General features: G+C 74.4%; 56 protein-coding genes (1 of these 56 cut by a window edge). 38 read left to right on the plus strand and 18 right to left on the minus strand.

All coding sequences use genetic code 11. The annotated features are described in order from the left end of the window. Window positions 1–237: 237 nt before the first annotated feature. From AB0H83_RS38045 to AB0H83_RS38060, 4 genes are read left to right on the plus strand one after another with little or no spacing between them, the layout of a single operon-like run. A complete protein-coding gene (locus AB0H83_RS38045) occupies window positions 238–1,188 on the plus strand; it encodes a metal ABC transporter substrate-binding protein (protein WP_360103843.1) in 951 nt (316 codons plus the stop codon). Beyond that, on the plus strand, window positions 1,181–1,936 hold the full coding sequence (locus AB0H83_RS38050; protein WP_360103846.1) for a metal ABC transporter ATP-binding protein: 756 nt from the start codon (window positions 1,181–1,183) through the stop codon (window positions 1,934–1,936). Before AB0H83_RS38045 ends, AB0H83_RS38050 begins: the two co-directional genes overlap by 8 nt. A gap of 9 nt (window positions 1,937–1,945) precedes the next feature. Next, window positions 1,946–2,833, plus strand: coding sequence for a metal ABC transporter permease (locus AB0H83_RS38055; protein WP_360103849.1), 888 nt, complete (start codon window positions 1,946–1,948; stop codon window positions 2,831–2,833). Then, window positions 2,820–3,692: a metal ABC transporter permease gene (locus AB0H83_RS38060; RefSeq protein ID WP_360103852.1), complete on the plus strand. Its 873-nt coding sequence runs from the start codon at window positions 2,820–2,822 to the stop codon at window positions 3,690–3,692. Before AB0H83_RS38055 ends, AB0H83_RS38060 begins: the two co-directional genes overlap by 14 nt. A 4-nt stretch (window positions 3,693–3,696) precedes the next feature. Here AB0H83_RS38060 and AB0H83_RS38065 read toward each other — a convergent pair whose 3' ends face one another. After that, a complete protein-coding gene (locus tag AB0H83_RS38065) occupies window positions 3,697–4,053 on the minus strand; it encodes a metalloregulator ArsR/SmtB family transcription factor (protein WP_360103855.1) in 357 nt (118 codons plus the stop codon). 72 nt (window positions 4,054–4,125) lie between these two features. On the opposite strand from AB0H83_RS38065, the gene AB0H83_RS38070 reads away from it, so the two are divergent. Next, complete coding sequence (locus AB0H83_RS38070) at window positions 4,126–5,205, plus strand: cation diffusion facilitator family transporter (RefSeq protein ID WP_360103858.1); 1,080 nt, start codon at window positions 4,126–4,128, stop codon at window positions 5,203–5,205. 266 nt (window positions 5,206–5,471) lie between these two features. Then, entirely contained in the window at window positions 5,472–7,088 is a 1,617-nt protein-coding gene (locus AB0H83_RS38075; RefSeq protein WP_360103861.1) for an extracellular solute-binding protein, read from the plus strand. Window positions 7,089–7,351: 263 nt separating this feature from the next. On the opposite strand, the gene AB0H83_RS38080 is transcribed toward AB0H83_RS38075, so the two are convergent. After that, window positions 7,352–7,498 carry a hypothetical protein gene (locus AB0H83_RS38080; RefSeq protein WP_360103864.1) on the minus strand — a complete coding sequence of 49 codons (147 nt, stop codon included), beginning with the start codon at window positions 7,496–7,498 and terminating at the stop codon, window positions 7,352–7,354. Between the two features lie 119 nt (window positions 7,499–7,617). On the opposite strand from AB0H83_RS38080, the gene AB0H83_RS38085 reads away from it, so the two are divergent. The 4 genes from AB0H83_RS38085 to AB0H83_RS38100 all read left to right on the plus strand — a co-directional run bounded on the left by AB0H83_RS38085 (window position 7,618) and on the right by AB0H83_RS38100 (window position 13,522). Further along, window positions 7,618–9,888 (plus strand): Hsp70 family protein, encoded by a 2,271-nt coding sequence (locus AB0H83_RS38085; protein WP_360103868.1) that lies wholly within the window; start codon window positions 7,618–7,620, stop codon window positions 9,886–9,888. A 443-nt stretch (window positions 9,889–10,331) separates the two neighbouring features. Beyond that, entirely contained in the window at window positions 10,332–11,600 is a 1,269-nt protein-coding gene (locus AB0H83_RS38090) for an extracellular solute-binding protein (protein WP_360103871.1), read from the plus strand. A 189-nt stretch (window positions 11,601–11,789) separates the two neighbouring features. After that, window positions 11,790–12,626 carry a sugar ABC transporter permease gene (locus AB0H83_RS38095; protein ID WP_360104056.1) on the plus strand — a complete coding sequence of 279 codons (837 nt, stop codon included), beginning with the start codon at window positions 11,790–11,792 and terminating at the stop codon, window positions 12,624–12,626. Beyond that, window positions 12,623–13,522, plus strand: a complete 900-nt coding sequence (locus AB0H83_RS38100) for a carbohydrate ABC transporter permease (RefSeq protein WP_360103874.1) — start codon at window positions 12,623–12,625, stop codon at window positions 13,520–13,522. Before AB0H83_RS38095 ends, AB0H83_RS38100 begins: the two co-directional genes overlap by 4 nt. 366 nt (window positions 13,523–13,888) lie before the next feature. On the opposite strand, the gene AB0H83_RS38105 is transcribed toward AB0H83_RS38100, so the two are convergent. Further along, window positions 13,889–15,367, minus strand: coding sequence for an arabinofuranosidase catalytic domain-containing protein (locus AB0H83_RS38105; protein ID WP_360103877.1), 1,479 nt, complete (start codon window positions 15,365–15,367; stop codon window positions 13,889–13,891). 316 nt (window positions 15,368–15,683) lie between these two features. Here AB0H83_RS38105 and AB0H83_RS38110 point away from each other — a divergent pair, with 316 nt between their 5' ends. Further along, a complete protein-coding gene (locus AB0H83_RS38110; RefSeq protein ID WP_360103880.1) occupies window positions 15,684–16,421 on the plus strand; it encodes a hypothetical protein in 738 nt (245 codons plus the stop codon). A 336-nt stretch (window positions 16,422–16,757) separates the two neighbouring features. Here the strand turns inward: AB0H83_RS38110 and AB0H83_RS38115 are convergent, their stop codons facing one another. Continuing rightward, entirely contained in the window at window positions 16,758–18,869 is a 2,112-nt protein-coding gene (locus tag AB0H83_RS38115) for an MMPL family transporter (RefSeq protein WP_360103882.1), read from the minus strand. Window positions 18,870–19,041: 172 nt separating this feature from the next. On the opposite strand from AB0H83_RS38115, the gene AB0H83_RS38120 reads away from it, so the two are divergent. The 3 genes from AB0H83_RS38120 to AB0H83_RS38130 are packed head-to-tail and all read left to right on the plus strand — an operon-like array spanning window position 19,042 to window position 21,474. Further along, window positions 19,042–20,385, plus strand: coding sequence for a sensor histidine kinase (locus AB0H83_RS38120; RefSeq protein WP_360103885.1), 1,344 nt, complete (start codon window positions 19,042–19,044; stop codon window positions 20,383–20,385). After that, the gene (locus AB0H83_RS38125; protein WP_360103888.1) at window positions 20,337–20,975 is read left to right on the plus strand and encodes a response regulator transcription factor; all 639 of its coding nucleotides are present in this window, start codon (window positions 20,337–20,339) and stop codon (window positions 20,973–20,975) included. Before AB0H83_RS38120 ends, AB0H83_RS38125 begins: the two co-directional genes overlap by 49 nt. A gap of 40 nt (window positions 20,976–21,015) precedes the next feature. Then, the gene (locus AB0H83_RS38130; protein WP_360103891.1) at window positions 21,016–21,474 is read left to right on the plus strand and encodes a GNAT family N-acetyltransferase; all 459 of its coding nucleotides are present in this window, start codon (window positions 21,016–21,018) and stop codon (window positions 21,472–21,474) included. 60 nt (window positions 21,475–21,534) lie between these two features. Here AB0H83_RS38130 and AB0H83_RS38135 read toward each other — a convergent pair whose 3' ends face one another. After that, window positions 21,535–22,383: a LysR family transcriptional regulator gene (locus tag AB0H83_RS38135; RefSeq protein ID WP_360103894.1), complete on the minus strand. Its 849-nt coding sequence runs from the start codon at window positions 22,381–22,383 to the stop codon at window positions 21,535–21,537. An 81-nt stretch (window positions 22,384–22,464) separates the two neighbouring features. Between AB0H83_RS38135 and AB0H83_RS38140 the strand changes: the two genes are divergently transcribed. Next, window positions 22,465–23,199 (plus strand): SDR family oxidoreductase, encoded by a 735-nt coding sequence (locus AB0H83_RS38140; protein WP_360103897.1) that lies wholly within the window; start codon window positions 22,465–22,467, stop codon window positions 23,197–23,199. 16 nt (window positions 23,200–23,215) lie between these two features. Here AB0H83_RS38140 and AB0H83_RS38145 read toward each other — a convergent pair whose 3' ends face one another. Beyond that, window positions 23,216–24,124: an NAD(P)H-binding protein gene (locus AB0H83_RS38145; protein ID WP_360103900.1), complete on the minus strand. Its 909-nt coding sequence runs from the start codon at window positions 24,122–24,124 to the stop codon at window positions 23,216–23,218. A 75-nt stretch (window positions 24,125–24,199) separates the two neighbouring features. Next, window positions 24,200–24,934 (minus strand): AAA family ATPase, encoded by a 735-nt coding sequence (locus tag AB0H83_RS38150; RefSeq protein ID WP_360103903.1) that lies wholly within the window; start codon window positions 24,932–24,934, stop codon window positions 24,200–24,202. A 67-nt stretch (window positions 24,935–25,001) separates the two neighbouring features. Here AB0H83_RS38150 and AB0H83_RS38155 point away from each other — a divergent pair, with 67 nt between their 5' ends. From AB0H83_RS38155 to AB0H83_RS38175, 5 genes are all read left to right on the plus strand, one after another. Continuing rightward, window positions 25,002–26,327, plus strand: a complete 1,326-nt coding sequence (locus tag AB0H83_RS38155; protein WP_360103906.1) for a hypothetical protein — start codon at window positions 25,002–25,004, stop codon at window positions 26,325–26,327. Beyond that, entirely contained in the window at window positions 26,320–27,393 is a 1,074-nt protein-coding gene (locus AB0H83_RS38160; protein ID WP_360103909.1) for a serine hydrolase domain-containing protein, read from the plus strand. Before AB0H83_RS38155 ends, AB0H83_RS38160 begins: the two co-directional genes overlap by 8 nt. Before the next feature lie 567 nt (window positions 27,394–27,960). Further along, window positions 27,961–28,098, plus strand: coding sequence for a hypothetical protein (locus AB0H83_RS38165; RefSeq protein ID WP_360103912.1), 138 nt, complete (start codon window positions 27,961–27,963; stop codon window positions 28,096–28,098). Then, window positions 28,095–28,829 carry an STAS domain-containing protein gene (locus AB0H83_RS38170; RefSeq protein WP_360103914.1) on the plus strand — a complete coding sequence of 245 codons (735 nt, stop codon included), beginning with the start codon at window positions 28,095–28,097 and terminating at the stop codon, window positions 28,827–28,829. Before AB0H83_RS38165 ends, AB0H83_RS38170 begins: the two co-directional genes overlap by 4 nt. Before the next feature lie 41 nt (window positions 28,830–28,870). Further along, window positions 28,871–29,479, plus strand: a complete 609-nt coding sequence (locus tag AB0H83_RS38175; protein WP_360103917.1) for a hypothetical protein — start codon at window positions 28,871–28,873, stop codon at window positions 29,477–29,479. A 60-nt stretch (window positions 29,480–29,539) separates the two neighbouring features. Here AB0H83_RS38175 and AB0H83_RS38180 read toward each other — a convergent pair whose 3' ends face one another. From AB0H83_RS38180 to AB0H83_RS38190, 3 genes are all read right to left on the minus strand, one after another. Further along, window positions 29,540–30,526: a PP2C family protein-serine/threonine phosphatase gene (locus AB0H83_RS38180; protein WP_360103920.1), complete on the minus strand. Its 987-nt coding sequence runs from the start codon at window positions 30,524–30,526 to the stop codon at window positions 29,540–29,542. Window positions 30,527–30,803: 277 nt separating this feature from the next. Further along, a complete protein-coding gene (locus AB0H83_RS38185; RefSeq protein WP_360103923.1) occupies window positions 30,804–31,634 on the minus strand; it encodes an STAS domain-containing protein in 831 nt (276 codons plus the stop codon). A gap of 75 nt (window positions 31,635–31,709) precedes the next feature. Further along, window positions 31,710–32,516, minus strand: a complete 807-nt coding sequence (locus AB0H83_RS38190) for an SDR family NAD(P)-dependent oxidoreductase (RefSeq protein WP_360103926.1) — start codon at window positions 32,514–32,516, stop codon at window positions 31,710–31,712. A 216-nt stretch (window positions 32,517–32,732) separates the two neighbouring features. Here AB0H83_RS38190 and AB0H83_RS38195 point away from each other — a divergent pair, with 216 nt between their 5' ends. After that, complete coding sequence (locus tag AB0H83_RS38195) at window positions 32,733–33,965, plus strand: PP2C family protein-serine/threonine phosphatase (protein WP_360103929.1); 1,233 nt, start codon at window positions 32,733–32,735, stop codon at window positions 33,963–33,965. 6 nt (window positions 33,966–33,971) lie between these two features. Here AB0H83_RS38195 and AB0H83_RS38200 read toward each other — a convergent pair whose 3' ends face one another. After that, the gene (locus AB0H83_RS38200; protein ID WP_360103931.1) at window positions 33,972–35,105 is read right to left on the minus strand and encodes a SigB/SigF/SigG family RNA polymerase sigma factor; all 1,134 of its coding nucleotides are present in this window, start codon (window positions 35,103–35,105) and stop codon (window positions 33,972–33,974) included. 289 nt (window positions 35,106–35,394) lie between these two features. Here AB0H83_RS38200 and AB0H83_RS38205 point away from each other — a divergent pair, with 289 nt between their 5' ends. Beyond that, window positions 35,395–35,640 (plus strand): hypothetical protein, encoded by a 246-nt coding sequence (locus AB0H83_RS38205; protein WP_360103934.1) that lies wholly within the window; start codon window positions 35,395–35,397, stop codon window positions 35,638–35,640. Between the two features lie 6 nt (window positions 35,641–35,646). Here AB0H83_RS38205 and AB0H83_RS38210 read toward each other — a convergent pair whose 3' ends face one another. Continuing rightward, on the minus strand, window positions 35,647–37,053 hold the full coding sequence (locus tag AB0H83_RS38210; RefSeq protein ID WP_360103936.1) for an aldehyde dehydrogenase family protein: 1,407 nt from the start codon (window positions 37,051–37,053) through the stop codon (window positions 35,647–35,649). Between the two features lie 96 nt (window positions 37,054–37,149). Between AB0H83_RS38210 and AB0H83_RS38215 the strand changes: the two genes are divergently transcribed. The 9 genes from AB0H83_RS38215 (at window position 37,150) to AB0H83_RS38255 (ending at window position 47,702) form a co-directional block, all read left to right on the plus strand. Further along, window positions 37,150–38,916: a carbamoyltransferase C-terminal domain-containing protein gene (locus AB0H83_RS38215; RefSeq protein ID WP_360103939.1), complete on the plus strand. Its 1,767-nt coding sequence runs from the start codon at window positions 37,150–37,152 to the stop codon at window positions 38,914–38,916. Then, the gene (locus tag AB0H83_RS38220) at window positions 38,913–39,941 is read left to right on the plus strand and encodes a glycosyltransferase (protein WP_360103942.1); all 1,029 of its coding nucleotides are present in this window, start codon (window positions 38,913–38,915) and stop codon (window positions 39,939–39,941) included. Before AB0H83_RS38215 ends, AB0H83_RS38220 begins: the two co-directional genes overlap by 4 nt. Window positions 39,942–40,067: 126 nt before the next feature. Continuing rightward, a complete protein-coding gene (locus AB0H83_RS38225; protein ID WP_360103945.1) occupies window positions 40,068–41,705 on the plus strand; it encodes an HAD-IIIA family hydrolase in 1,638 nt (545 codons plus the stop codon). Continuing rightward, entirely contained in the window at window positions 41,702–42,676 is a 975-nt protein-coding gene (locus AB0H83_RS38230; RefSeq protein ID WP_360103948.1) for a glycosyltransferase, read from the plus strand. Before AB0H83_RS38225 ends, AB0H83_RS38230 begins: the two co-directional genes overlap by 4 nt. Further along, window positions 42,661–43,881, plus strand: coding sequence for a glycosyltransferase (locus AB0H83_RS38235; protein ID WP_360103951.1), 1,221 nt, complete (start codon window positions 42,661–42,663; stop codon window positions 43,879–43,881). The genes AB0H83_RS38230 and AB0H83_RS38235 overlap by 16 nt, the downstream gene beginning before the upstream one ends. Then, the gene (locus AB0H83_RS38240) at window positions 43,878–44,609 is read left to right on the plus strand and encodes an SIS domain-containing protein (protein ID WP_360103954.1); all 732 of its coding nucleotides are present in this window, start codon (window positions 43,878–43,880) and stop codon (window positions 44,607–44,609) included. Before AB0H83_RS38235 ends, AB0H83_RS38240 begins: the two co-directional genes overlap by 4 nt. A 29-nt stretch (window positions 44,610–44,638) precedes the next feature. Continuing rightward, window positions 44,639–46,066, plus strand: coding sequence for a D-glycero-beta-D-manno-heptose 1-phosphate adenylyltransferase (gene rfaE2 / locus AB0H83_RS38245; RefSeq protein ID WP_360103957.1), 1,428 nt, complete (start codon window positions 44,639–44,641; stop codon window positions 46,064–46,066). Beyond that, the gene (locus AB0H83_RS38250; protein WP_360103960.1) at window positions 46,063–46,752 is read left to right on the plus strand and encodes an SDR family oxidoreductase; all 690 of its coding nucleotides are present in this window, start codon (window positions 46,063–46,065) and stop codon (window positions 46,750–46,752) included. Before rfaE2 ends, AB0H83_RS38250 begins: the two co-directional genes overlap by 4 nt. Continuing rightward, window positions 46,749–47,702 carry a glycosyltransferase family 9 protein gene (locus AB0H83_RS38255; RefSeq protein ID WP_360103963.1) on the plus strand — a complete coding sequence of 318 codons (954 nt, stop codon included), beginning with the start codon at window positions 46,749–46,751 and terminating at the stop codon, window positions 47,700–47,702. Before AB0H83_RS38250 ends, AB0H83_RS38255 begins: the two co-directional genes overlap by 4 nt. Window positions 47,703–47,759: 57 nt before the next feature. On the opposite strand, the gene AB0H83_RS38260 is transcribed toward AB0H83_RS38255, so the two are convergent. Beyond that, window positions 47,760–48,002: a hypothetical protein gene (locus AB0H83_RS38260; RefSeq protein WP_360103966.1), complete on the minus strand. Its 243-nt coding sequence runs from the start codon at window positions 48,000–48,002 to the stop codon at window positions 47,760–47,762. 209 nt (window positions 48,003–48,211) lie between these two features. On the opposite strand from AB0H83_RS38260, the gene AB0H83_RS38265 reads away from it, so the two are divergent. Genes AB0H83_RS38265 through AB0H83_RS38285 form a run of 5 tightly spaced genes read left to right on the plus strand, consistent with a single transcriptional unit; the run spans window position 48,212 to window position 51,257 of the window. Then, entirely contained in the window at window positions 48,212–48,364 is a 153-nt protein-coding gene (locus tag AB0H83_RS38265; RefSeq protein ID WP_360103968.1) for a hypothetical protein, read from the plus strand. Further along, window positions 48,361–48,822 (plus strand): hypothetical protein, encoded by a 462-nt coding sequence (locus AB0H83_RS38270; RefSeq protein WP_360103971.1) that lies wholly within the window; start codon window positions 48,361–48,363, stop codon window positions 48,820–48,822. Before AB0H83_RS38265 ends, AB0H83_RS38270 begins: the two co-directional genes overlap by 4 nt. Continuing rightward, window positions 48,819–49,988: a zinc-dependent alcohol dehydrogenase gene (locus AB0H83_RS38275; RefSeq protein WP_360103974.1), complete on the plus strand. Its 1,170-nt coding sequence runs from the start codon at window positions 48,819–48,821 to the stop codon at window positions 49,986–49,988. Before AB0H83_RS38270 ends, AB0H83_RS38275 begins: the two co-directional genes overlap by 4 nt. Continuing rightward, window positions 49,985–50,482 (plus strand): DUF2243 domain-containing protein, encoded by a 498-nt coding sequence (locus AB0H83_RS38280; protein WP_360103976.1) that lies wholly within the window; start codon window positions 49,985–49,987, stop codon window positions 50,480–50,482. The genes AB0H83_RS38275 and AB0H83_RS38280 overlap by 4 nt, the downstream gene beginning before the upstream one ends. After that, window positions 50,475–51,257 carry a cytochrome c oxidase assembly protein gene (locus AB0H83_RS38285; RefSeq protein ID WP_360103979.1) on the plus strand — a complete coding sequence of 261 codons (783 nt, stop codon included), beginning with the start codon at window positions 50,475–50,477 and terminating at the stop codon, window positions 51,255–51,257. Before AB0H83_RS38280 ends, AB0H83_RS38285 begins: the two co-directional genes overlap by 8 nt. Here the strand turns inward: AB0H83_RS38285 and AB0H83_RS38290 are convergent. Then, window positions 51,205–51,375: a hypothetical protein gene (locus tag AB0H83_RS38290; protein ID WP_360103982.1), complete on the minus strand. Its 171-nt coding sequence runs from the start codon at window positions 51,373–51,375 to the stop codon at window positions 51,205–51,207. The genes AB0H83_RS38285 and AB0H83_RS38290 overlap by 53 nt on opposite strands. Before the next feature lie 81 nt (window positions 51,376–51,456). On the opposite strand from AB0H83_RS38290, the gene AB0H83_RS38295 reads away from it, so the two are divergent. Further along, a complete protein-coding gene (locus AB0H83_RS38295; protein WP_360103985.1) occupies window positions 51,457–52,038 on the plus strand; it encodes a DUF5709 domain-containing protein in 582 nt (193 codons plus the stop codon). A gap of 7 nt (window positions 52,039–52,045) precedes the next feature. Then, on the plus strand, window positions 52,046–52,840 hold the full coding sequence (locus AB0H83_RS38300) for an MBL fold metallo-hydrolase (protein ID WP_360103988.1): 795 nt from the start codon (window positions 52,046–52,048) through the stop codon (window positions 52,838–52,840). A gap of 62 nt (window positions 52,841–52,902) precedes the next feature. On the opposite strand, the gene AB0H83_RS38305 is transcribed toward AB0H83_RS38300, so the two are convergent. The 4 genes in view from AB0H83_RS38305 to AB0H83_RS38320 are tightly spaced (at most 46 nt apart) and all read right to left on the minus strand, a layout consistent with a single transcriptional unit that may run on beyond the window. Then, window positions 52,903–53,343, minus strand: coding sequence for a DUF6098 family protein (locus tag AB0H83_RS38305; protein ID WP_360103991.1), 441 nt, complete (start codon window positions 53,341–53,343; stop codon window positions 52,903–52,905). Window positions 53,344–53,355: 12 nt separating this feature from the next. Continuing rightward, window positions 53,356–53,622, minus strand: coding sequence for a hypothetical protein (locus tag AB0H83_RS38310; protein WP_360103993.1), 267 nt, complete (start codon window positions 53,620–53,622; stop codon window positions 53,356–53,358). Window positions 53,623–53,668: 46 nt separating this feature from the next. After that, the gene (locus AB0H83_RS38315) at window positions 53,669–54,313 is read right to left on the minus strand and encodes a hemerythrin domain-containing protein (RefSeq protein ID WP_360103996.1); all 645 of its coding nucleotides are present in this window, start codon (window positions 54,311–54,313) and stop codon (window positions 53,669–53,671) included. Further along, window positions 54,306–55,099, minus strand: the 3' portion of a protein-coding gene (locus AB0H83_RS38320; RefSeq protein ID WP_360103999.1) for a hypothetical protein. Its footprint extends 424 nt past the window's final position; only the last 794 of its 1,218 coding nucleotides appear in the window; the start codon falls outside the window, past its right edge — the gene reads right to left on this strand; its stop codon occupies window positions 54,306–54,308. Before AB0H83_RS38320 ends, AB0H83_RS38315 begins: the two co-directional genes overlap by 8 nt.

Raw genomic sequence — 55,099 nt, forward strand, 5'->3', positions numbered from 1 at the left:
CGCCCACTACGGCGCGCCGGGCGTCGGGCAGGCATGGACCTGCACGACCTGCGGAACGGCATGGTCCCGGGTCGGCGGCGCGTTCTGGCCGGCCGGCGGACCCGCCCACGTCGCGCCAGCGCATGCGCACATCGCGATGCGACGGCTCGTTATTGAAAATGAAAACGAGTAGCGTCCGGTGTTGTGCCCGTCGGTGTCGGCGGCACCGCACCGACTCGTCTTCAAGGAGCCACCGACATGCAGCTTCGCCGGCGATCACCCGCAGTCGCCACCGTCCTCACCGCGCTCGCCGCCGCGCTGGCCGCGTGCGGCGCCGACCCGGCCTCCACCGCGCAACCCGCGAGCGGCGCCGGCACCCGGCTCGCCGTCGTCGCGACCACCACGCAGGTCGCCGACTTCGCCCGCAACATCGGCGGCGACCGGGTCACCGTCACCCAGATCATCAGACCCAACATCGACCCGCACGACTACGAGCCGACCCCGGCCGACCTCACCGCCATCGGCGCCGCCAAGGTCCTCGTCAAGAACGGCGTCGGCCTGGAGGGCTGGCTCGAGGCGACCATCGCCTCCGCCGGCTTCCGCGGCACTACCGTCGACGCCAGCACCGGCGTCCAGATCCGCAAGGGCGAGGGCGAGGAGGCCGAGCACGGCGACCCGCACATCTGGCACGACCCGCGCAACGCCAAACGCATGGTCCAGACCATCGAGCAGGCGTTCGCCGCGGCCGCGCCCGCCGACGCCGCCGCGTTCGCGAAGAACCTCGCCGGCTACAGCGTGAAGCTCGACGCCCTCGACGCCGACATCGCCGCGAAGCTCGGCCGGCTGCCCGCCGGAGACCGCAAGCTCGTCACCAACCACGACGCGTTCGGCTATTACATCGACCGGTACCAGCTGCAGTTCGTCGGCTCGATCATCCCCAGCTTCGACACCTCCGCCGAACTGTCCGCCAAGGACGTCGACGACATCGTCGCCAAGATCAAGCAGACCGGCGCCAAGGCGGTGTTCTCCGAGAGCTCGCTGCCGCCGAAGACCGCCGAGGCGATCGCGAAGCAGGCCGGGGTGAAGGTCGTCGCCGGCGAGGACGCCCTGTACGGCGACACCCTCGGCCCGGAGGGCTCCGCCGGCGACACGTACCTCAAGATGGAGGAGCACAACACCGACACGATCGTGCGGGCCCTCGGTGGCTGACCCCGCCCTGCACCTCGAGCGGGCCACCGTCGGCTACGACGGCACCCCGGTCCTGCACGACGTCACCGGCCAGGTCCGCGCCGGTGAGACCGTGGCGCTGATCGGCCCCAACGGCGCCGGCAAGTCCACCCTCATCAGGGCCGTCCTCGGTCTGGCACCGGTCACCGCCGGCACGATCACCGTGCTCGGCGGGGCCCCGGCCGGTGCCCGCCGCGAGGTCGCGTACGTCCCACAGGCCGACACGCTCGACCTGCAGTTCCCGATCTCCGTCGCGCAGGTCATGCTCATGGGCCGCTACCGCCGCACCGGCTGGCTGCGCCGCCCCGGCCGCACCGACCGGCGCATCGCCGCCGACGCCCTGGACCTGGTCGGCCTGGCCGAGCGGGCCCGGGCCCGGTTCGGCACGCTGTCCGGCGGCCAGCGCCAGCGCGTCCTGCTGGCCCGCGCCATCGCCCAGCAGCCCCGGCTGCTGCTGCTCGACGAGCCGTTCAACGGCGTCGACGCGGTCAGCCAGGACGCGCTGCTGGCGGCGATCGGTGCCCTCACCCGGCAGGGCGCCGCCGCCGTCATCAGCACCCACGACCTGGCCCTCGCCCACCTCGCCTGCGATGCCGCCTGCCTGATCAACCGGCACGTGTACGGCTTCGGCCCGGTCGGCGAGGTCCTCACCCCGGCCCTGCTGCGCGCCGCGTACGGCAGCCAGGCCCTCGAACTGCGCGGCGACCGGGTCATCGTCGCCCGGCCGTGAGGAGCCCGCGTGCACGCCGTCCTCATTGCGCCGTTCACCGCGCCCTTCATGGGCCGCGCCCTCGGCGAACTGCTGCTGCTGGCCCTGCTCGCCGGGGTGGTGAGCGTCTTCGTGCTCATCCGGCGGCTCGGGTTCGTCGCCGACACCATGACCCACACTGTCTTCCCCGGCGTCGTCATCGGGTTCCTCGGCGGCGGCCCCGGCGGCGTCTTCCCCGGCGCGCTGGCTGCCGCCGCCGTCACCGCGGCGCTGCTGACCCTGCTCACCCGGTCCCGGCGGGTCACCGACGACACCGCCATGGCGGTGCTGCTCGTCGCCATGTTCGCCGTCGGTGTCGTACTCGTGTCGCGGCGCGCGTCCTACCGTGCCGACCTCACGGCGTTGCTGTTCGGCCGGCTCCTCGCCGTCACGCCCGCCCAGCTGGCGCAGACCGCGGCCGTGGCCGCCGTCGTGCTGACCACCCTCGCGGCGCTGGCCAAGGAGCTGCGGCTGCGCGCGTTCGACCCGCAGACCGCAGCCGCCATGGGCTACCGCGTCTGGCTGCTGGACCTGACCCTCACCATGAGCATCGCCCTCGTGGTCGTCGCGGCCGCGCAGTCCGTCGGCACGATCCTCGTCGTGGCGCTGCTGGTCGTACCGGCGGCAACGGGACGGCTCCTCTCGGACCGCCTCGCGGTGATCGCCGCCGTCGGGGTCGTCGCCACGGCCGCGGCCGGCTACCTCGGCCTCGCCGTCAGCTACCACGCCTCCGTCACCCACGGCCTGCGGCTGGCCAGCGGCGGCACCGTCGTGCTCGCCCTCGTCGCGCTGTACCTGCTGGCCCTGCTCGTCCCGCCCGCCCGCCGGCTCGCCACCCGGGCCGCCCACCGCCGGAGGCCGCCCGATGCCGTGGCTTGACGTCGCGTTCCACCGGGCCCTGATCGAGGCGGTCCTGGTCGGTCTCGCCGCCGGGCTGCTCGGCGTGCAGGTCGTGCTGCGGCGGCTGGCGTTCTTCACCATGGCGATGACGCACGCCACGTTCCCCGGCGTCGTCGTCGCCGCGGTCGTCGGCGTCGACCTGTACCTCGGCGGCGCCGCCGCTGGCGTTCTCGCCGCGCTCGCGGTCGTCGCGCTGTCCCGCCGCCGCGGCCACGACCCGAGCACCGCGACCGCCGTGGCGCTCGCCGCCGGGTTCGCCCTCGGCGTCGTGCTGCTGTCCGCGCAGCGTGGCTTCACCAAGGACCTCACCGCGTACCTGGTCGGGTCGATCCTCACCGTCACCACCGAGGACCTCGCGGTCGCCGCGGCCGTCACCGCCGCCGTCGCGCTCAGCCTGGCCCTGGCCGGCAGGGTGCTGGCGTACACGGCATTCGACCGCGACGGCGCCCGGGCCGCCGGGTACCGCACCGGCGCCGTCGACCTCGGCGTGCTGCTGCTCATCTGCGCGGTCGTCGTCACCGCCGTGCCCGCCGCCGGCACCATCCTCACCCTGGCGCTGGTCGTCGCCCCGGCCGGCGCCGCCCGGCTGTGGACCGACCGGATCGGCACCATGACCGCCGCCGCGGCCGGCATCGCGGTGACCAGCACAACCGGCGGCCTGCTGCTGTCGCGCGGCTTGGACGTCGCGGCCGGCGCGGCGATCAGCCTGACCGCCACCGGCTGCTTCGCGGTCTCCATGCTCGTCGGGCGCCGCGACAGCCTGCTCACCCGATGGCGGGCCCGCCGGCCGGCCGGGACGGCTCGCCCGGATGCCGGCCGCTTTCCGGAGGGCGGGTAGCCGGTCAGTCGTGCTCGGGGGCGCCGGTCAGGTGGTGGTCGGCGGCGTGCAGGGCCTCGGTGACGAGGCGGCGCACGTGGCCGCCGCGGACCCGGTACAGCACGCGGCGGCCGTCGCGGCGGGCGCTGACCAGGCCGGCCAGCAGCAGCTTCGCCAGGTGCTGGGACACGGCGGGGCGGGACGCGGCGACGGCGGTGGTGAGCGTGGTGACGTCCTGCTCGCCGTCGCGCAGGTGCCACAGCAGCCGCAGGCGGGTCGGGTCGGCGAGCATCCGCAGGGCGGTCACCGCCACGTCGACCTGTGCGCCGCTGGGTGGTTGTTGCAGGTCAGCGGCAGGTGCAACGTTGTCGCGTGCGTACATGAGCACCTATCCTGCCAGTGCGGACCGCGCACCGCCACCATCGCCGCCCCATCGTCGCCCGGGAGGGCCGCCATGCACGAGCACCCCGCCCGTCAGCACGACCACCACCGCCACGAGCACCATCACCCGCACGACCACGACCACGGGCACGACCACGACCACGGGCACGGGCACGACCACGGACGGGCGCGGCGGCTGCGGCACCTGCTCACGCCACACTCGCACGACGCCACGGGCAAGGTCGACGCCGCGATGGAGGCGTCGAAGGACGGCATCCGCGCCGTATGGGTCTCGCTGCTGCTGCTCGGTGCGACCGCCGCCGTGCAGGCGCTGATCGTGGTGCTGTCCGGCTCGGTCGCGCTGCTCGGCGACACCATGCACAACGTCGCCGACGCCCTCACCGCGGTGCCCCTCGGCGTCGCGTTCGTGGTCGGGCGGCGCGCGGCGACCGGCCGGTACACCTACGGCTTCGGCCGCGCCGAGGACCTCGCCGGGATCGTCATCGTGCTGACCGTCGCCGCCTCGGCCGGGTTCGCCGCGTACGAGGCCGTCAGCCGCCTGCTGCACCCGGCGCCCGTCAGCCACCTGCCGTGGGTCGCGGCCGCCGGCGTCGTCGGGTTCGCCGGCAACGAGGTCGTCGCCCGGTACCGCATCGTCGTCGGCCGGCGGATCGGCTCCGCCGCGCTCGTGGCCGACGGGCTGCACGCCCGCGCCGACGGGTTCACCTCCCTCGCGGTGCTGCTCGGCGCCGCCGGCGTGGCGGCCGGCCTGCCGTGGGCGGACCCGGTCGTCGGGCTGGGCATCACCGTCGCGATCCTGTTCGTGCTCAAGGACGCGGCCCGCGAGGTGTACCGGCGCCTCATGGACGCCGTCGACCCGGACCTCGTGACCGCCGCCGGGCACGCGCTGGCCGGCACCCCGGGGGTCCTCGCGGTCGGGGCGCTGCGGATGCGGTGGATCGGCCACCGCCTGCACGCCGAGACCGACGTGGTGGTGTCGCACACGCTGAGCGTCGTGGACGCCCACGCCATCGCCGTGGAGGCGGAGCACCGCCTGCTGCACGCCGTACCCCGGCTCACGACCGCCACCATCCACACCGACCCCGGCACCGCCGCGGCCGCCGCGCACGCGACGGTGGCGCACCACCGGTAGCGGGCCGGTTCACCTCAACAGGGCCGGCCCGCCGACGCCGGTCGGCCGAGCCGGCGCAGCCACCGGTACACGGTGACGGCCCGGCCGTTCATCGCTGCCTGCCCTGGGGCGCTGCTGCAGCCGGAAGACCAGCGGGGGAGCGACGTCGTCCGCGTGGCCGCCGGCGACGGCGACGACGTACGCCGAGTCGTAGCGGTGTGCAGGAGGCGGCCGACGCGGCACGGGTCGTGCGTGACCTGTGGGACTCGTGAGAGGACGACGCCGTCGTGCGTGACGTCGGGTTCAACATCTCGCGGTACGTGGTGCTGCACGGCCTCGACGACATCGTGGACCTGCTCGTGCCGGCGCTGCAGGAGCGCGGCGTCTACCGCACCGGTACACCGGCTCCACGCTGCGCGAGCACCTCGGCCTGCGGCCCCGCCGGGCGCCCGGGCACTGAGCCGCGCCGTGCCGCCGGACCCGGGTCCTTGTCCCCCGTCCGGCTCGCTTTCACGGCGTCCGGCCCGAGCGCTCAGGCGGCGGCCGGCGACGCCGATGAGCAGGGCGTGCTGAGAATCCTGGCGGCCGCGGCCGTCGCCGTGGTCGCGTTGACCGGGTGTGCCGGCGCTGACGCGCCGCAGAGCGTCGGATACGCGCCGGACCGGCCGCCGGTCACGATCGACTTCTGGTACATGCCGTCCGGCGGGCCGCTGCAGGACCAGGCCATCGCCGATGAGGCCGAGCAGTTCCACGCCGCGCACCCCAACATCACCGTCAACCCGGTGCGGGTGGTGTGGGAGGACGCGCTCACCAGGCTCAGCACCGCCTCGGCCAGCGGCGAAGGACCCGACGTCACCCAGCTCGGCACCACCTGGGTCGGCGGCTTCAGCGAGCTCGGGGCGCTGCGGCCGTACAACGCCGCCGAGATCGCCGCGGTCGGCGGGCAGGCCGCCTTCACCGCCGCCAGCTGGAGCTCCAGCCACCTCATCGGCTCGCCGGACACGACCGCCATGCCGTGGCTGATCGACATCCGGGCACTGTTCTACCGCACCGACGTGCTCGCCGCCGTCGGGATCGACCCGGCCACCGCGTTCGCCACCTGGGAGTCGCTGGAGGCGACCCTGCAACGCATCCGGGACGCCGGCAGCCCGGTCGCGCCCCTGGCCATCGGCAACGAGAACACGTTCGGGATCATCCACAACGTCGCCCCGTTCGTCTGGAGCGCCAGCGGCGACCTGCTCGACGCGGCCGGCACCGCGTCCCGCCTCGCCGAACCGGCCGCCGTCGACGCCGTGCACTACTACCAGCGGCTCGTCGCCCGGTACAACGACCCGACCGTCGCCAAGATGGTCTCCGACCGCGTGCCCGCCGCGTTCGCCGCCGGCCAGGGCGCCGTCACCATCGACAACTCCCAGTCCGTCGGGGACTTCCTCGCCAACCCCGACCGGGCCGGCCTGCGCGCCGGCTGGGCGACCGCGCCACTGCCCGCGGGCAAGGCCGGCCGGTTCGGCTTCCTCGGCGGCTCCAACCTCGCGATCCTCAAGGAGGCCGCGCACCCCGACGCCGCCTTCGAATGGGTCAGGTTCCTCACCGCCAAGCAGAGCCAGCAGCGGTACGCCGTGAGCACCGGCCTCTGGCCCGCCCGTACCGAAGCCGTCGCCGGCACGAAGCTGGAGACCGAACCCGCGTACGGCGCGTTCCGCGAGATGATCGGCCACGGCCGCATGTACCCGTCGGTCGCCGCCTGGATCGTCGTGGAGAGCGTGATCGCCAAGGACTTCGCCGAGCTGTGGCACGCCCCCGGCGAGCTGACCCGCGACCAGGTCCAGGCGATCCTGACCCGCACCAGCGCCGACATCGACGAGACCCTCGCCGACCCCGGCCGCACCGGCATCAACGACTGACCGGCACCGGTAGCAGGGCTCCGGTGTGGCAGGCTCCGGCACCGCCATCTCCAGCAGCGTGTCGTCCCTGAGCCTCAGCGGGACCGCATCCGATCGAGGGCCGCGTCCAGATCGAACACGAACCCGAACTCCTGCCGCACGAGAGGCCGCGTGGCACGCCAGGCATCCCGATGTGGACGACGCCGGCCGCAGATGACCTGATGGCCGGCCAACCCGCGGCACGGCGAAGGCCCGGCCGGATCGGCCGGGCCTTCGCCGTCGGGTCACTTGCCGGAGCCGGACTTCGGTGCCTTCTGCGCCAGCGCGCTGCCCGCGGCCTGCTTGTCCTCGGTGGACGAGTTCGGGTCGCGCAGCACGTCGCTGGCCGCCGAGGCCGCCTTCGCGCTGGTCTGCTTGGTGTTCTCAGCCATCGATCCGCTCCTCACAGTTGCTCGTTCAGTGACGGCCGCGCAGGCCGCCGTACCTCTGCCAAGAGGGTTGCCCCGGAAAGGGCGCGTTCAATCTTGACGGCGACCGATATGTTGCTGCCATGCAGCCGTGGCAGGTCTCCCTCGGGGTCGATCTTGGCACCACCCACACCATCGCCGTCCTGGCCACGCCGGACGGGCGGGACCAGCCGCTGCTGTTCGACTCCAGCCCGTTGCTGCCCTCCGCCGTGTACGGTGGCGCCGGCCACCGCCTGCTCGTCGGCCGCGACGCGCTGCGCGAGGGGCGGCTGGCGCCGCAACGGCTGGAGCAGCACCCGAAGCGCCGCGTCGACGACGGCGCGGTCCTGCTCGGCGACGAGGAGTTCCAGGTCGTCGACATCTTCGCCGCGCTGCTGCGCCGGGTGGGCGAGGAGGCGGTGCGCGCCGCCGGCAGCCCGTCGCGGGTCGTGCTCACCCACCCCGCCACCTGGGCGGCGCCGCGCCGGCAGGTGCTGACCGCGGCCGCGCAGGCCGCCGGGTTCCCGGCCGTCACGCTGGTCCCCGAGCCGGTCGCGGCGGCCGTCTACTTCACCACCGTCCTGCGCCGGCCGGTGCCCGACGGCCACGCGCTGGTCGTGTTCGACCTCGGCGCGGGCACCTTCGACACCAGCGTCGTCGCCCGCAGCCCCGGCGGCGGCTGGCAGGTGCTGGGCGCCGACGGCTCCGACACCCTCGGCGGCGTCGACCTGGACGCGGCGGTCGTCGACTGGATCGGGCGTCCTCTCGCCGGACGCGACCCGGCGCTGTGGAGCCGGCTCATCGACTTCCCGGACGTCGAGGACCGTCGCCGGCGGCAGCAGCTGTACGACGAGGCCCGCGTCGCCAAGGAACAGCTCTCCCGCCAGCCCACGGCGACGGTCCGGGTGCCGCTGTTCGACACCGACGTGCAGCTCACCCGCGAGGAGTTCGAGCAGCTGGCCCGGCCGCTGCTGGAGGAGGCGGTCACGCTGACCGCGGCGACCCTGACCCGGGCCGGGCTGCGACCGGACCGGATCGCCGGGCTGTTCCTCGTCGGCGGGTCGAGCCGGATCCCGCTCGCGGCGACGCTGCTGCACCAGCGGCTCGGGGTGGCGCCGACGCTGATCGAGCAGCCGGAGCTGGTGGTCGCCTACGGCAGCCTCAAGGCGGCGTCCGACCCCGTGCCGCCGTTGATGTCGGCAGCGCCCATGTCGGGCGCCCCGATGTCAGCTGTTCCCATGTCGGGCGTTCCGGTGTCGGCTGCTCCGGTGTCGGGCGCTCCGATGTCGGCCCGTCCGACGTCGGGCGCTCCGGCCTCGGCCGCGCCGCCGCTGTTCACACCGCCCGCGCACCCAGCCCCACACCCAGCCCCACACCCGGTCCCGCGCGCACCGGACCGGCGCCTGCTGAAACCGGTCCTGGCCGGAGCCGTCGCACTCGTCCTGCTCGCGGCCGCCGGGTACGCCATCCGGAACCAGACCACCACCGGCCGCTCCGGCGACCAGGGGAGCGGCCCGTCCGGCACGGGCAACGGCGCCAGCGCCCCCGGCAAGCCGGCCGGCGGCCAGTCGATCACCGTGTCCCGCGTCGTGTGGTACGCGGCGGCCAAGTTCACGTTCGGCACGGTCACGTATCAGCCGCCCGGCGGCGCCGGTGACGGTACCCTCACCGCCGACGTCACCGTGGAGAACCTGTCGTCGTACCCGTTGACCCGCAACGTCTTCGCCACCTACCGCAGCAGCGGCGGCCGCACCACCAAGGGCCGGCTCGCCGACGCCGGGCAGGTCCCGGCGAAGGTGACCAACCCCGGCCGGTTCACCTTCGACATCGACCCGGCGGAGGTCGGCGACCTCAAGGCCGGCACCATCACCATCGGCGAGGACACCGAGGCGCTGGCGGTCGTCCCCTTCGCCGAGCAGACGCAGGCCACCACGTTCGAACCGCGCGAGGTGCTGCCCGCCGCCAGCAGGACCGCCGGTCGGTTGCGGTTCGACGGCCTGGCGTGCACGCTGAGCGCCGCCCTCCTCGACGGCGACGGCGTCAACGACGCCCACCGCCAGGTCAGGGACGGCTACCGGTACGTCGCCTGCCGCTTCGACGTGCGGGCCCTGGGCCCGGTCGGCGACGGCGGCCAGGACGTCGGCCCGCTGAACTTCCGGATCCTGCAGCCCGACGGCAGCCTCCTGGCCCCGCTGAACGTCTCGGCCAGGGCCCTCGGCCCGGACGAGGTCTGGCGCGACCGGTGGACCTGGTTCGAGGTGCCGTTCCCGCTGCCGCCCGGCGCGTACGTGCTGCAGCTGCGCTACCTCGGCCCGTCCAACAAGGACGCCCCGTCGCCCGCCAACACCGTGCCGGTCGAGCTCAGCATGGCCTGAACCGCCGAGCCGCACGCTCACCGGCGTCGCCTTGGTCGTACGAAGCGCTCATCCGCCACCGTCCCCAAGCGCCCGGACGATCGCGCGCCGCGTTGATCAGCGCCGGGAGTGCTGGTCGCGCGCTGTCGCCTTCGGTGACGTCCTCGGCAACCGGATGGCAGCGGCGACACCCGCCATCGCACATAGCAGCTCCTTCACGTCGAGGGGAGCGTAGCGCCGCCCGGGTGGTTGTGGATCTTTGTGTTCGAACCTGGGCCGGGTTTCGTCAAGACGATGCAGAAGTGTCGTTCATGAGCCGTCACATCACAGTTTGATTGCCGTGAGTTGACACAACCCCCTGCCCGGTACCAAGGTCCCGATAGGACATTCAATCAAGGTTGAACATGTTCGATCACACCCCGACATCTCTGAACACCCCGCGTAACTCCCGGTCAGGAGGACACATGCGCGTCACTACGCGTGCGCTCGTCACGGTCGCCGGCCTTGCCCTCGCCCTCGTGGCGAGTGGCTGCGGCGCCGACGACGGCGACGGCGGCAGCAGCGGCAACAAGAAGGTCGAGGTCTTCACGTGGTGGGCCGACGGCGGTGAGAAGGCCGGCCTCGACGGGCTCGTCGCGCAGTTCAAGACGGACTGCTCGCAGTACGAGTTCGTCAACGGCGCCGTCGCCGGTGGGGCCGGGTCCAACGCCAAGCAGGTCCTCGCGTCGCGGCTGCAGCAGAGCGACCCGCCGGACACGTTCCAGGCGCACGCCGGCGCCGAGCTGTCCGACTACATCAAGGCCGGGCAGATCGAGGACCTCAGCGCCCAGTACAAGGAATGGGGCCTGACCACGGCGTTCCCGAAGGGGCTCGTGGACAGCCTCACCGTCGGCGGCAAGATCTACTCGGTGCCGGCGAACATCCACCGGGCCAACGTGCTGTGGGCCAACAAGACCGTGCTGGCCAACGCGGGGATCACCGCGCCGGCGACGACGCTGCCGGAGTTCTTCACGCAGCTGGACACGCTGAAGGCCAAGGGGATCGCCGCCCCGCTGGCGCTGGGCAAGGACTGGACGCAGCAGATGCTGTTCGAGGCGGTGCTCATCTCCAAGCTCGGCCCGGACAAGTTCAACGGGCTGTGGAGCGGCTCCACCGACTGGGCCGGCGCCGACATCACCGACGCGATCAACGACTACAAGAAGCTGCTCACGTACAGCAACAAGGACCGCGACACGTTCGACTGGACCGACGCGGAGAAGCTGCTGATGGAGGGCAAGGCCGCGTTCCAGCTCATGGGCGACTGGGAGGCCGCGGACCTGGACGCCAAGAACTTCAAGGACTACAGCTACTCGGTGTTCCCGGGCAACGGCAACGCCTACCAGTGGCTCGCCGACTCGTTCGTGCTGCCGAAGAACGCCAAGAACGCCGAAGGCACCAAGTGCTGGCTCAGGACCCTCGGCTCGGCCGCCGGGCAGAAGGCGTTCAACGTGAAGAAGGGCTCGATCCCGGCCCGCACCGACGCCGTCGCCGCCGACTACCCGGCCTACCAGCAGGCCGCGATCGCCGACTGGGCCAAGGGCACCCCGGTCCCGTCGTGCCCGCACGGCTCGGCCTGCTCGCAGGGCTGGCAGGGCGCGGTCGGCTCGGCGCAGGGCAAGTTCTCCAGCGACGGTGACGTCGCGAGCCTGCAGAAGGCGCTCGTCGCCGCGGCAAAGCAGTTCGCCGGCAAGTAAGCAGTTCGCCGGCAAGTCAGCGGTTCGCCGGCGAGCAGCAGTTCGCCGGCGAGGAGACCGAAGCTGTCGCCGGGCGGGTCCACGCGACCCGCCCGGCACCGCGGTGATGGGAGAACGTTGAGCACCAAGACCACCGCCCGGTTGCGCCGCTGGGCGCCCGGCCTCGCCCTGCTGACGCCGTCACTCGTCGTGCTCGGCGTTTTCGTGTACGGCCTCATCGGCTGGACCACGAAACTGTCGCTCACCGACGAGCACGACGCGCTGGGCAGCAAGGGATTCGTCGGCCTGCGCAACTTCGTGGACCTGTTCACGCAGGACATCAACGGCCGGTTCGTGCACTCGCTGAAGAACCTGCTCGTCTTCACCGTCGTGTTCATGCTCGGCGCGCTGCTGATGGGCCTGCTGTGGGCGTTCCTGCTGGAGCGCGGCGTGCGCGGAGAAGGCTTCTTCCGCGCCGTGTACCTGTTCCCGATGGCGGTGTCGTTCGTCGCCTCCGGCGTGGTGTGGCGGTGGCTGATGAACTCCGGCACCGGCGAGCAGGCCGGCGGCCTCAACCGCATCTTCCACGACCTGCACCTGGGCTTCCTGGAGAACCCGTGGTGGACCGACCCCGACTGGGGCATGGCCGCGATGGCGCTGCCCGCGATCTGGCAGCTGTCGGGCTACGTGATGGCACTGTTCCTGTCCGGCTTCCGCGGCATCCCCGCCGAGCTGCGCGAGGCCGCCGCCATGGACGGCGCCACCGGCTACCAGCTCTACCGGCACGTCATCTTCCCGCAGCTCACCCCGACGGCGCTGTCCGCCCTGATCATTCTCGGACACATGTCGATGAAGATGTTCGACCTCATCATGTCGGTGTCCGGCGCCCAGTGGATCACCGAAGTGCCCGCCGTGTACGTGTGGCAGACGCTGCTCACCAGCGACTACGCCAAGGCCGCGGCGATCTCCGTGATCCTGCTGCTGCTCGTCGCCGTGGTGATCGTGCCGTACCTCATCTACAACAACCGGGTGGAGCGCCGCTCATGACCGCCAGCACCGTGACCCCCGCACCCCCGGTGACCGTCACGGCGCCGGCGCGCCGGCCGGGCGGTGGGATCAACCGCCGCTCCCCGCTCGCGCGGCTCGTCACGTACGGGCTGCTGCTGCTCTTCCTCGTCATCGTGCTCATGCCGGCGTACGTGCTCGTCGTCACCAGCCTCAAGTCGGGCCGCGAGATCGGCGTCAACGGCCAGTGGAACCTGCCGCAGGAGTGGACGTTCGCCTCGTGGGAGAAGGCGTGGACGTCGCTGCGGCCGTCGTTCATCCGCACGTTCGAGCTCGCGGTCCCGGTCGCGGCCATCTCCTCGATCCTCGGCGCCGCCAACGGTTTCGTGCTGTCCCGGTGGCGCTTCCCCGGCGCCGACGTGGTGTTCACGCTGATCCTGTTCGGCATGTTCATCCCGTACCAGGCCGTCATGATCCCGCTGCGGCAGATCGTGCACGAGATCGGCCTCCCGCCGGGCATCCCGACCCTGGTGTTCGTGCACTGCGTCTACGGCATCCCGATCTGCACCCTGATCTTCCGCAACTACTACGCCACGACCGTGCCCGTCGAGCTCATCGAGGCCAGCCGGGTCGACGGCGCGGGCATGCTGCGCACGTTCGGCTCGGTGATCCTGCCGCTGTCCGCGCCCGGCTTCGTGGTCACGGTCATCTGGCAGTTCACGTCGTCGTGGAACGACTACCTGTTCGCCATCTTCATGTCCAACACCCGCAACGGCCCGATCACGATCGCCCTCAACGCCCTCGCCGGCGCGCAGTCCCCGGACTACGCGGCCTCGATGGCGGGCGCCCTCATCGCGTCGCTGCCGACGCTGGTCGTCTACATCGTGCTGGGCCGCTGGTTCATCGGCGGGCTGATGGCGGGCTCCGTCAAGAGCTGACGTGTCGCGCCGGACGGCCCGGCCGTCCGGTGCGACACCGGCGCGCGGACCGTGCGGCGCGGCGCACGCCGTCGGTAAGCTCGGGCCGGTGACCGAGCCGTACCCCGTGCCCGTCCCGCGCCCGACGCTCACCCACGCCAACTGCGTGGTGTCGGCCCCGATCGGCTACCGGCCGCTGCACCTCGACCTGCACGTGCCCCCGGGCGACGGCCCGTTCCCGGTGCTGCTGTGGCTGCACGGCGGCGGCTGGGTCACCGGCAGCCGCGTGTGGACCGTCGACCAGCGCTTCCACGAGCGGATGGTGGCCCGGGGCTCCGCGGGCAGTGCCGTGGCTCGGCCCGGGGGACCGCGCCACGGCACCGGGTCCTACGGTGCGATCTGCCAGAGCTGGCAGGTGTTGTTCAGCCACATCCAGAGCTGCACCTTGGTGCCGTTCGCGGTGCCGCAGTTCTGGTCGTCCAGCACCATGCCGCTGTTCTCGACGACGAGCTCGTAGCGGCCGTTGCCGGCGGGGATGACGGCCCACTGCTGGCAGGTGTTGCCCAGTGACTGCCACAGGTTCGTGGCTGTGCCGAGCGCCAGGCCGCAGTTGACGGCGTCGAGGACCTTGTTGGCGTTGACGTTCGTGACGGTCCACTTGTTGGGCCCGACGCTGTTGAACCGCCACTGCTGGCACGTGTTGCCCAGCGACTGCCACACATCGATCTGCGTGCCGTTGGCGGTGCCGCAGTTGACCACGTCGAGGACCTTGCCGCTGGCGAGGTTCGTCAGCCGGTACGTGGCACCGTTGACCGGGAACGTGACGCTCTTGCTGTACCCGACGGCCACGATGTTGGCCTGCACCGCGTTCTCCGTGGCGTCGCTGGGGTAGCCGCTGGTCATGACGCCCTCGAAGAACGAGCCGACCGAGCCGTTGCTGTTGTCGCCGCCGATGCCCAGGATGATGGCGCCCTGCTTGGTCATCGGCCGGTACCCGGCCTGGGTGGGCAGCCCGCCGTTGTACCGGGTGGCGAGCCCGCCGGACTGCGCGTTGCCGTCCTTGATGGCGTACGTGGTGGTGCCGTTGTTCTTCAGCATCGCCGTCACGAACGCGCTGCTGCGGCCGGTGTTGGACGTCCACGAGCCGTTGCCGCCGGCGAACAGGCCGTTCTCCAGGTCCGCGGCGACCCTCGGCCCGCCCGCGCAGGGCGAGAACCAGCACAGGGTGCCGAAGTAGATGGCGTCCATGTCGCCGTTGCCGGTGTCCATGTTGTTCGTCTCGGCGTTGCCGTAGTCGAAGCAGCAGCGGTCGTTGACGTGGGTGCCCTCGGTGACCATGTACATGCCCTCGGGCTGGCTGCCGGTGGCGACGCCGTTGGTGGCGTTGTTGCGGTAGCCGTTGCCGGCGGAGATGTACACGCCGTACACCTTGTGCCCGCCGGCGGTCACGGGCAGCGCCGCGGCGTTCGCGCCCTGGTCGGGGGTCGGGTTGGCGCCGCCGCCGGGCGCGATCGTGAGGTCGTTGTGGCGCGAGGTCTGGTCGTAGATGCGCACGATCGTGCAGTAGGTGCCGGCACAGAACGAGTCCTGCGCGGCGGCGTTGGCGTAGCCGCCGGCGCTGAGCAGGCCGATGTTCGCCGTCGCGCCGTCGGACCAGCGCCGCACCTGGTAGAGCGGGCCGTTGTACGCGCCGAACAGCGCCCGGGTCGTGCTGTGCGCGGCGACGCACGGGGTGCCGCCGCCGGCGTAGATGTCGCAGGACGAGGTGCCGGCCGCCCGCGCGGTGTCCGGCAGGGCGACCAGGGCCGCGGCGACGAGCGCCGTGGCGGCGGCGAAGGCTGTTCGCCGCAGGGACCGCAGATTCATGCTGCGCCTCTTTCAGGGGGTGTACGGCAGCGCGGTGCGTGACCGGGGTCGCGCTGCCAAGGCGTATGTTAGCGTTCACATGAGGCATCGCGCGCACGAGGGGGTAAGAGCGTCAGCTGCCTGCTTGGCGGAAGGTTGCTGACGCGGCGGCCGCCTGGTTGATGAGTGTTATCGCTAACATAGATGATGTCAAGTGCGTCTCGGTCGCTGCTGAGTGTCGTGGACCGCACTGTCCGGCAGTCGGCGACCCGACCAGGCCGGCCGGATCCGCCCGATACGCTCGCGCCCGTTGTCCGTTTCCCCGGAGGGTTGACGCGTGGAACCCTGGATCATCGCGGTGGTCGTCGGTGCGGTCCTGCTACCCGTCGGCATCCTCGTGACCGTCTCCCGCGCCATGGTCCACGCCGCGGCACCGGGCGGCGCGCCCGGCGTCTTCGGGCTGCTCCCGGGCCGCGCGATGCTCAACGGCCTGGCCGCCGCCTGGGAGCAGGAGCGGGCCACCATGACCGCCGTGCTCCGCGAGGACCTGCGGGCCGTGCGCGTCGCGACCGGCGCGGACCCCGAGGCCGCCGCGCAGCTGCAGGCCGCCGAGCGGGCCGTCGACCTGTTCGCCGCCAACAAGGACTGGGCCGGCAACATGCGCGCCGCCACCGCCGCGATGAGCCGGGCCAACCGCGCCATGGCGGGCTCCGACCAGCCGCCGTGCCTGTTCAACCCCGCCCACGGCCCCGCCGAGGCCGAGGTCGAGTGGGCGCCCGGCCGCGGCGCCGCCCGCCGCCGCGTCCCGGTCTGCGCCGCCGACGCCGCCCGGCTGCGCGCCGGCACCCCGCCCCTGGCACGGATGGTCCAGACCGACGAGGGCGTCGTGCCCTACTACGGCGCGCACGGCCGCTACGTCGACTGGTTGCTCGGCTGGTACGACGGCTGCGACCCCTACCTGACCGCCCGCCTGCTCGCCGGCACCACCATCGGCAGCCACCTGCCCGGCCGCATCCGCGCCATCCACGGCGCCGGCAGCGACCCGCTCGGCGAGTTCGGCCGCGTCCACGACTGAGGACGTACGGCGGCTACGGCCGGTCCGTGAGCGGCCCGCCGAGCAGCCGCGCGGGCCAGGCACGTTGCTCGGCGGTGTCGGGGACGGGCAGGCCACGCGCCTGTTGCAGGCCCGCCCAGGCCTCGTCCGCCGGCAGCCCGTTGAGTACCAGGACGGCGGCAGCCTATCGCTGTCGAGACGTGGGCGGTCCGGGGGAACGACGCGGGATGACACAGTGGCCCGCCGGAGCGCCAGCGGGCCGCGCCGCGGTGGTGGACGGTGCGCGGCTGAACCGCCAGCACCGGTACCGCGGGGTGGCCGGCGCCCGGCGCCGGCCACCCCCAGGAAAGCGGCAGCTCAGCCGACCGGCGTCACCTCCCCGGCGCGGGCCGGCGCCGGCGACGTGGTGCGGGACAGGCGGCCCGGCCACCACGCGGCGCGGCCGATGTGGATGGTGAGGGCGGGCACGAGCAGGCTGCGGACCAGCAGGGTGTCGATGAGGACGCCGACGGTGACGATGACGCCGATCTGCATCGACGGGACCATCGGCAGGATCATCAGGGCCGCGAACGTGGCCGCGAGCACCACCCCGGCGCTGGTGATGACGCCGCCGGTCACCGTGAGCGCGTGCAGGACCCCCTGGCGGGGGCCGAGCTGCGCGGTCTCCTCCCTGGCCCGGGTCATCAGGAAGATCGTGTAGTCGACGCCGAGGGCCACGATGAACAGGAACGTCTGCAGGGGCACCGCGCTCCACAGCCGCGGGTGGCCCGCCGCGTCGAGCAGGAACCCGGCCGCGCCCAGCGCCGCCGCGTACGACAGCACCACGCTGGCCAGCAGCACCAGCGGCGCGACGAGCGCCCGCAACAGGCTCATCAGCACGAGCAGGATGACGGCGAGGACCAGGGGGATGACGACGAGGTTGTCGCGGCTGGTGACCGCGTCGCCGTCGACCTCGAACGCGGTGTCGCCGCCGACGAGCGCTTCCGAGCCGGGCACGCCGCGCACGGCGTCGCGTAGCCGGTGCAGCGCCTCCTGGGCGGCCGGGCTGGTGGGCTCGGCGGCGAGGGTCGCCTCGAGGCGCACCCACCGCCCGTCCGCGGACCGCTGCGGCTCACCGACCGTGGCGACCCCGGCCACGGCGCGGGCGGCGTCGGCGACCGGCGCGGCGGTCCCGGCGGTGGCCAGGACGACGGCGGGGGCCAGGGTGCCGCCGGGGTAGTGCCGCTCGATGAGCCGCTGCCCGGTGACCGAGCCGACCTCCTTGCTGAACGTCTCGTCGCCCGGCAGGCCGACGCTGAGGTTGGTGACGCCGAAGGTGAGCCCGGCGAGCACCGCGGCGGTCGCCAGCCAGACGGTGCGCGGCCGGCTGCCGACGACGCGGGCGACGCGGGCCCACACGCCGTGGTCGGCGGCGACGTCCTGTCCCGCGATACCCGGCGTGTACCGCGGCACGAACGGCCAGAACACCCAGCGCCCGAGGAGCACCAGGACCGCCGGCAGCAGGGTCGTCATCGCGGTGAACGTGGCGACGACCCCGATCGCGCCGACCGGGCCGAGCCCGTGCGTGGCCGGCTGGTCCGCGGCGAGCAGGCACAGCAGGCCGATGGCGACGGTCGCCGCCGACGCGCAGATCGCCGGGAAGGAGCGGCGCAGCGCGATCGCCATCGCCTCGTGCCGGTCCTCGTGGCGGCGCAGTTCTTCGCGGTACCGGGCGACGATGAGCAACGCGTAGTCGACGCCGACACCGATCGCCAGGATCGTCATGATGTTCTGGCTCTGCAGGTTGACGGTGAGCCCGGTGTGCTTGACCAGCAGGTACACCACGCCGCCGGCGATCTGGCTGGCGACCGCGGCGGTGAGCAGCGGCACCAGCCACAGCACCGGGCTGCGGTAGGTGAGCAGCAACAGCACCGCGACGGCCGCGACGGTCGCCAGCAGCAGCGTCACGTCCAGCCCGGCGAACGCGTCGGCGAGGTCGTCCTCGGCACCCGCCGACCCGGTCAGCGCCGTCTGCAGCCCGGCCGGGGCCTGCGCCGCGAGCCGGTCCTTCACCGGCGCGACGGCCGCCGCCTGCTGGGCGTCGTCGCCGGCGAGCTGGAACGACAGCAGCAGCGCCTTGCCGTCGGCGGCGGGGGCCGGCGCGGCGACCGTGCCGCCGAGGGCGTGCGCGGCGAACGCGGCCCGGTCCGCGTCGACCTTCGCCCGGTCGGCGTCGGTGAGGCCGGACTCGCGGACGTACACGGCGACCGCGACGAGTGCGTCCGGCTCGGGGAACGCGGCCTCGGCCCGCGCCGCCGCCCTGGCCGCCTCCGCGCCGGCGGGCAGCGACCCGAGCGTGTCGTTGTCCTGCACGTCGGCGAGCTTCAGCGCGAGCGGGCCCAGTACGGCGGCGATGACGACCCACAGGGCCAGCATCGCGAGTTTGGTGCGGCGGCCGGACGGCAGCCCGGCCAGTCGGTGCGTGGACATCGGGTGTTCCCTCCCTGGAACGGCGCCTGGAGCGGCGTCTGGAACGGTGACGTGTCAAGCGATGCCTCCGATCCAACGCAGCCAGGCCCGCGCGGGCAGGAGTGTCACGTCCCGAACCGGGGTGGTGCTGGCACCACCGCCGTATCAGGTGATCCCGGGTGAGAATGAACCCGTGGACCGACCGAATCCGCTGCCGGCGTGGCTGCCGGAGCCCGTGCGTGCGGCGCTCACCCCGGCGGTGCGCGCCTGGCTGACCCGGGGCGGGCTCGCCGCCGTGCGCGGTGTGCTGCTCGCCGTGGGGATCCTGTCGGTGAACATCACGCTGTTCGTGCTGTTCGTCGTGTCGGCCGTGCTCAGCGTGGCCGGCGTCGGCATCGTGCTCGTCCCGCTCGCCGCCGTCGCCGTGCGGGCCGCCGCCGACCTGGGCCGGCGGCTGCTGGCGCGGTGGACCGGGGTCGCCATCGACGGCCCGTACCGGCCGAGCCCCGCCGGCGCCGGCATCTGGCGGCGGTACCGGTGGGTGATGACCGACCCGGCCACCTGGCGGGACCTGGCCTGGCTGCTGCTGTCCGTCCAGCTCACCGGACTGCTGCTGATCGTGCCGGCAGGGCTCGTCGTGTACGGCGTCGAAGGCGTCCTCGGCGTGCCGGTCCTGCTGTACTTCGCCCTCGACTGGTGGGGCTACGGGGTCTTCTGGCCGATGGACAACCTCGCCGAGGCGCTGCTGAGCTGGCCGCAGGCCGCGCTGATCCTGCCCGCCGGGCTGACGCTCGCACCGTACGCGCTGCGCTGGTTCGCGCTGTTCAGCCGCTGGCTGCTCGCCCCGACTCGCGCGGCCGCCCTCGAACGGCGGGTGGACCGGCTCACCCAGACCCGCACCGACACCGTCGACGCGCAGGCCACCGAGCTGCGCCGCATCGAGCGGGACCTGCACGACGGCGCGCAGGCCCGCCTGGTCGCGGTCAGCATGAAGATCGGGCTCGCGGAGGAGCTGATGGCCCGCGACCCGGAGGCCGCGCTGCGGCTGATGGCGCAGGCCCGCGAGCACAGCGGCCTGGCCCTCGCCGAGCTGCGCGACCTCGTGCGGGGCATCCACCCGCCGGTCCTCGCCGAGCGCGGCCTCGACGGCGCGGTGCGGGCCCTCGCGCTGAGCGCGCCGCTGCCCGTCGACGTCGACGTCGACCTACCCGGGCGGCCGCCGGCGCCGGTGGAGTCCGCGGCGTACTTCGCCGTCGCCGAGGCCCTCACCAACACCGCGAAGCACGCCCAGGCGACCCGCGTGTCGATCCGGCTGGCACACCGCGACGGGCGGCTCGGCATCGTCGTGCGCGACGACGGCCGCGGCGGCGCCGACCCGGCCGCCGGCAGCGGCCTGCGCGGGATCGAACGCCGCCTCGCCGCGTTCGATGGCACCATGTCCGTGGCCAGTCCGCCCGGCGGACCCACCACCGTGACGATGGAGCTGCCGTGCGTGTTGTCATCGCCGAGGATCTCGCCCTCCTCCGGGACGGCCTGATCCACATCCTGCAGGCGTTCGACCACGAGGTCGTCGCGGCCGTCGACAACGGCCCGGCCCTGCTGCCGGCCCTGCTCGGGCACCGGCCCGACGTCGCGGTCGTCGACGTGCGGCTGCCGCCCACGTTCACCGACGAGGGCCTGCAGGCCGCGATCGCCGCCCGCGCCGAGCTCCCCGGCCTGCCGATCCTGGTGCTGTCGCAGCACGTCGAGCAGCTGTACGCCCGGGAACTGCTGGCCGCCGGCGTGGGCGGCGTCGGGTACCTGCTCAAGGACCGCGTCTCGCACGTCGGGCAGTTCATCGACGCGGTGCGCCGCGTCGCCGAGGGCGGCACCGTGATGGACCCGGAGGTCATCGCGCTGCTGCTGGCGCGCCGTACCGACCCGCTCGACGCGCTCACCGCCCGCGAGCGCGAGGTCCTCTCGCTGATGGCGGAGGGCCGCTCCAACGCCGCGATCGCCGGCCGGCTGTTCGTGTCGGAGAAGGCCGTCAGCAAGCACATCAACAGCATCTTCAGCAAGCTCGGCCTGCCCCCGTCCGGCGACGACAACCGCCGCGTCATGGCCGTGCTGGCGTACCTGGACCAGTGAAGCGGCTCCCGCACGGGGTTGACCGGTCCGGGAGGATGGCATGGTGATGACGATCCGGCGGTTCGAGGCCGAGGACGCCACGGCGATCGCGGGCATCATCGCCCGCTGCCTGCGGGAGGTGAACAGCCGCGACTACCCGCCCGACATCATCGACCGCATGCGCGCGCACTTCACCCCCGAGGTCGTCGCGGCGCTCGCCGGCCGGCGGCAGATGTTCGTCGCGACCGACGCGGACCGGGGCGGCATCACCGGCACGATCTCCCGCGACGGCAACCGGGTGCACACGATGTTCGTGCGCCCGGACGTCGCCGGGCGCGGGGTCGGGCGGCTGCTGCTGCGGCACGTCGAGGCGCTCGCCGCCGCTGACGGGTACGACGTCATGGAGACCAGCGCGAGCATCACCGCGCACGGCTTCTACCAGCGGCTCGGCTACCACGACGTGCGCAGCGTCGACACCGACTTCGGCCTGAACCTCATTCTGCGCCGCCCGCTGCGCTGAGCCGCCGCCCGCCCGCTGCGCTGAGCCGCCGCTCGGTCCGCCGGCGGTCGCGGCGTACCGTCACATGCGGGTCGCGGCCTGGACGAGGCCGGCCACGGCGCGGGACCGGCTGTGCGGCGGCCAGGCGATCACCGTGGTGACCTTCGGGGCGTCCAGGACCGGCACGGCGGTCAGGTCGTGGCGCAGGTGAGCGCGGCACGAGTCGGGCAGGATCGCGGCGGCGCGGCGCAGGGCGATCAGCTGGAACAGCTGCACGTTGTCGCGGACCTCCGGGCCGGGGCCGTCGGGGTAGCTGCCGTCGCGGCACGGCCAGCGGGGCAGCGGCAGGTCGGGCAGGCCGGTGACGTCGGCGGTGAGCAGGCTGGTGCGGGTGGTGAGCGGGTGCCCGGACGGCAGGACCGCGACCTGCCCCTCCGAGGACAGCTCCTCGGTGTCGAGGCCGGACGTCGAGTCGAACGGCAGGTGCAGCAGCGCCACGTCAGCGCGGCCGTCGCGCAGCAGCCGCTCCTGCTCGCCGATGCCGCACAGCACCACGTCGACGGTGACGGCGCCGGGTTCGGCGGCGTACGCGTCGAGCAGCTTCGCCAGCAGCTCGCCAGAGGCGCCGGCCTTGGTGACGAGGACCAGCCCGGGCTCGCCGGTCGCGGCGAGGGCGGCGCGGCGGGTCCGGCGGCCGGCGGCGTCGACCGCGTCGAGGGCGGCCCGGCCCTCCCGCAGCAGCACCGCCCCGGCCTCGGTCAGCGCCACCGAGCGGCTGGTGCGGGCGAGCAGGTCGACGCCGAGGCGGCGCTCCAGCTGGCGGATCGCCCGGGACAGCGGCGGCTGCGCGATGCCGAGCCGCTGCGCGGCCCGCCCGAAGTGCAGCTCCTCGGCGACCGCGACGAAATAGCGCAGTTCCCGCGTCTCCATGTCACCAAACGATACCCGCAAGGTATCGCCGGCCACCCAGACGGTGTTGGTCACCCCGCGGGACCCGGTCAGGATCGAGCCATGACCGAATCGAAGATCGCGCTGGTGACCGGCGCGAACAAGGGCATCGGGTACGAGATCGCGGCCGGGCTCGGCGCGCTCGGCTGGAGCGTCGGCGTCGGCGCCCGCGACGAGCACCGGCGCGAGGCCGCCGTGGAGAAGCTGCGGGCCGCGGGCGTCGACGCGTTCGGCGTGCCCCTCGACGTGACCGACGACGCCAGCGTCACCGCCGCCGCGCGGCTGATCGAGGAGCGGGCCGGCCGGCTCGACGCGCTCGTCAACAACGCCGCCATCACCGGCGGCATGCCGCAGACACCGACCACCGTCACGCCGGAGACGATGCGGACCGTCGTGGAGACCAACGTCATCGGCGTCGTCCGGGTGACCAACGCGATGCTGCCGCTGCTGCGCCGGGCCGCGTCGCCGCGGATCGTCAACATGTCCAGCGGCGTCGGCTCGCTGACCCGGCAGACCGATCCCGGCGCGTCCGAGCTGACGATCGGCCCCGTGTCGGCCGCCTACTCGCCGTCCAAGACGTTCCTCAATGCCGTCACCATCCAGTACGCGAAGGACCTGCGGGACACGAACATCCTGATCAACGCCGCCTGCCCCGGCTACGTCGCCACGGACCTCAACGGCTTCCGCGGGGTGCGCACCCCCGAGCAGGGCGCGGCCGTGGCGATCCGGCTCGCGACCCTGCCCGACGGCGGCCCGACCGGCTCGTTCTTCGAGGACGCCGGCGTGGTGCCCTGGTAACGGCCGCTGACGCCGCTCACTTGGCGAACGTCTCCTGGACCGCGGGGTCCAGGGGGCGGCCGGTCACCGGCTCGATGAACAGCTCGGCGAGCAGCAGGTCCGCGACGTGACCCGGGTTGACCCCGGACTCCTTGCGGCCGAGGGCCTGCAACGCGCCGCCGAGCCGGGTCGAGCCGCGCACCACGGCGGCGGGCAGGCGGCGGACCTTGCGGGGCCGCCCGACCGCCGCCGCGATCCGGGCCAGCATCGCGTCCCAGGTGAGGTTCTCGTCGGCGACCGGGATGTCGCCGCCGCTGCGCTCCTCGAGCGCGTCGGCGGCGACGATCGCGACGCTGCGGGCCGACGCCGCGGCCGAGCCGCCGACGGGCGCCAGCAACGGCCCGCTGGAGCGGGCCCACCGCTCCAGCGGGCCGGACCAGTTCGGCAGCCGGTCGCCGGCCCGGCCGAACACGAACGGCAGCTCCAGCACCGCCACCGGCAGGTCCGGCCCGGCGGCGGTGCGCGCCTCCGCGGCCTGTTCGACCCGGCAGCGGATGTACGTGTGTCGCTGCGGCAGCCGCCACTGCGGGTGCAGCCGGTCGAAGTACGTGTAGTACGAGCCCATCACCACGCCACGGGTGAGCCCTTCGAGGCGGGCCGCGGTGAACAGCCGCACCACCGGCTCGACGAGGTCGGCCCGGAACACCGGGTAGATCGGTTTGCGCAGCGCCCGCTGCTCGTCGGTGCGGGCCGCGTACACCACGCCGTCGTGCCCGGCGAGCAGCGCCCGCAGCTGCTCGACGGTCGCGCCGCCCAGGTCGAGCAGCTCGTCGATGCCCGGCTGCGCCGTGCGTGCCGTCGCGGTCACCGCGTGCCCGCGCTCCCGCAGCACCTCCCCGACGTGCGCGCCGATCAGACCACTGCCACCCACCACAAGAATCCGCACGCCAAATCGTCCACTGTGGACCCGCCCCCTTGTCAAGGCACGATTCGGCGTCCCACCGTCGCGGGCCGGGCGCGGTCAGTCGAGCAGGTGGCGCAGGTACCGGTCGGGCCGGTCGAGGAACGCCCGCAGGTGCTCGACGACGGCGAGGTCCTGCCACGCCGTGGCCCGGATGCCGTGCTCGCCGAGCTCCAGCACGCTCGCCCCCGGCAGCGCGGTCAGCACGGGGGAGTGGGTCGCCACCACGATCTGGGCGCCCGCCTCGGCGAGCGCCGCCAGCCGCGACATGAGGCTGAGCGTGGAGGTGAACGACAGCGCCGCCTCCGGCTCGTCGAGCAGGTAGAAGCCCGGCCGGGCCAGCTTGCGCTCCAGCACCGTGAGGAACCCCTCGCCGTGGCTGCGCTCGTGCAGGTCCCAGTCGGGGGACCCGGGCAGCGCCTCCAGGTAGGTGTAGAGGCCGTGGGTGGTCTCCGCGCGCAGGAAGTACGCGTCGCCCCGCCCGCCGACGCCGCGCACCAGCCGCAGCGCCCCGCCCAGCGGCGACTCGGTGGGCCGGGTGCGGTGCATCGCGCCGCGGGAGCCGCCCTCCGGGTTGAGCCCGTACGCCTGCGCCAGGCCCTCGATCAGCGTCGACTTGCCCGAGCCGTTCTCGCCGACGAGGAACGTGACGCCCGCCGGCAGCGCCAGCCCGGCGTCCAGGACCGCGCGGACGGCGGGGATGCGGGCCCACCACGCGTCCAGGTCCCAGGTGGCGGCCGGGTCCCGCTCGACCCGCCGCACCGGGCGGTTGAGCTGCCTGTCCCGCGCCTGCATGCTTCGGACCTTACCGCCCGGCCGTGCGGCGCCCGGCCGTGCGGCGGCCGCCGATTACGATCGGCGGATGGCTGGACCGTGGTACCTGGTGCGGCGGATCCTGGCGGTCGTCATCAGCGTCTGCGCGCTGACGGGCGCGGTCCGGCTGGTCGCGCCCGCGACCGGCGGGGCGGACGGTGCGCCGCCCGGGGTCCGGCGGCAGCTGGCGTTCCTGCGCGCGGCCCTCGACGACGGCGCCGCCGAGGACGCGCAGCGGCTGTATCCCGAGGGATTCTTCTTCCTGCATGCCCTGTACGGCCTCACCTGGGTCGAGCTCGGCATGCGCGCATCGGCCGGGGAACGGGGCACGGCGCTGCGCGAGGCGCGGTGGGCGTTGCAGCACCTCGACTCGCCGCAGGGCAGGGCGCCGTTCGACGCGGGTCTCAGCCCGCCGTACGGCATCTTCTACCAGGGCTGGAGCACCTGGCTGCGCGGCGGCGTGCTGCGCCTGCAACCCGCCGGGCACCGGGACCCCGGCGAGGAGGACCGGTTCGCCCGGGATGCGGCCGCGATCGGGGCGGCGTTCGACGCCTCGGACTCGCCGTACCTCACGGCGTACCCCGGCCAGGCGTGGCCGGTCGACTCGACGGTGGCGGTCGCGTCGCTGCGGCTGCACGACACGCTGCTCCCGGAGCGCTTCGGCGCGACCGTGCGGCGGTGGGTCGCCGGGGTACGGCAGCGGCTCGACCCGCGCACGGGACTGCTGCCGCACCGGGCCGACCCCGGCACCGGCGAGCCGCTCGAGGTGGCCCGCGGCACCTCGCAGAGCGTCATCCACCGGTTCCTCGGCGACGTCGACCCCGGCTTCGCCCGCGAGCAGTACCTGCGCTTCCGCGACCGGTACGTGGTGTCGCCGCTCGGCCTCGGGCCCGCCGTGCGGGAGTACCCCGACGGCATGGACGGCCCGGCCGACGTCGACTCCGGCCCGCTGCCGCTCGGGGTGAGCCTGTCGGCGACCGTGGTCACCATCGGCGCCGCCCAGGTCAACCACGACGACCCGCTCGCCGGCGCCCTGGCCGGCTACGGCGAGCTGGCCGGGGTGCCGCTCGGCACGCCGTGGACCAAGCGGTACGCGTTCGGCCTGCTGCCCATCGGCGACGCGTTCCTGGCCTGGTCGAAGACGGCCCGGCCGTGGGTCGTGCCGGCGCCGGCCGCGCCACCGGCGCAGATCGGCTGGTGGTGGCGGGTCCCGCTGCTGTCGCTGCTGGCCGTGCTCGGCGCCGCGCCGTGGCTGCCGGCGCTGGCGCGCCGCCGCAGACGCCGCCCCGCAGCGGCCGGTATTCCCGCCGGCGCTGTGATCAGGCCGATGTCGCCGGCGGCGCCGGTACCGCAGAAGAATGACGGGCATGACTGAAGCACGGGGGCACGTCGCTGCAGGGTTCGAAGCGGTCCGCGAGGAGTTCGCCGCCTTCCTCGCCACGGAGCCGGCCGGCACCGGCTCGCAACTGGCGGTCTACCACCACGGCGTGCAGGTCGTCGACCTGTGGGGCGACGACGTCGACGGCGACTCGCTGACCGGCGTGTTCTCCGTGACCAAGGGCGCCGCGCATCTCGTCGCCGCGCTGCTGGTCCAGCAGGGCGTGCTGGAGCTCGACGCGCCGGCGCGGAGCCTGCCGTTCGCGCTGACGGTCCGCGAGCTGCTCGGCCACCGCTCCGGGCTGATCGGCGTGGACGGCGGGTTCAGCATCGCCGAGGCGGCCGACGACCGGGTCGTCGCGGCCCGCCTCGCGGACCAGAAACCGTTCTGGGAGCCCGGCACCGCCTACGGCTACCACGCCATTACCATGGGCGCGCTGCTGGACGCCGAGATCCGCGCCGTCACCGGACGGCCGGTGCGGCAGTGGTACGAGGAGCTGCTGCGCACGCCGTACGGGCTCGACCTTTGGCTGGGCCTGCCGGAGGAGCTGGAGCCGCGGTTCCGGCCGCTGCTGCCGGCGCTCGGCCCGGCGTTCACCCCCGACCCGGGGTCGCTCATGGCGATCGCGTTCAACACGTCCTTCGACCTGCTGGACTTCGGCAACACCCGGCAGGTCCGCGCCCTCGGTCCGGCGTCCGCCGGCGGCGTCGGCAACGCCCGCGGCGTGGCCAGGATGTACGCCGCCGCGACCGGCCCCCTCGACGGCCGCCCGGCGCTGCTGGATCCCGCCACGATCACCGAGTTCTCGGCGCCCTACTCGCTCGGCGTCGACCTGGTCACCGGCGAGCCGGACCACTTCGCGCTCGGCTTCGAGCACCTCCCGGCGAGCCACCCGTACCTGGGCCCACGCACCATCGGGCACATCGGCGCGACCGGGTCGCTCGGCTGGGCCGACCCCGACGCGGGCGTCGCCTACGGCTACGTCCGGCGCCGGTTCGGGTACCCCGCCCCGGAGAACGCCCGTTTCGGCGCCGCCGTCCTGGCCGGCGCGGCGGCAACCTGACCGGCCGGCGGCCTGAGCGGGCCGTGGTGCTTCTGGCGCCGAGACATTGCAACTGGGGGGTGACGGGTTTGCCGGAGGGTGGTGCGGGGCAGCAGGAACCCAACGATCCGGCCGGGTCGCGACGGTGACCGTCGCGACCCGGCACGGGGACGTCGAGTGAGATGGCATCGACATGAGCGTCGCGTTCCGGCAGGGCGTAGAGTCCGCCCTTGTGATCGGTCGCTACTGTGCGTGAGCCGCGCGGGCCATGCCGGTCGCGGCGATGGGCGCCGCGCTCGTGCATCTGGTGGACGCGGTGGCTGCCATGGAGGACCTGACCGCCGAGAGCGCCGGCGGTCCCCGCCGGATTTGGCTGCCCGAGCTGCCACGGTGCACTGTTCGAGCTGCCCGGCGGGCACCGGCCACCACGGTTCCGGTGCCGGGTCGGCCACGCCTGGAGCGCCGTCGGCCTGCTCGAGGAACAGGGGAGGTCCTGGAGGGCGCGCTGTGGATGGCGCTGCGCAGCCTGGAGGAGAAGGCCGCGCTGGGCCGCCGCATGGCGACTCGGCGTCCTTGCGGGGCAGCACGATGACCGCCGAGCGGTACACCGAGGTCGGCCGGGACGCCGACGACGCCGGGCAGGTGATCCGCCAGCTCATCGAGCAGCTCGGGTCGATCGAGGACAAGACGTTGGTGGACAAGACGTTGGTGGCGGACGAGCTATGACGGACCTGGTCTGCGACCTGGAGCGGGACTTCCCCATCTGTCACCTGCGCGTCCGTGGCACGCTCGGCTACGCGACGGCGCCGGAGCTGCGCGCCGCGATCCTGAAGGTCCTCACCGATCAGCCGGATGTCATCCTCGTCGATGTCAGCGGGCTGGACGTCGAGGACGACATCACCCTGACCGCGTTTGCGGCGCTGGTACGGCAGGGCGGCGCCGCCGGCGTGTCGGTGGTGCTGCACGGCGCGCCGCCCGCGCTGGCCGCCCAGCTGGACACCATGGCCGTGACCCGGGAGGTGCCGACGTTCGCGACGCGGGAGGAGGCCCTCGCCGCCCACGCCCGCCGGCCCGCACCGACCCGCGCGCAGATCGACCTGGCACCGGACCTGGACGCGACAGCCGGTGCGCGCCACCTCGTCGACCGGTGCTGTGCCCTGTGGGGCGTGGGCGAGGTCGCCGACGACGCCGCGCTGATCGTGACCGAGCTGGTCGCCAACGCGGTCCAGCACGCCCGGACCAGCTGCACCGTGACGGTCACGCTGCGGGAGCGCTATCTGCACCTCGCCGTGCGCGACGGCAGCCCGCGGCCGCCGCGCCGGGTCACCGCCGACAGCGACCTCGAGTCCGGCCGGGGAATGCTCATCGTCGAAGGCATCGCCATCGCTTGGGGGGTCGTCGACACGCTCGGCGGCAAGGTGGTGTGGGCGACGTTGCGGCCGCGCCGGGGGCGATAACGTAGCGGGTCGAGGGCGACGCGGAAGGCCGCAACGCGCTGATGTACTCCAACGCCGAGACGCAGACCCGCATCCTGTCGCGGTTCCACTTCGCGCTGGCCCCCAACGGTGTGCTGTTCCTCGGCAAGGCCGAGATGCTGCTCAGCCACGCCAGCATGTTCACCCCGATCGACCTGAAACGGCGGATGTTCCACAAGGTCGCCCGGGCGATGGTCAACGGCGGTGCCTACTTCGCCGAGGCGTATCCGTCGCCGAGCAGGCCGGAGGTGCACGCGCTGGACCGCCTGCGCAACGAGGCCTTCCAGGCCAGCCCGGTCGCGCAGGTCGCGGTGACCGCCGACGGGCTGGTGGCGTTGACGAACCGGCACGCCGACAGCCTCTTCGGCGTGTCACCGCGGGACATCGGCCGGCCGTTCCGCGACCTCGATCTGTCGTACCGGCCGATAGAGCTGCGTGGGTACATCGAGCAGGAGCAGCTGGAGCGGCGCATCGTCAAGATCGACAATGTTGAGCTCGGCACCGGTACCACCGAGAGCATCCATCTCAACATCCAGATCAACCCGCTCGTCGACTCCGACGTGGCCCTGCGCGCCGACGAGGCCGTCGCCGCGGCGCAGGAGAGCCTGGCCGCCGGCGGCGAGGCCCGCTGAGCGACCGTCCGGCGGGTTCGCCGACCCGTCGGCGCATGTCGCTGTGCTCGCCGTGGACCGTCAGCCGGGCAGCGGCGCGCTGGCGCGGGCCGGGTCGGAGCCGCCGGCGCTGCGCCTGAGCTGGCCGTGGTCGCCGTACCAGTCCACGATCAGCAGCGTCGCGTCATCGGCGAGGGTCGGGCCGGCGACCCGCAGCACCGCGTCGGACAGGGCGCGGGCCGCCTCCCGCGGATGCAGCGCCGCGACCGCGCGCAGCTCCGCGGCGAGGTCGAGCTGGGCGGCCCTGCGCTCGCGCATGCCGTCGGTGAGGATCACCAGGCGGTCACCGGGCCGCAGTGTCACCGCGCCGCTGGTGAACGTCGTGTCGGGCACCATGCCGAGCGGGAAGTTGCGCGGCAGCTGCACCGGCTGCACGTCACCGCCGCGGACGAGCAGCGGCGGCAGGTGCCCGGCGTTGATCAGCTCGCAGACCCCGGCGGGCAGGTCGAGCCGGCCGAGCACCGCGGTCATGAACGTGCTCTTGGGGCCGGCGTGCTCGGCGACCGCGGCGTTGGCGGCGCCGGCCTGCGCGACCAGGTCCTGCCCGCGGCGGCGGCTGTTGCGCAGGCTGCTCACGCCGAGCGTGGCGGTCAGCGCGCTGGCCACGCCGTGCCCCATCGCGTCGGTGACGCTGAAGTGCAGCAGGTGCCGGGCCAGGCTGTAGTCGAAGGTGTCACCGCCGATGCTGGCCGCCGGCTCCAGCCACCCCGACAGGGTGAACGCGCCGGCCTCGCAGGTGAACGCGCCCGGCAGCAGCCGCCGCTGGATCTCGGCCGACAGGTTGAACGGGGTGGTGCGCTGCCCCCACTCGAACAGGTCCGTGTGCCGCCGGTTGGCGATCACCACGAACCCCAGCACGTGCGCGATCCGGCTGATCTCGGCCAGGTCCCGCCGGTCCGGCTCGGCGGGCAGGACCAGCTCCAGCAATCCGACGGCCTCGCCGCGCTCCGTCACCGGCGCCCACACGGTCCACGTGCCGGCCTCGGCGCGCACCTGCGTGGTCTGCATGCGCAGCGCCTGCTCCAGCGGGCCGCCGTCGAACGGCAGGAGTGTGGCGACGTCGTCGTCGCGGCGCCGTCCGCCGGCACCGTCGTCGTCGCCGTCCCAGGCGGGGTCGTCCGGCGAGCCGCCGGAGCGGCCGCCCGAAGCGGCGCCGGCGGCGCCGTCAGCAGGGGCGCCGGCAGGAGCGCCGGCCGGGTCGAAGGGTATGTGTGACCCACCTCAGGAGCATACGAACTCATCGTTGCGCTCCTGCAACGACCTCGGTGACCGCCGGGCCGGAGGGTCAGCGCTGTTCGGGCCGCGTCGCCCGGCGCAGGACCGGGCCGGCCGAGCGTCGTGCCACACCGGTGCGGCGCAGCGTCGCCCACACCACCTTGCCGTCGTCCACGGCGACGCAGCCCCAGGCGGCCGCCACGCCCTCCACGATGAGCAGCCCGAGACCGGACTCGAGCTCGTCGTCGGCGACGGTGCGCCGGGGCAGCAGGAAGCTGCCGTCGCGCACCGAGACGTGCAGGTGACGCTCGCGCAGCGACAGCGACAGCGACAACGGGGTGCGGGCGTGCTGGATGCCGTTGGCGATCAGCTCGGTGACGACCAGCGCCGCGGTGTCCGCCAGGTCGGTGACCCGCCAGCGCAGGCAGGCGTCGTCGACCAGCCGGCGGGCCTCGGCGGTGGCCGACGGGTCGGGTAGCAGCGGCAGCGCGACCCGCGGCGGTCCGCAGAGACGCTCGTACAGGGCCACCGCCGACGCGCGGGACGTGGCGACCGGCACAGTGCGCGTGATGGCCATGCTCTCCAGCTGGTGCCGAAGGGCCGCGTCCGGGCCGGTGACGATCACCGCGATGCCGTCGGCGCCGGCGTGGCGGGCCAGCGTCGGCAGGGCCGTCAGCGCAAGGTCCTCCCGGGCCTCCATGCCCGACACGTCGATCAGGAGGAGGTCGGGCTGGTCGGCCAGCGCCTTGTGCGCCATCCTGCGCAGCAGCGGCGCCGAGGCGAAGCTCAGCCGGCCGGTGGCGTGCACCACCGACACCGGGAAGCCGCGCTCCAGATCGCAGAGCAGCTCACGGTCCGGGTCGGGCACCAGGTCCCGGGTCGCGGCCGGGCCGGCGGGCATGGGCATCACCCACCGGGTCCGGGCGGCGGGCGGTGTCGCGCGCCCGCAGCGGTGCTGATGACGGTCCGCATGGCGTCACGCCGCCGAGCCGGGTTCGGCCATCTTACGGTGCATCTCGGCCTTCGCCGTGTCCGGCACGACCTTGCCCGCGACCGCCTGGACCTTGTTCGTGAACGACCCCGCCACGACGTGGTCGTCGCCGCGCATCAGCGCCTTGAAGCCCTGCTCGGCGACCTGCGCCGGGTCGTCCTTCTTTCCAGCGCCGACCTTGGTGTCCTCCATGTCGGCCCGGCGGAAGAAGTCGGTGTCCGTCGGGCCCGGCATCAGCGCCGTCACCGTCACCCCGGTGTCCTTGAGCTCGTTGCGTACCGCCTCGGAGAACGACTGCACGAACGCCTTCGACGCGTTGTACACCGCCTGGAACGACCCCGGCATCGTCGAGGCGGTCGACGAGGTGAACAGCACCCGGCCCGCGCCTCGGCTGACCATGCCGGGCAGGACCCGCTTGGCGAGGTGGACGGTCGAGGTGACGTTGAGGTCGATGATGTTCAGCTCGTCGCGCAGGTCCGTGTCCCGGGTGAAGTCGCCGCCGGCGCCGCGGCCGGCGTTGATCGCGACGGCGTCGACCGGCCGCCCGGTCGCGGTGATGTCCCGGCACAGCTGCTCGACGCCGTCGTAGGTGGCGAGGTCGACCTGCACGCCGGTCACGCCGGCGCCGGTCTCCTGACGCAGCCGCGCCTCGGCCTGCGTGATGCCGGCGTCCTCGGCGGCGATGAGCACGTCGTAGCCGTGCCCGGCGAACTGCTTCGCCAGCTCGTAGCCGATGCCGCTGCTCGCGCCGGTGACGACGGCGAGGGGTCGTTCGGTGGTGGGTGCGCCCATGACGGTGACGTCCTTTCTGGGGTCACACCGGCCCCTACCCACCGCACGCACCGAGAAACGCCGATCCGCGCCGCACGGCGCCAGGTGTCAGGAATCCAGCTCCAGCGCCTCGGCGAGCTGCGGATTTGTGCGCGGTACAGGGTTCGGCGGGTCATGCCCGGGGTACCCGTCCATCCGGAGCCGTCCATTCGTGCCGCACGATCGTGAGGAGCGCGCGTGACCGCAGCGGGTGTGCAGTGGCCGTGGCGGGACGCGCTGGCGGAGCTGCTGCGCCGCACCCGGCTGGCCCAGCCGGACGGCCTGGCCACCGAGGTCGACGCCGCCCTGGCGCCGATGGGCCTGCGGACCTGGATCTACCTGGTCGACCAGGAGCAGCGCATCCTGCGGCCGGTGCCGCGGCCGGATGCGGCGCGGCCGGACGAGCTCGCCGTCGACTCGACGGTCGCCGGCCGGGTCTTCATGAGTGTCGAGCAGGTGCCGGTCCCGGCGACGGGCACGGACCCCGCGCGGCTGTGGCTGCCGCTGCTGGACGGCACCGAGCGGCTGGGCGTGCTGGAGGTGATCGTCCGCGGTGACACCCCGCTGGACGACCCGGACCTGCTCGCCGGCTGCGACCTGTTCTCGCAGCTCGTCGGGCACCTGATCGCCACGAAGATGCCCTACGGCGACGCGCTGCTCAAGGTCCGCCGGGTCCGGCGCATGTCGGAGGCGTCGGAGCTGCTGTGGCGGCTGCTGCCGCCGCTCACGTTCGCCTGTCATCGGGCGGTCGTGGCGGCGATCCTCGAACCGTGCTACGAGGTGGGCGGTGACGGGTTCGACTACGCCGCCGACGGTTCCACGCTGTACTTCTCGATCTTCGACACCGCCGGGCACGAGCTGCGCGCCGGGCTCGGCACCGCGGTGGTGATGTCGGCCGTCCGCGCCGCCCGGCGCTCCGGCGACGGCCTCTCCGCGATGGCCCGCGCCGCCGACCGGGCACTGGAGGAGCACCTGCCGGAGCTGCGGTTCACCACCGCGGTCCTCGCCCAGCTCGACCTGGAGACCGGGCGGCTGCGGTACATCAACGCCGGGCACCCGTGCCCGCTGCTGATCCGGCAGGGCACGGTGGTGCGCAGCCTCGACGGCGGCCGGCGGCTGCCGCTGGGGCTGGACGACCCGCAGATCGAGGTCGCCGACCTGATGCTGGCGCGCGGCGATCGGATCCTGCTGTTCAGCGACGGGATCACCGAGGCGCGGGACCGCGCCGGTGAGGCCTTCGGCACCGGGCGGCTCACCGACCTCGTCGAGCGCGACACCGGCAACCTCCCGGCACCCGAGGCGCTGCGCCGGCTGTGCCACGCCGCGCTGTCGCACTACGACGGCCCGCCGTCCGACGACGCGACGCTGGTCCTGGTCGAATGGTCCGAGGCCGGCGTGCGGGCGATGCTGCCGAGCGCCGGGCAGACCTGACGCGGTCTACTGGTCCGTCAGGCGGCGGTGCAGGTAGTCCAGTGAGTGCCGCAGCAGCCGCGACACGTGCATCTGCGACAGCCCGACCTCGTGCGCGATCTGCGACTGGCTCTGGTTGCCGTAGAAGCGCAGCGACAGGATGCGCTGCTCGCGCTTCGGCAGGCGGGCGATGAGCGCCCGCAGGGTGGTGCGGTCCTCGACGAGGTCCAGCTGCGGGTCCCCGGCGCCGACGGTGTCGCCGAGCGTCGTCTCGTCCTCGGTGCCGGCGACCGGCAGGTCGAGCGACAGCGGGCGGGACGTGGCCGTCGCACCGATCATCTCCAGGATCTGCTCGGTGTCGACGGCCAGGTGCTCGGCGAGCTCCGGGGCGCTCGGGGTGTGCCCGAGCGTCTGGGTGAGGTCGTCGCGGGCCCGGTTCGCGGCGAGCCGCAGCTCCTGCAGCCGGCGGGGGAGCCGGACACCGGCGTTGCGGTCACGGAAGTGGCGCTTGAGCTCGCCGATGACGGTGGGGGTGGCGTACGTGCCGAACTCGACGCCGCGGGCGGCGTCGAAGCCGTCGACCGCCTTGATGAGGCCGAGCGCGGCGACCTGGCACAGGTCGTTGAGCGAGTCGGTGGTGCTGTGGAAGCGTCGCGCGAGCCGGTACGCGGCCGGCAGACAGCGCTCGATGACGTCGTCGCGCAGCCGCCCGCGCGCCGGGTCGTCCGGTGCCAGCTGATGCAGCCGGTTGAGCAGCTCGGTCGCCTCCACCGGCCACAGGCCGTGCGCGACGGGGGTGCCGTCCAGCCGCACGGCGCGCCGGTCCCGCTCGGCCACCGGCCAGTCCAGCTCGTCGTAGACCCGCAGCGTCTTCGCGACCCCGGTGATCTCCAGGGCGGCCAGCACCGTCCCGGTCGCCCCGGCCGCGTGCAGCCCGCCGCCGAGCTGCTCGGCGCGGGTGTGCAGGTAGAGCAGTGCCCGGATGGCGCCCGCGTCGAGCAGGCTCAGCTGTGACACGTCCACGGTGACGTGGTGGTGGCCGTCGTCGAACAGCCCGAACACTACGTGGCGCAGGTACGGCGCCGAGGCGAAATCCAGCGCGCCGGTCAACTCGACGAGGCCGGCGTCCTCGTGGGTCGACACCGTGACCGTGAGATCCATGCTTTCTCCCCAGCTCAGCGACGGTGTACGGGCTACATCACCCCGGCTTCACCCGACCGTGGTACCCCGCTGGGCTCCGGGTACTCGCCGGGTCGGCGTCGAAACCCAGCCGCAGGTACGGTATTACGCCATAAATACGGTTTTGTCTGATGTGATGGGAGCGGTGCGGTCGGGTGCGGGACGGGTACCTGACTTCTGCGCGTCATCCGGTCGGCCGATGGCAGACCCGTGCACCTTCTCGCTTCCCTCAACTACCGTTACTGGGCCGCGGCTGCAGATGGTGGCCGGGGTGGCGCCGAGCCTGTGGACGTTCACCGCCGCGCTTGTGCCGATCGCCGCCGCGGCCGCCGTCGTCGGTGCCCTCGCCGGGATCGCCGGCGCGCCGGTGCTCGGCCTGCTGTGCGAGACGATCGGCGCCCGCGACGCGCTCGTGCTCGCCGGTACCGCCGGCGTCCTCACCTGCACCGGGGCGGCGCTGTGGTTCAAGGCTGCGGCAGCGGCGACCGCGGACGCCGCCGCCCCGGTGCCGGCCTGACCGCCGTCACCAGCCGGTCGGCGGTGCCTCCAGGTGCACCACCTTCGTGGCGGTGAACTCGTCCAGCAGCTCCGGGCCGTACCCGAATCCCTGGCCGCTGCCGCGCCGCGGGTGTGCCGCACCGCCGGGCGCGCCGCCGAACACCGCGTTGACCTTGACGGTGCCGACGCCCAGGGTCCGCCACGCGGCCTGGGCGTTGCTCATGGAGCCGGTCAGCACGGTCGCGGCCAGGCCGTAGCGGGAGCGGCCGGCCCGGTCGAGGGCCTCGTCGAACCCGTCGACCACCACGACCGGCGCGACCGGGCCGAACGTCTCCTCCGCCACGACGGCCATGTCGTCGGTACAGCCGGTCAGCACCGTCGGCGGGTAGTAGGCCCCCGGCCCGGCCGGGACCTCACCGCCGCAGCGGATCTCGGCGCCGTCGCGCACGGCCGCGGCGACCTGCGCGTGGACCTGCTCGCGGTGGCGCACGTCGACGAGCGGGCCGAGCTGCCCGGCCCACGTGCCGGCCTGTGCGACCAGCGCGTCCACGAACCGTTCCGCGACCGCCCGGTGCACGTAGACGCGCTCGACCGCGACGCAGATCTGTCCCGAGTTCGCGAAGGCGCCCAGCGCCGCCTGCTGCGCCGCCCAGGCCGGGTCCACGTCGCCGTCGACGATGAGCGCGTCGCTGCCGCCGTTCTCCAGCAGCACCTTCGCGCCGGTGGCCGCGGCCGCGGCGGCGATGGACCGCCCGGCCGCGGTCGAGCCCACGTGCGCGACCACGTCGACGTCGGCGGCGGCGAGCGCGGCACCGGCCCGCCCGTCGCCGGTGATGAGCGACAGCACCGCCTCCGGCATCTGCGCGGCGAGGATCCGGGCCAGCTCCCAGCCGGTCGCCGGGGTGCGCTCGCTCGGCTTGTAGACCACGGCGTTGCCGGTGACCAGGGCGGCGCCCAGCAGGCCGCAGGACACGGCGACCGGGTCGTTCCAGGGGGTGATCGCGGCGACGACGCCCCGCGGCTCGCACACCATGAGGTCGATCGCGGCCGGGTCCCCGGCGAGGGTGCGGCCCCCGTGCAGCTGCCCGAGCTCCGCGTACTGCCGCAGCGTGGCGACCCCGGCGCCGATCGAGTCCCGGGCGCCGTCGACGGGCTTGCCCATCTCGGCGTGCATGACCCCGGCGAGCCGGTCGGCGGCCTCGGCCAGGGCGTCCGCCGCCCGGTGCAGCGCCGCGGCGCGCTGCGCGGGCGCGGTGCAGGCCCAGCCCGGTTGCGCGGCGCGCGCCGCCTTCACCGCCGCGGCGACGTCGCCCGGCGACGCCTGCGGCGCGGAACTGACCGCCGCGCCGTCCGATGGGTCGAATACGGTCAATGCCTCAGTGCCGCTGCCTGAGGTCCAGATGCCGGCGATGCATTGCTCGATCTGCTGCACAGCACGCCGCTTTACCCCGATCAGTGCAGGCCAAACGTTTCGTCTTCGCCAATGTTCCTGGTTCGAAGCGGTTCTTCGGGGGTAGCGCAACGACACGTGAAGGTTCTCGGAATCAACGCGATATTTCATGACCCCGCAGCGGCGCTCATCGTCGACGGGCGGGTGGTTGCCGCCGCCGAGGAGGAACGGTTCAGCCGACGCAAGCACGGCAAGCGGCCGGTGCCGTTCTCGGCGTGGGAGCTGCCCGAGCTGTCGGCGGCCTGGTGCCTGCGGTACGCCGGGCTGCGCCCCGACGATCTGGACGCGGTCGCGTACTCGTTCGACCCCGCCCTGTGCGGCAACCTCGCCGACACCGGCCTGCGCGACCCGTCGGACCCGATGCGGGTGGACTATGCCAACCGGGCACCGCAGTTCCTCGCCGAGGCGCTGCCGGGCCTGGACCCGCAGCAGGTCCGGTTCGTGCCGCACCACGTCGCGCACGCCGCGTCCGCCGCGCTCGCCGCGCCCCCGGACGGCGGGGACACCGCCGTGCTGGTGCTCGACGGCCGCGGCGAGGCGGCCAGCCATCTCGCCGGCGTCTACCACGACGGCGAGCTGCGGACCCTCGCCTCGCAGCGGCTGCCGCACTCGCTGGGCCTGCTGTACGAGGACCTGACCCGGCACCTGGGCTTCCTGCACTCCAGCGACGAATACAAGGTGATGGCACTGGCGTCCTACGGCCGGCCCAGGTTCCTGCCGCAGCTGCGGGAGCTGGTGCAGGCCACCGGCGACGGCGGGTTCCGGGTCGAACGCATCGACTGGACCGCCCTGACCAAGCCGCGCGCCGCGGACGCCGACATGACCGAGGAGCACGCCGACCTCGCGTCCAGCGTGCAGACCCGGCTCGAGGAGGTGCTGCTGGACCTGGCCCGGTGGACCTACGACGCCGCCGGCGGCCCGGCCACCCTCACCATGGCCGGCGGGGTGGCGCTCAACTGCGTAGCCAACGCCCGCATCGCCGCCGAGGGCCCGTTCCGGCGGGTCTGGGTGCAGCCGGCCGCCGGCGACGCGGGCACCGCCCTCGGCGCCGCCCTGCACGTGGCCCGCGACGGCGGGCCGGTCGCCGCGATGACCGGCGCCGACCTCGGCCGCAGCTGGTCCGATGAGGAGCTGGAGGCCGAGCTGCGCCGCGCCGCGCTGCCCTACAGCCGGCCCGAGTCGATCGCCGCCGAGGCCGCCGAGGTGCTCGCCCGCAACGGGATCGTCGCCTGGTACCAGGGCCGCAGCGAATACGGTCCGCGCGCCCTCGGGCACCGCTCGCTGCTCGCGCACCCCGGCGACAGCGACACCACCGCCCGCATGAACGACGTGAAGGGCCGCGAGCAGTTCCGGCCGATCGCGCCGATGGTCCGCGCCGAGCGGTTCGCCGACGTGTTCGACGGCGTCTACCCGAGCCCGTACATGCTGTTCGTGCACCGGGTCCGTCCGCAGTGGACGGACCGCATCCCGGCGGTCGTGCACGTGGACGGCACCGCCCGCGTGCAGACCGTCCACCGCGAGCAGGAGCCGCTCGTCGCGGAGATGCTCGCCGAGTTCGAGCGGCGCACCGGCCTGCCCGTCGTGGTCAACACGTCGCTGAACACGGCCGGCCGCCCGATGGTCGACACGCCCCGCGAGGCGATGGAACTGTTCGGCTCCGCGCCGGTGGACCTGCTGGCCATCGGCCCGTTCGCGGTGCACCGCGGCGGCGCTTTCGCCGCGTCTGGAGCTACGTCCGGAGCCGCCTCCGAAGCCGCCTCCGGAGCCACGTCCGGAGCCGCGTCCGGCATCGCCGCGCACGGCGGCTCGGCCTCCGGCGCCGCGGACACCGGGGGCGGCCGATGAGGCGCCCGCCGGCCGGTGTCAGCCTGGTCGTGCCGACGGTCGGGCGGCCGAGCCTCGCCGCGCTGGTGGCGTCGCTCGGCGACCTCGCCGCCGCCCCCGTCCCCGTCGAGCTGCTCACCGTGGACGGTCGCGGCCGTGGCCCGGCGGCGGCCCGCAACGCCGGCTGGCGTGCCGCCCGGCACGAGTGGGTGGCGTTCCTCGACGACGACGTCATCGCCGCGCCGGACTGGCTGCAGCGCCTGGTGGAGGACCTCACCGTCGAGGAGACCGTCGGCGGGGTGCAGGGCCGGATCACCGTGCCCGCGCCCGCCGGGCGCCGCCCGACCGACTGGGAGCGCCTCACCGCCGGGCTCGCCGGCGGCGCCTGGATCACCGCCGACATGGCGTACCGCCGCGCCGCACTGCAGCAGGTCGGTGGGTTCGACGAGCGGTTCCCGCGGGCGTTCCGGGAGGACGCCGAGCTGGCGTACCGGATCCGCGGCGCCGGCTGGCGGCTGCTGCGTGGCGGCCGCACGATCGTGCACCCGGTCCGCCGCGAGGGCCCCTGGGTCAGCGTCCGGACCCAGCGCGGCAACGCCGACGACGCGCTGCTGCGGCACCTGTACGGCCCGCGCTGGCGGGACCTGCTCACCGTCCCGCCGGGCCGGCGGCGCGCGCACGCGGCGGTCACGGCCGCCGGGGTGGGCGCCCTGGCGCTGGCCGGCGCGGCCGCGGTAACCGGCCGCCGGGCCGTCACCGCCGGCGCGCTCGCCGCCGGGCTGGCCTGGGCCGCCGGCACCGCGCGGTTCGCCGCCGTCCGGATCCTGCCCGGCCCCCGAACTCCCCGGGAGGTTGCCACGATGCTCGTGACGAGCGCCGCGATCCCGCCCGTGGCGGTCGCCGCCTGGTGCCGCGGCTGGCTGCGCTGGCGCGGCGCCCGGCCCCTGCCGGTCGGGCCGGCACCGGCCGCGCCGCTACCGGCCGCCGGGGCCGCCGCACTGTCCGATGTGGACGGCGTGGCCCGGCACAGTGGGGTGCCGGCATGACCGCCCTCACGCGACGGCCCGCGGCCGCGACCGCCGCCGCCCGGCACGGCGGGGTGCCGGCATGACCGCCCCCACGCCACGGCCCGCGGCCGCGACCGCCGCCGCCCGGCACGGCGGGGTGCCGGCATGACCGTCCTCGCGCCACGGCCCGCCGCCGCGACCGCGGCCCGGGCCGGTGCCGGGCTGTTCGACGCGGTCCTGTTCGACCGCGACGGCACCCTCGTGCACGACGTGCCCTACAACGGCGACCCGGCGCTCGTGCGCCCCGTCGACGGCGCCCGGGAGGCACTCGACCGCCTGCGCGCCGCCGGCCTGCGCACCGGCGTCGTCACCAACCAGTCCGGGCTGGCCCGGGGCCGGTTCACCGCCGCGGACCTCGCCGCCGTCCACGCGCGCATCGAGCAGCTGCTCGGCCCGTTCGACACCTGGCAGGTGTGCCCGCACGACGAGCGGGCCGGGTGCCGGTGCCGCAAGCCGGCGCCCGGGATGGTCCTGGACGCCGCCGCGGCCCTCGGCACCACCGCCGAGCGGTGCGTGCTCATCGGCGACATCGGCCGGGACGTCTGCGCCGCGGAGGCCGCCGGCGCGACCGCCGTGCTCGTGCCGACCGCCGAGACGCTACTCACCGAAGTCGCGTCGGCACCCAGTGTGACCAAAACGCTTGGCGAGGCGGTCGACCTCGTCCTGCACCGCCAGCGGTACCTGCTCCCGCCGGACGCATCCGGCGCGGGCACGGCCGCCGCGCCGCGCCGCCGGCGGTGCGTGCTCGTCGTGCGGGCCGACTCGGCCGGCGACGTGCTGGTGACCGGGCCGGCCATCCGCGCCGTCGCCGCCGGCGCCGAACGGGTCGTCATGCTGTGCGGCCCCCGCGGCCGGTCCGCCGCGGAGCTGCTGCCCGGCGTCGACGAGCTGCTGCAGTGGCGGCTGCCGTGGATCGACCCCCGGCCCGACCCGGTCGAGCGGGCCGCAATCGACGCGATGGTCGAGCGGATCGCGGCCACCGGCGCCGAGGAGGCGGTCGTCTTCACCTCATTCCACCAGTCGCCGCTGCCCCTCGCGCTGCTGCTGCGGATGGCCGGCATCGGGCGGATCAGCGCGATCAGCGACGACTACCCGGGCGCGCTGCTGGACGTCCGGCACCGGGTCCCGACCGGCGTCCCCGAGGCGGAACGGGCACTGTCGCTCGCCGCCGCGGCCGGGTTCATCCCGCCCGACGGCGACGACCTGCGGCTGCGGATCACCGCGCCGCGCCCCGACCGGCGCGGCACCCACGTCGTGGTCCACCCCGGCGCGTCCGTCCCGGCCCGCGCCTGCCCGCCCGAGGTGTACGTGCGCATCGTCGCCGGGCTCGCCGCCGCCGGGCACCGGGTGCTGGTCACCGGCGGGCCCGACGAGACGGAGCTGACCGGCGCCGTGGCCGCCGCCGGCGGCACGGACCTCGGCGGGCGCACCTCCATGCGGGAGCTGGCCACCCTCATCGCCGGCGCCGGCTGCCTCGTCGTGGGCAACACCGGCCCGGCCCACCTGGCCGCCGCCGTCGGCACACCCGTCGTCAGCCTGTACGCGCCGACCGTCCCCTTCGGACAGTGGGCGCCGTTCCGGGTGCCGCTGGTGCGCCTCGGCGACGCCGCCGCGCCGTGCCGGGACAGCCGCGCCGCGGTCTGCCCGGTGCCCGGCCACCCTTGCCTGTCCACCGTCGAGCCGCGCGCCGTGCTCGACGCCGTCCGGACCTTTGTCGGAGACACTGTCGAGGAGACCGCGTGAACATACTGCTCTGGCACGTGCACGGGGCCTGGACGACCGCGTTCGTCCACGGCAAACACCGCTACCTGGTGCCGGTCACCGACGACCGCGGCCCCTACGGCCGCGGGCGCGCCCGCACCTACCCGTGGCCGGACACCGTCGAGGAGGTCACCCCCGAGCGGCTGTCCACCGCGGACGTCGACGTGGTGGTCCTGCAACGGCCAGAGGAGCTGCGGCTCGCCGGACAGTGGCTCGGCCGCCGCCCCGGCACGCAGGTGCCCGCCGTGTACGTGGAGCACAACACCCCCAAGGGCGACGTGCCCGGGACCCGGCACCCGATGGCCGACCGCGACGACCTGCGCGTCGTACACGTTACCCACTTCAACGACCTGTTCTGGGACTGCGGATCGACCCCGACCGCCGTCGTGGAGCACGGCATCGTCGAACCCCGCGCCCGCTACGGCGGCGAGCTGGCCCGACTGGCCGTCGTCACCAACGAGCCGGTGCGCCGCGGCCGGGTCACCGGCACCGACCTCATGGCCCGCTTCGCCGCCGCCGCGCCGCTGGACGTGTTCGGCATGGGCACCGCCGGACTGCCCGCGGCACTGGGACTCGGCGGCGACCGGCTGCAGGTGTACGACGACCCGCCGCAGGCCGACATGCACACCGAGCTTGCCCGGCGGCGGGTGTACCTGCACCTGTGCCGCTGGACGTCGCTCGGGCTGAGCCTGATCGAGGCGATGACGATCGGCATGCCGGTCCTCGCCCTGGCGACCACCGAGGCGGCCCGCGCCGTCCCGCCGGACGCCGGCGTGGTGTCCACCCGCGTCGAGGACCTGTTCGACGCCGCGCTGTGGCTCATCGAAGACCCCGAGGAGGCCCGCCGCATGGGACAGCGGGCCCGCTCGGTGGCCCTTGCCCGCTACGGGCTCGACCGGTTCGTGGCCGACTGGGACCGCCTGCTGGAGGAGGAACTGTGCGCATCGCGATGATCTCGGAGCACGCCAGTCCGCTCGCCGCGCTCGGCGGCGCCGACGCCGGCGGGCAGAACACGCACGTGGCGGAGCTGTCCGCGGCCATGGCCGAGCTCGGCCACGACGTGCGGGTCTACACCCGCCGCGACGACACCGACCTGCCCGAGGAGGTCCCCACCGGCGATGGGGTGACCGTCGTGCACGTGCCCGCCGGCCCCGCCGAGGCCCTCACCAAGGACGAGCTGCTGCCGCACATGGGGGTCTTCGCCCGCTGGACGGCGGCGCAGTGGCTGGCCGGCGGGTGGGCGCCGGACGTGGTGCACGCCCACTTCTGGATGAGCGGCCTCGCCGCCGTCGAGGCCGCCCGGCACGTCGACGCCCCGGTCGTGCAGACGTTCCACGCGCTCGGCAGCGTCAAACGCCGCCACCAGGGCGCCCAGGACACCAGCCCCGCCGTGCGGGTCAGCGCCGAACGCGCCATCTGCCGCACCGTCGACCGGGTCGTCGCCCAGTGCACCGACGAGGTCACCGAGCTGGTCCGGCTCGGCGTACGCCGGTCGAAGATCACCGTCGTGCCGTCCGGGGTCAACCAGCGCAGGTTCGCCCCCGACGGCCCGGCCGTCGACCGGACCCCGGGCCGGCGCCGGCTGCTCACCGTCGGCCGGCTGGTGCCCCGCAAGGGCTTCGAGGAGATCATCCACGCGATGCGGCACATCCCGGACGCCGAATGCGTGATCGTCGGCGGCCCGCCGGCGGCCGAGCTGGCCACGGAGCCGTATGCTCGGCACCTCACGCGGCTGGCCGCCACCGCCGGCGTCGCCGACCGGGTCCGGCTCGCCGGGGCGGTGCCCGCCACGGACATGGCCGCCTGGTACCGCTCCGCCGACGTGGTCGTCGCCGCGCCCTGGTACGAACCGTTCGGGCTCACCCCGCTCGAGGCGATGGCGTGCGGGGTGCCGGTCGTCGCCACCGCCGTCGGCGGGCTCACCGACACCGTCGTGGACGGCGTCACCGGCGACCTCGTGCCGCCCCGGGACCCGCACCGCCTTGGCGCGGCCGTGTGCGCGCTGCTCGACGACGGGATGCGCCGCCTCGCCTACGGCGCCGCGGCGCTGGACCGGGCCCGGCAGTGCTACCACTGGTCGCGCACCGCGGCCCGGCTCGAGGCCGTCTACCGCGAGCTGCGGCCGGCGACCCGCCCGAGCGAGGCGATGGCCGGATGACCCGCGACGAACCGACGCTGCTGGACGCGCACCTGGACGGGCTGGCCGGCGCGCTGGAGCCGTTCCGGTCGGCCGCCGCGCAGCTGGAGCGCTGGGGCAGCCGCCTCGCTACCGTCCTCGGGCAGGGCGGGCGGCTGCTGGCGGCAGGCAACGGCGGCAGCGCCGCCGAGGCCCAGCACCTCGCCGCCGAGCTGGTCGGCAAGCTGCGCGACGACCGTACCCCGCTGTCGGCGATCGCCCTGTGCGCCGACTCCTCGGCGGTGACCGCGATCAGCAACGACTACGGCTACGAGGAGCTCTTCGCCCGCCAGGTGCGCGGCCACGGCCGGGCCGGCGACGTCCTGGTCGTGCTGTCCACCAGCGGGCGCAGCGCCAACCTCCTCGCCGCGGTCCGCGCCGCCCGCGAGACCGGCCTGCACACGTGGGCGCTGACCGGGCCGGCCCCGAACCCCCTCGCGGAGCTGTGCGACGAGGCGGTCACCTGCCCGTCGCCGGACAGCCAGGTCGTGCAGGAGCTGCACCTGGTGTCCGTGCACGTGCTGTGCGAGCACGTCGACCGGTGCCTGCCGGCGGTGCTGGAGCGTCGCCCGGCCCACCGCGGCGCGCAGCGCCCCCGCGTCCCGCTGCCGGACCTCGTGCTGGCGGCGTTGCCCGCCACCGCGGTACCCGGCAACGGCTACCACGGCAACGGCTACCACGGCACCAACGGACACGGGAGCGGGACATGAGCGGGCCGCAGCGGAGCGGAGGTGACGGCATGAGAGGTTTGCTGGTCGTCGTCGGTGACACGCTGCTGGACCGCGACGTGGACGGCACCGTGTCCCGGGTGTGCCCGGACGCGCCCGCGCCGGTGCTCGACGAGCACACGGTCGCGGAGCGGCCGGGCGGGGCGGGCCTCGCCGCGCTGCTCGCCGCCCGGGCCGGGCACCGCGTCGCCCTGGTGACCGCGATCGCCGAGGACGCCGCCGGTGCCCGGCTCTGCGCGCTGCTCGCCGCCGCCGGCGTCACCGTGTACGCGATGGACCTGCCGGGCGCGACCCCGCAGAAGATGCGGCTGCGGGCGCACGGGCAGGTGCTGCTGCGGCTGGACCGGGGCGGGCCGCAGCAGGAGCCGGGCGAGCCACCGGCGGAGACCCTGGCCGTACTTGGCGAGGCGGCGGCGATCCTCGTCAGCGACTACGGCCGGGGCGTGACCCGGCAGCCGGCGGTCCGCGCCGCGCTGTCCGCCGCGACCGCCCCGATCGTGTGGGACCCGCACCCGAACGGCGCCGCCCCGGTGCGGGGCGCCCGCCTCACCACCCCGAACCTGGCGGAGGTCCGGGCGCTCGCCGGCGACGCCGGCAACGGCACCCGCCTGTCCACCGCCGTGCGGGGCGGCCGGGTGCTGCGGGACCGGTGGCGCTCCACCGCGATCGCGGTGACGATGGGCGCCGCCGGCGCGGTGCTGTGCCAGTCCGGCCCGACCCCGCTCGTGGTGCCGGCGCCGGCCGCGGCGGACGGCGACACGTGCGGCGCGGGGGACCGCTTCGCCGCCACCGCCGCGCTTGCCCTGGCCCGCGGTGTCCTGGTGTCCGAGGCGGTGCAGGAGGCCGTCGCGGAGGCCACCGCCTACGTCGCCGCCGGCGGGGTGAGCGCCGCCCTCGCGGTACCGGCCGGCGAACCCGCCGCCGTGCCCGCACCGGCCCCGGCGGCGGCGGTGCCCTTCGGCCCGCAGGAAGCCGGCCGGATCATCGCCGACGTGCGCGCCCGCGGCGGCACGGTCGTGGCCACCGGCGGGTGCTTCGACCTGCTGCACGCCGGGCACGTCGCCACCCTCGAGGCGGCCCGGCGGCTCGGTGACTGCCTCGTCGTGTGCCTCAACTCCGACGCCGGCGTCCGGGCGCTCAAGGGCCCCGACCGGCCGCTCAACCCGCAGGACGACCGGGCCAGGCTGCTGGCCGCGCTCGGCTGCGTCGACGCCGTCGTCGTCTTCGACGAGCCGACCCCGGCGACGCTGCTCACCTGGCTGCGCCCCGACATCTGGGTCAAGGGCGGCGACTACGCCGACGGCGGCCCGGACCTGCCTGAATCCGAGATTGTCCAGCGGTACGGCGGGCAGACCGTCATCGTGCCGTACCTCGCGGGACGCTCCACCACCCAGTTGATCACCACCGCACAGACCCGACGTTCGAAGGAGCACGTATGACACAGGCAGGACCGGCCATCCTCGTCACGGGAGGCTCCAGCGGCCTCGGCGCCGCGGTCGTCACCGCGGTGACCAAGTCCGGGGGGCGGCCGTTCGTCATCGACCGGCAGGCACCGGCCGACGGGGTGCCGTGGGTCGAGTGCGACCTCGCCGACACCCGCGCCGCCGAGGCCGCGACCCGGCAGGTCATCGAGGACGCCGGCGGGCTGCACGGCGTCGTCACCGCCGCCGGGCTGGACGTCCCGGGCCGCCTCGAGGACGTGCCCGGCGACGTGTGGGAGCGCATCGTCGCCGTCGACCTGTTCGCCACCGCGGCCGTCATCCGGGCGGCCGTGCCCGCGCTGCGGCAGACCCATGGCACCGTCGTCACCGTCGCCTCGACGCTCGGCGTCAAGGCCGTCAGCGACGCCACCGCCTACTGCGCGGCCAAGTTCGGCGTCGTCGGCTTCACCCGCGCGCTCGCCGCCGAGCTCGCCGGCGACGTCGGCGTCACCCTCATCGTGCCCGGCGGCATGCGCACGAAGTTCTTCGACGACCGCGACGCGCAGTACAAACCCGGGCCGGACGCGGTGCTCAACGACCCGGCGAACGTCGCGGCGACCATCATGTTCGCGCTCAGCCAGCCCGCCGGCTGCGCGGTGCGGGAGATGGTGGTCTGCGCCGAGACGGAGACGTCCTACCCGTGAGCCGGTCACCCGGCCTGCTCGTGCTGCGCGCGCTCGGCATCGGCGACCTCGCCACGGCGGTGCCGGCGCTGCGCGGGCTGCGGGCGGAGTTCCCGCGCCACCGGCTCGCCCTCGCCGCGCCGGCCTGGCTGGCGCCGCTCGTCGACCTCGTCGAGGCCGTCGACGTGCAGGTGCCGGTCGAGGACCTCACGCCCCGCGGGTGGGAGGGGCCGGCCCCCGAGGTGGCGGTCAACCTGCACGGCCGCGGCCCGCAGTCGCACCGGCTGCTGCGGGCCGCGGCACCCGGGCGGCTGCTCGCCTTCGCCAGCCCTGAGGGCGGTCACCGCGACGGCCCGCTGTGGTGCGACGACGAGCACGAGGTCGACCGCTGGTGCCGGCTGCTGCACTGGTACGGCATCCCCGCCGACCGCACCGACCTGGACCTGGCGCCGCCCGGGCACCCGGCACCCGTCGGGGTGAGCGTCGTGCACCCGGGCGCCAAGTCCGGCCGGCGCCGCTGGCCGGTCGACCGGTTCGCCGCCGTCGCCCGGCAGCTCGCCGCCGGCGGCCACGACGTCGTGCTCACCGGCGGCCCGGGCGAGGAGGCCGCCGCGCACGCCGTCGCCGCGGCGGCCGGGCTCGGCCCGCCGGCGGTCCTCGCCGGCCGGACCGGGCCCGGCGAGCTCGCCGCCGTCGTCGCCCGCGCCCGCCTGCTGGTCAGCGGCGACACGGGCGTCGCGCACCTGGCGACCGCGTTCCGTACCCCGTCGGTGGTGCTGTTCGGGCCGATGTCCCCGCAGCGCTGGGGCCCGCCCGCGACCCGCCCGTGGCACCGTGCCATCTGGCACGGCACCGTCGCCGAACCCGGTGACACGCCCGGCGCCGAGCCCCACCCGGCACTGCTGCGCATCACGCCCGAGGAGGTCCTGGCGGCGGCCGCGGCCGTGCTGTCGACGGCCACCGTCCACTGACGGCACCGGCCGGTGGGCCGTTCAGCCGGCGGCGGGCTCCGTCACGCCGCCGGCCCGCTACGGCTGCGCGGGGCGGCCGTGCTGCGACGCGCGGTAGGCGATGCCGCGCAGGCGCTGCACGGCGCCGGTGACCCGCAGGTCCCGCCGCCGGGACACCGTCGGGTCGAAGGTGATGCGGGTGTCGTCGCCCGGCGGCAGCGCCGGGCCCAGGTGCAGCACCGCGAACGTCAGCCACGGCCCGCCCGGCGACCGGGCCGACAGGTGGAAGCGGAAGTCGCCGCCCGGTGAAGGTGCGGCCACGGGGATGCAGGATCCGCCCGCCGCGCCACCGTGACACGGTCCCGCCAACCGATTCGACGACGTCCATCACCGCAGCCTTGCCGGCATCGCCGGCGGTAAACATGCCGGTTTGGTTCAGGGCCCGCGGGGCCGGGTAGAAGCGTCGGAACGATCGCGTCCACCGCCGTGAGTTCGGGTGGCGCACCCGCCTCGGAGCTTCAGGAGCAGCAGTGACATACATCGTCCAGCCCGGCAGCGCGCTCGCCCGGACCGCGGCAGAGCTGCTGGAACGGCACGACACCGACACCGACCCCGGCGCCGGCGGGCGTGCTCGCCCCGACCGGCTCCTGACCGGACACCTGCGACCTCTGGAGGTGCGATGAACCGCACACTGCTGGGCATCACCGCGGTCGTCGTCGGCGGCGCCGGGGTGGTGGTGGGCCGGCGGATGCTGCGCCCGGAACCCGCCGCCGGCGGCCGGGCCCGGTGGCACAGCATCACCGTGAACTGCTCACCGGAGCGGCTCGGCCCGAAACCGCCGCCGCTGGACGAGCTCGGCTTCCCGGTCGAGGTCCGGATCCGGCCCGCGCCCGGCGATCACGGCACCGAGCTCGCGGTGCGGATGACCGGGCCGGAGCCGGCCGGCGCCGCGACGGTGCTCGGCAAGCTGCGCGACGACGACCCGGTGCGGGCGATCCGCCGGGCGCTGCGCGAGGCGCGGTCCCTCGCCGAGGTCGGCGAGGTGCTGCTGCCCGACACGCCGCCGACGACCGGCCGGACGCTGACGGGTGCGCCGCTGGCGTACGCGACCCGGCACGCACGTGAGGAGGGCCGGCTGTGAAGGCGCTGTGCTGGGAGGGCGTCAACAAGGTCGCCCCGCGCGATGTGCCAGACCCGCAGATCCGCAACAGCGGCGACGTGATCGTCCGGGTCCGGCAGAGCGTCACCTGCGGCTCGGACCTGCACCTGCTCGGCGGGTACATCCCGTTCATGCGGCAGGGCGACGTGCTCGGCCACGAGTTCCTCGGCGACGTCGTCGAGGTCGGCGCCGGGGTGCGCCGGCACGCCGTCGGCGACCGGGTCGTCGTGTCGTCGTTCATCGCCTGCGGGCAGTGCTGGTACTGCCAGCGCCAGGAGTTCTCGCTGTGCGACAACGGCAACACCAACCCGGCGATCACCGAGCAGATGTGGGGCGCCGCGCCCGGCGGCTGCTTCGGCTACTCCCACGCGATGGGCGGCAACGCCGGCAGCCACGCCGAGTACGTGCGGGTCCCGTTCGCCGACGTCGGCGCGTTCACCGTCCCCGACGGCGTCAGCGACACGCGGGCGCTGTTCGCGTCGGACTCCGCCGCCACCGGCTGGATGGGCGCGGACCTCGGTGGGGTGCGGCCCGGCGACGTCGTCGCGGTGTGGGGTGCCGGTGCCGTCGGCCAGATGGCGGCCCGCGCCGCCATGCTGCTCGGCGCGGAGCGGGTCATCTGCATCGACCGGTACGACTACCGGCTGGCGATGACGGCGCGGCACGCCGGCGCCGAGACGCTCAACTACGAGCGCGACGACATCGGCGGCGAGCTGCTGGAGCGCACCGGCGGGCGGGGGCCCGACGTGTGCATCGAGGCCGTCGGCATGGAGGCGCACGCCCCCGGGCCGCAGGGCGCCTACGACATGGTCAAGCAGCAGCTGCGGCTGCAGACCGACCGCACGGCCCCGCTGCGGGCGGCGATCTACCACTGCCGCAAGGGTGGCACCGTGTTCGTGCTCGGTGTGTTCGCCGGCGCCGTCGACAAGTTCCCGCTCGGCGCCCTCATGAACAAGGGCCTCACGGTGCGCGGCGCGCAGATGCACGGGCAGCGGTACATCCCGATGCTGCTGGAGCGGATGGCCCGTGGCGAGCTGGTGACGGAGCACCTGGCCACGCACATGATGTCGCTGGACGACGGCCAGCGCGGCTACGACATCTTCAAGGACAAGGCCGACGGCTGCGTCCGCACCGTCTTCACCCCATGAGCGCCGGGGACGCAGGGGTGAGCGGGGGAGACCGGGGGACCGGGGGGACCGGGGGACCGGGGGAGGTTGGGCGGAACATCGTCTCGGGGGCGCTGCTCGGCGTAGGGGTCGCCGCGTTCGTCGACGAGACGGTGTTCCATCAGCTGCTGCACTGGCACCACTTCTACGACCGCTCCACCCCGGCGGCCGGCCTGGTCTCCGACGGGATCTTCCACGCGTTCGGCTGGTTCGCCACCGTCGCGGGGCTGTTCCTCTTCGCCGACCTGCGCCGCCGCCGGTCGGTGCGGCCGGCCCGCTGGTGGGCCGGGCTGCTGCTCGGCGCCGGCGGGTTCCAGCTGTACGACGGCACGGTCCAGCACAAGCTGCTGCGGCTGCACCAGATCCGGTACGTCGAGGACGTCGCCGCGTACGACTGGACCTGGAACGTGCTCGCCGCCGCCATGATCGTCGCCGGGCTGGTGCTGCTGCGTCGCCGGATCCCGCGCGGTGCATGAGCATCATCACGTCGCGCTGCCCGGCCTGCTGCTGCTGGCCGGGCTGTGCGGGTACACCGCGCTGGTGTGCCTGCCGCGGCGGCGCCGGCCCTGGCCGTGGTGGCGCACGGCGAGCTGGTTCGCGGGGCTCGGCGCCGCCGGCGTGGCGGTCCTCGGCCCGCCGGCGCGCGGCGGGTTCGTCGCGCACAGCGCCGGGCACCTGCTGCTCGGCATGCTCGCGCCGCTGCTGGTGTGCGCCGCGGCGCCGGTGACGCTGCTGCTGCGCGGCCTGCCCGTCGGCGGGGCCCGGCGGGTGTCGCGGCTGCTGCGCGGCGCACCGGCCGGCGCGCTCACCCACCCGGTCACCGCGGTGCTGCTCAGCGCCGGTGGGCTGGGGCTGCTGTACGCGACGCCGCTGTACCGCCTCGCCGCCACGCACCCCACGGTCGGGCTGCTGGTCCACGCGCACGTGTTCGCCGCCGGCTGCCTGCTCACGGCGGTGCTGGTGGGTCCGGACCCGATGCCGCACCGGGCCCCGCTGCCGGTGCGGGCCGTGGCGCTGGTCGCGTTCATGGCCGCGCACGGCATCCTCATGAAGGTGCTGTACGCACACCCGCCCGCCGGGGTGCCGGCCGGCGAGGCGCAGCGCGGGGCCATGCTCATGTACTACGGCGGCGACGCGCTCGACCTGGTCCTGCTCGTGCTGCTCGGCGTGCAGTGGTACCGCACCGCGGGACGGGCGGTCAGCCCGCCGCGAGCCGCTCCCACAGGTTCGCCGGCGTGGCCGCGCCGTTGAGCAGCACGTCGACGGAGGTCCGCTCGTCGCTGTCGTGCCAGCGGTCCTCGGGCAGCCCGGTGCCGAAGAACACGACCGGCCCGTCGATGGTCCTGGTCAACCAGTCGGTTCGCCGCATAGCTGTCCACCGGCCGGGTGCCGCGGCGCAAACGGCCGCGCTTTCGCGTGTCACTCGGCGCGGGTGGGGTAGCCGGACACTATGCGTAGTGACAACTTCCCGAACCCGGTGTCGGACCCCGAGAGCGCCGGGCTGCCCGGCACCGCCGACGACGACTCCACCGCGTGGGACGACGTCGACACCGGCCGGGAGGCCGACGGGCCGGACCCGGCGCAGCTGCCGCTGGACCGCGACGACCGCCCCCTGGCCGTCGACCACTTCGGCACCACGCCCGAGGAGGCCCGCGAGGGCGAGTCCCTGGACCTGAAACTCGGCCGTGAGGTGCCCGACCCGGCGCTGCAGGACGCCGGGGCCCGGGCCGACGCCGTCGCGTCGCCGGTCGCGGCGGAGTCCTTCGACCCGGACGCCGTCGGCGAGCAGCTCGACACCGTCGACCGGGACACCGCGCTGGACGAGGCGCCGGTCGAGCCGAACCGCGGCTCCCCGGTGTCGATGTACGACACCGGCATCGGCGGCCGCGACGGCACCGTCGGGCGGATCGTCGAGCCGGACCAGGGTTTCGGTGAGGACACGGAGAAGGACGCGATCGCCTACGACGCCGGCGCGGCCGGTGGCGGCGCGACCGCCGAGGAGCTGGCGCTGCACGAGATCCCGGAGCGGTGAGCGGCGCATGGAGGCCTCGGCGACGTTCATCGGCAACGCGACGGTCCTGCTGCGGCTGGGCGCGTTCACGCTGCTGACCGACCCGAACTTCCTGCACCGCGGGCAGCGCGCCTATCTCGGCTACGGCATGTGGTCGCGGCGGCGGATCGAGCCGGCGCTGAGCGTCGAGCAGCTGCCGCCCCTGGACGGCGTGGTGCTGTCGCATCTGCACGGCGACCACTTCGACCGGGTCGCCCGCCGTGGCCTGCCGCGCGACCTGCCGTTCGTGACGACCCGCCCGGCGCAGCGCAGGCTGCACAAGTGGCGCTTCGCCGAGGCCGTCGGGCTCGGCACGTGGCAGGACGTGGTGTGGCGGCGGGCCGGCGACACGGTGCGGGTCACCGCCGTGCCGGCCCAGCACGGCCCGGCGGTCGTGCACCGGGCGCTGCCGGAGACGATGGGCACCGTCATCGACTGGGAGCGGGCCGGTCAGCGCCGGCTGCGGCTGTACGTCACCGGCGACACGCTGTTCCGCCCCGAGGTGCTCCGCGAGATTCCGGAGCGGTTCGGCGACATCGACGTGGCGCTGGTCCACCTCGGCGGCACCCGGATCCTGGGACTGCTGCTGACGATGGACGGCCGCGACGGGGTCGCCCTGGCGCGCCTCATCCGCCCGCGCGGCATCGTGCCGATCCACTACGAGGACTACCCGGTGCAGCGGGACCCGCTGTCGGGCTTCCTGCGCCGCGCCGAAGGGCTGCCGGTGCGCACCATGCAGCGGGGGCAGACGTTGGACCTGGTCGCCGCCGCCAGCGCGGTGTGACGGCGGAACAGCCGCCGGCCGCGGTCTCCCGCGCTGCCGGCGGCTGTCGCCTTGCACAAAGGTCAGGCGCGGTGCAGCGGGCCCCAGTCCGTGCCGGCCTCGGCGTCGACGAGCTCCTCGCACTCGCGCATCGCGGCCTCGGAGATCCACGCGACGGGGCGGTGGCACACGACGAGCGGCTCGTTGTCCGGCCCGCGGCCGCGTTCCTGCCCCTCCAGGACCCATGGGCGCACGCCGGGGCCGCGCTGCTCGCGCAGGTGGCGATAGTCGTACAGGCGGCGCGCCACCCACAGACGCACCGGCCGGTCACCCCACCAGGGTTCGATCCGCAGCGGGTTCGCCGACAGGCCGGGCAGGGGCACGCCCGTCAGCCCGTCGGCGCTGCGCTGATCCCCGGCGGACGACAGGTCGGCGTGCGGTCCCCGCGACCACCTGACGTACAGGTTGTCGGGGGACCGCTGGACGAGCGCCGCCAACTGGTCGAGGACCTCGATGATGAACACGCCGGTGCCGGGCTACTCGCCGTCGGCGTCGACCGGGTTGTGGTGCCCGCCGTCGGGGGTCTCCGCGCCCGGCATCGCACCCTTCGGGTCGATCATCCCGTCGTAGTTGAAGACGGTGTACTGCGAGCCGTTCTGCTCCGTGTGCTGGTTCGTCAGCACGTACCTGTGGATGAATCCGTCGATCTCGAGCTCGACGACCGCGGACCCGACGGAGTTCATCAGCCCCCCGTCGCGCGGGCCGCCAACCAGGACGATGTCGTAGTTCGTGTCGGTGGTCATGCTCGGGACCTACCCGGCACCGTTGCGGGAAAACACAAACCGGCGCTCACCGGTCGCTGTCGGCGGCGCGGCGGATCGCGTCGCGGACCCGGTCGGCGACGGCCAGGACCGGCCCGGCGGCCACGTTCGCCGTCGCCGACTCCGCGCCGGCGTGCGGGCGGGTCGGCGCGACCGCCTCGGCCGCCTTGAAGGCCGCCGTCATGCGCTCCAACCGCTCCGCCGGCACGTGCTGGCGCAGCTGGTTGAACTCGTAGCGTTCCTCGTGCCGGGCGTGCTCCAGCACCGCCTCGCGCAGCAGCAGGATGCCGGTGTCGAACCCGTCGGCGTCCACGCCGTCGTCGATGAGGGTCGTCAGCGTCTCCTTCGCCTGGCGTTCCTCGGCGAGCCGGTCCTCGACGACCGCGTCGCCGCCGGCACCCGGCAGGGTCCGCACCAGCGGGTGGATGAGCTCCTCCTCGGCGGTCTCGTGCACGGCGAGGAGCCGCACCAGGTCGTCGAAGGCGTCCTTGCGGGCCGCGCCGGTGCTGCCGGTGACGAGCAGGAACAGCTCCTCGATCCGGGCGTGCTGGGCGAGCAGCAGGTCCACGACGTCCTCGTTGGGGCCGATCGTGGCCGGCCCGCCGTGGCTGCCGGCCGGTGACTGGATCTGCGCCTGGATCTGTGACCGGATCTGGGTCTGGGTGTCAGGCACTGCGGGCTCCTTCGCGGGCGCGCAGCGACTCGACCGGGTGCGGGCCCTCGGTCTCGATGCGGTACTCGTCGCCGAACCGCTCCCGGTGCAGGTCGATGACCTCCTCGCTCGGCGGCCGCTGCCCCTCGTGCAGCTGCTGCTGCATCCACTCGAACCGCTCGTGCGCCTCGCGCACGTAGCCCTCGCCGAGCTTCGTCAGGTCCATCTGCGTGGCCAGCAGGGTGCGCAGGAACTCCTTGTTCGGCTCGAACAGCAGCGGCTCCGGCATGCCCGCCGAGCCGACGATCTGCTCCGGCTCACGGCCGTCGTAGCGGCGCAGCATGTCCGCGGCCTGCTGCAGCTGCGCGAGCTCCATCTGCAGGTGCAGCTCCCACACCGCGCGGATGCGCGGGTCGCTCTCCTGCTCCATGAAGGAGTAGTAGAGCCAGCATTCGTTGTACTCGTGGGTGAGCAGCCGCTCCCACCAGTTCTCCCCGGCGTCCAGCAGCGACTCGTAGTGGGTCACGTGCTCCTGCTCGATGAGGCTGATCTCCTGGTACAGCTGCCGCGCGATCGGCTCCATGTACTGCGGGCCGACGTTCATGTAGTACATCATCACCTGCTGCTCCGCGGACAGGATCGTCAGCGCGTTGAGCTTCGAGCGCGGGTCGACGAGGTCCTTGTCGTACGGGGTGCGCACCTCGTCGTGCGGGTGGCGGTGCTCCTGGATCGTGGGGCGGCCCGGCATGACCTCGGTGAGCCCGTTGACGATCTTCTCGGCCTTGCGCCGCTCCACCATCTCGTACA

It is taken from the genome of Dactylosporangium sp. NPDC050688, assembly GCF_040654515.1.
Lineage (GTDB): Bacteria > Actinomycetota > Actinomycetes > Mycobacteriales > Micromonosporaceae > Dactylosporangium.

What these genes read in the sequence shown, in the direction of transcription:
- AB0H83_RS38045 (WP_360103843.1), top strand. Translation starts at nt 238, where the DNA reads ATGCAGCTTCGCCGGCGATCACCCGCAGTCGCCACCGTCCTCACCGCG.
- AB0H83_RS38060 (WP_360103852.1), top strand. Translation starts at nt 2,820, where the DNA reads ATGCCGTGGCTTGACGTCGCGTTCCACCGGGCCCTGATCGAGGCGGTC.
- AB0H83_RS38065 (WP_360103855.1), bottom strand. Translation starts at nt 4,053, where the DNA reads ATGTACGCACGCGACAACGTTGCACCTGCCGCTGACCTGCAACAACCA.
- AB0H83_RS38070 (WP_360103858.1), top strand. Translation starts at nt 4,126, where the DNA reads ATGCACGAGCACCCCGCCCGTCAGCACGACCACCACCGCCACGAGCAC.
- AB0H83_RS38080 (WP_360103864.1), bottom strand. Translation starts at nt 7,498, where the DNA reads ATGGCTGAGAACACCAAGCAGACCAGCGCGAAGGCGGCCTCGGCGGCC.
- AB0H83_RS38085 (WP_360103868.1), top strand. Translation starts at nt 7,618, where the DNA reads ATGCAGCCGTGGCAGGTCTCCCTCGGGGTCGATCTTGGCACCACCCAC.
- AB0H83_RS38090 (WP_360103871.1), top strand. Translation starts at nt 10,332, where the DNA reads ATGCGCGTCACTACGCGTGCGCTCGTCACGGTCGCCGGCCTTGCCCTC.
- AB0H83_RS38100 (WP_360103874.1), top strand. Translation starts at nt 12,623, where the DNA reads ATGACCGCCAGCACCGTGACCCCCGCACCCCCGGTGACCGTCACGGCG.
- AB0H83_RS38105 (WP_360103877.1), bottom strand. Translation starts at nt 15,367, where the DNA reads ATGAATCTGCGGTCCCTGCGGCGAACAGCCTTCGCCGCCGCCACGGCG.
- AB0H83_RS38115 (WP_360103882.1), bottom strand. Translation starts at nt 18,869, where the DNA reads ATGTCCACGCACCGACTGGCCGGGCTGCCGTCCGGCCGCCGCACCAAA.
- AB0H83_RS38130 (WP_360103891.1), top strand. Translation starts at nt 21,016, where the DNA reads ATGGTGATGACGATCCGGCGGTTCGAGGCCGAGGACGCCACGGCGATC.
- AB0H83_RS38135 (WP_360103894.1), bottom strand. Translation starts at nt 22,383, where the DNA reads ATGGAGACGCGGGAACTGCGCTATTTCGTCGCGGTCGCCGAGGAGCTG.
- AB0H83_RS38140 (WP_360103897.1), top strand. Translation starts at nt 22,465, where the DNA reads ATGACCGAATCGAAGATCGCGCTGGTGACCGGCGCGAACAAGGGCATC.
- AB0H83_RS38150 (WP_360103903.1), bottom strand. Translation starts at nt 24,934, where the DNA reads ATGCAGGCGCGGGACAGGCAGCTCAACCGCCCGGTGCGGCGGGTCGAG.
- AB0H83_RS38155 (WP_360103906.1), top strand. Translation starts at nt 25,002, where the DNA reads ATGGCTGGACCGTGGTACCTGGTGCGGCGGATCCTGGCGGTCGTCATC.
- AB0H83_RS38160 (WP_360103909.1), top strand. Translation starts at nt 26,320, where the DNA reads ATGACTGAAGCACGGGGGCACGTCGCTGCAGGGTTCGAAGCGGTCCGC.
- AB0H83_RS38165 (WP_360103912.1), top strand. Translation starts at nt 27,961, where the DNA reads ATGACCGCCGAGCGGTACACCGAGGTCGGCCGGGACGCCGACGACGCC.
- AB0H83_RS38170 (WP_360103914.1), top strand. Translation starts at nt 28,095, where the DNA reads ATGACGGACCTGGTCTGCGACCTGGAGCGGGACTTCCCCATCTGTCAC.
- AB0H83_RS38175 (WP_360103917.1), top strand. Translation starts at nt 28,871, where the DNA reads ATGTACTCCAACGCCGAGACGCAGACCCGCATCCTGTCGCGGTTCCAC.
- AB0H83_RS38180 (WP_360103920.1), bottom strand. Translation starts at nt 30,526, where the DNA reads ATGCAGACCACGCAGGTGCGCGCCGAGGCCGGCACGTGGACCGTGTGG.
- AB0H83_RS38185 (WP_360103923.1), bottom strand. Translation starts at nt 31,634, where the DNA reads ATGCCCGCCGGCCCGGCCGCGACCCGGGACCTGGTGCCCGACCCGGAC.
- AB0H83_RS38190 (WP_360103926.1), bottom strand. Translation starts at nt 32,516, where the DNA reads ATGGGCGCACCCACCACCGAACGACCCCTCGCCGTCGTCACCGGCGCG.
- AB0H83_RS38200 (WP_360103931.1), bottom strand. Translation starts at nt 35,105, where the DNA reads ATGGATCTCACGGTCACGGTGTCGACCCACGAGGACGCCGGCCTCGTC.
- AB0H83_RS38220 (WP_360103942.1), top strand. Translation starts at nt 38,913, where the DNA reads ATGAGGCGCCCGCCGGCCGGTGTCAGCCTGGTCGTGCCGACGGTCGGG.
- AB0H83_RS38225 (WP_360103945.1), top strand. Translation starts at nt 40,068, where the DNA reads ATGACCGTCCTCGCGCCACGGCCCGCCGCCGCGACCGCGGCCCGGGCC.
- AB0H83_RS38240 (WP_360103954.1), top strand. Translation starts at nt 43,878, where the DNA reads ATGACCCGCGACGAACCGACGCTGCTGGACGCGCACCTGGACGGGCTG.
- rfaE2 (WP_360103957.1), top strand. Translation starts at nt 44,639, where the DNA reads ATGAGAGGTTTGCTGGTCGTCGTCGGTGACACGCTGCTGGACCGCGAC.
- AB0H83_RS38250 (WP_360103960.1), top strand. Translation starts at nt 46,063, where the DNA reads ATGACACAGGCAGGACCGGCCATCCTCGTCACGGGAGGCTCCAGCGGC.
- AB0H83_RS38270 (WP_360103971.1), top strand. Translation starts at nt 48,361, where the DNA reads ATGAACCGCACACTGCTGGGCATCACCGCGGTCGTCGTCGGCGGCGCC.
- AB0H83_RS38280 (WP_360103976.1), top strand. Translation starts at nt 49,985, where the DNA reads ATGAGCGCCGGGGACGCAGGGGTGAGCGGGGGAGACCGGGGGACCGGG.
- AB0H83_RS38290 (WP_360103982.1), bottom strand. Translation starts at nt 51,375, where the DNA reads ATGCGGCGAACCGACTGGTTGACCAGGACCATCGACGGGCCGGTCGTG.
- AB0H83_RS38295 (WP_360103985.1), top strand. Translation starts at nt 51,457, where the DNA reads ATGCGTAGTGACAACTTCCCGAACCCGGTGTCGGACCCCGAGAGCGCC.
- AB0H83_RS38300 (WP_360103988.1), top strand. Translation starts at nt 52,046, where the DNA reads ATGGAGGCCTCGGCGACGTTCATCGGCAACGCGACGGTCCTGCTGCGG.
- AB0H83_RS38310 (WP_360103993.1), bottom strand. Translation starts at nt 53,622, where the DNA reads ATGACCACCGACACGAACTACGACATCGTCCTGGTTGGCGGCCCGCGC.